Raw genomic sequence first — 56,442 nt, 5'->3', positions numbered from 1 at the left:
GAAACAACGTCGTTAAAAATAGTCGTACCCACTTGCGGCTATTCACAACACATCCCCCATTATTCTTATATTTCTAATTAAATTGTATCAATGACAATTTCAAAAAGCTAGCCATGTTCATGTATAAATTCCTTAAAGATATTTATATTAAAAAGAGAGAACTGTGCTGAAAGGAGTTCCAACTTATGAAACGGATGCTATTCATTTTCGTTTCTTCTTTTCTACTTATCGCACTTGCAGCATGCGCACAAGGAAAAGAAACGAAATCCGAACTAGATTACGACCAAACAAAGAAAATGATTGTTGATATTTTAAAAACAGATCAAGGTAAGAAAGCTATTCAAGATGTATTAACTGATGAAAAAATGAAACAAGCACTCATACTAGATGAAACAGTAGTAAAGAAAACGATTGAAGATGCCATGGTATCCGATAAAGGGCAACAATTCTGGGAAAAGCTCTTTAAAGATCCTGAGTTCTCATCGAAGTTCGCTAAAAGTATGGGGAAAGAACAAACCCAATTAATGAAAACCTTATTAAAAGACCCTGAATACCAAGCAGGCGTTATAGAAATTATGAAAAATCCTGAAGTAGAAAAAATGATGTTACAAACAATGAAGAGTAAAGAATACCGTCAATATCTACAACAAGTACTAACAGAAACTGCTGAAAGTCCACTCTTCCAAGCCAAGATGATTGATATCATTAGTAAAGGTGTGCAAAAAGCTGAAAAAGGCGGATCTGGTAAGAAAGAAGCAGGCGGTGACGGTGGTTCTCAAGGCGGGAAGAAGGAAGAATAGTAAAAAATAATAACTATAATAACGAGTGGACAATTTATACATTGTTCACTCGTTATTACTTTATCTTGCTATTAACAGACGAAATGGCCCCCTCTAGTTAAGCGAAAGGTTTACTAGCAACAAAAGCCTTATTGTTGTCAGTAACAGGTGAACCCCACTGATTAAAGTTTCACTTTATTTTTGTGTAACAGCTGTTCTATCAATTACTGTTTCAGCTATTTTACTATAAATAATGCCCGTTGTATGTGTATCTTCATATACTGAAGGAGCAAAGTCTTCTTTATTCCAATCGGGTTGTTGTAGCGGAATGCGACCAAGAACATTCGTTTGTAATTCGGTAGCTAACTTATCTCCCCCGCCTTTTCCAAATACATATTCTTTCTCACCAGTTACCTTACTTTCAAAATATGCCATATTCTCAACAACACCAAGAATACTATGTTCAGTGCGCAATGCCATCGCTCCAGCACGCGCTGCTACAAACGCAGCTGTTGGATGAGGCGTCGTTACAATAATCTCTTTGCAAGATGGCAACATTGAGTGCACATCTAACGCAACATCACCTGTGCCTGGTGGCAAATCTAGTACTAAATAATCTAAATCGCCCCATTCTACTTCTGTGAAGAAGTGGTTTAACATTTTCCCAAGCATAGGTCCTCTCCAAATAACTGGTGCATTATCCTCTACAAAGAAGCCCATTGAGATTACCTTTACACCTAAACGTTCCACCGGAATTATCTTGTCACCTCTTACGATAGGACGTTTTTCTATCCCCATCATGTCTGGCACACTAAAACCGTAAATGTCCGCATCAATAATACCAACTTTTTTTCCTAAACGAGCTAAAGCAACTGCAAGGTTAACGGAAACAGTTGATTTTCCCACGCCACCTTTTCCACTCGCTACTGCTAAGAATGTTGTTTTTGAATTAGGTGACAATAAAGATTCACTTTGCTCTTCTTCTTGTTCCGGTGCAAACTGAGCTAATTCCTCTTCTGTAAATTCTGCAAAACGAAGTCCAACTGTTGCTGCCCCAAGTTCTTTTACTAACTTTACAATTCCAGACTGCAACTGCATTTGTTCCGCTGTACCGGTTTTTACGATTGCAATTTTGACACTCACATGTTCCTTCTCTGGCTTGACTGTTACCTCTTTAATTGCACTTGTTTCTTTTAATGTTTTATGTAAAAACGGATCTACAATCCCTTCTAACGCTTCAACCACTTGCTCTTTCGTTATCATAATTAGCCCAGCCCCCTGTATGAAAAATAACGTAATGTTAATTGAATTTATCTCTGCTTATCCTTGAAATAAATGCGTTTACATTTCCAGTATAACATATTTTCCGAAAACTTCGTTAACGAGAGAAGCTCAAAAAAATCCTCCTTATTCTGGAGGATTTCCTTTTTCCGTGAAATAACGTAATATACCACGGTATATTGCAGCTGCTACCTTTTGCTGATATTTCTCCGAATTTAACATATACCTTTCGTTCACATTCGATAAAAAGCCAGCTTCAATTAAAGCACCTGGTGTTTTAGAATACTTTAATAAATATACATGCGAAATTGTCTTAGCAGAACGATTCGTGTTTTCTAAACTTGTTCTCAATTCAGCCTGTATAAATTTTGCAGCACGTTCATTTTCAATCGAAGAGCGGTAATAGAACGTTTGTGCGCCTTTCGATCCACTACTAGTTAAAGCATTTAAATGAATACTTGCAAAAAAGTCTACATCAGGTTTATTGATGATTTCTACACGTTTTTTTAAATCCTCTGCTTTACGTCTACTATATGACTTTGTATCTTTGTTAGCTAAATCATAATCTCCCTCACGCGTTAAAATAACTAGTGCACCTTGTTCTTGTAAATAGTCTTGTACCTTTTTTGTAATTTCAAGCGTAATATCCTTTTCTATAATATCCTTTCCACCAACAGCCCCTCCATCTGGTCCACCATGCCCAGCATCTAATACAATTACTTTCCCTGATAAGGGTAAATTCCAAGCTCGCCACGATTTTGTAATTTGAAATTCTTGTTTAACTAAAAAAAACAATACAACCGCAGCGAGTGCAAAAGAGATAATTCGAATTCTCTTCATACCTTTCCTCCTCCAGCTAGTCCCTCTAATTACTTATATGGGACAAGAGGAAAGTTTATGCTTGTCTTAATGAAGCTTTAATCGATATCTTCTTTCACCTTTTTCATACCCTTCTTGCCACCACAATCCTATAAACTGCTGACAAGATTCAAAAAGTAATTCCTCATCTTTCAACTTTATTTCTCGCATAGTCATACTCGTTAAAAATTGAAATAGCGTTTCAGTTAATTGTTGTTCTTCTTCTAAAGCTCTATATTTCACATCAAAAATCGATTCACCATAATAACCAAATTTGCTGTATCTCGCTCCTAATAAATAAGATTCTATCCCTAATTCAATACAGTAATCTTCATACTGACGATGAAGCTCTTGCATTTGAAAGGCATCACGAATATTTGAACGCAATGTTTTTAATGATAACTCCCGCAACATCTTCCGCTCGTATTTTAACTGCTTTTCTTTTTGTTTTTCTTGTAAGCTGACAATGACATTCATAGTACTTATAAACCTCCCTAATACGTATTAGTCTAAACTTCTAAAGAAGAAGCATACGCGTGGCGGTAGCACTAAAATATTCCAAGCTATAAAAATTGCAAAAGAGGAATGAAACATAAAAAAACCCCAACCAAAATGGTTGGGGTTTGTAGTTCGCAAAAATTAACGTTTTGAGAACTGAGGTGCACGACGTGCGCCTTTAAGACCGTATTTTTTACGCTCTTTCATACGTGCGTCACGAGTTAATAGACCTGCACGTTTTAGTGTTAGACGGTATTCTGGATCAGCTTTTAATAAAGCGCGAGAAATACCGTGACGAATAGCACCAGCTTGACCAGTGTATCCACCACCATTTACGTTTACAAGTACATCGTAGTTACCTAAAGTTTCTGTTGCAACTAGAGGTTGTTTCACTACTTCACGTAATGCAGCAAATGGGATATAGTTTTCAAAATCACGACCGTTAATGATAACGCGTCCTTCGCCTGGAACTAGGCGTACGCGCGCTACTGAACTCTTACGACGTCCAGTGCCATAGTATTGAACCTGTGCCAAAGTAAGCCCTCCTTTAATTAATTATCCGCGAAGTTCGTAAACTTCTGGTTTTTGTGCTTGGTGTGGATGCTCTGCTCCAGCATACACGTTAAGTTTCTTAGAAACTTGACGGCCTAAGCGTCCTTTTGGAAGCATGCCTTTAATTGCAAGCTCTAACATTTGTACAGGGTAGTTTGTACGCATTTCAAGAGCTGTTCTTTGCTTAAGTCCACCTGGGTGGTTAGTGTGACGGTAGTAAATTTTATCGTTTAATTTATTACCTGTTAAATGAATTTTCTCAGCGTTAATAATAATTACATGATCACCCGTGTCAACGTGTGGTGTAAATGTAGGTTTGTTTTTACCACGTAAAATGGATGCTACTTCACTAGCAAGGCGACCTAAAGTTTGACCTTCAGCATCAACCACATACCATTTACGCTCAACTTCGTTAGCTTTTGCCATAAAAGTCGTACGCATGTGTTTCCCTCCTCGTTATCTTTTCCATAGAAAAAATCTATTGTTTATCTTAAACACGATTTCCTTCCGGGGCTAATCGTGGTTTTAGAAACAATACCATATGTTATGATATACTTTTGAGTTTCTAATGTCAAGCAAATGTTACACCAGGATTAGTTGTTATAGTTTACCTCCCATAAGTAAAGCCCATGACCTGGAGCCATCTTTCCAGCAAACTGACGATTTTGTTTCGCTAAAATCTCTGGAATGCTATCAGGATCAAGCTTTTCTTGCCCTACGCTAAGTAACGTACCAACAATAATTCTGACCATATTATATAAAAATCCATTACCTACAAAACGAAAAATTATTTCATCATTTTGTTCAATTAACTCGATTTCATAAATTGTTCGCACTTTATCTTTTTTGTCAGTTTTTGCCGAACAAAAAGAAGTGAAATCATGTGTTCCAATAAAATAAGGAATTGCTTTTCTTATAGAGTTGATTTCGAGCGGGTATGGATATTGATATACGTAATTTCTACGGAATACATCCGCAGTCTTTGATAATAATACACGATAACGATATTCTTTTTTCTCAACACCGTAACGTGCATGAAATTCTTCTGTTTTTTTCTCTACTTGCCTAATAACAATATCATCTGGCAACATTGTGTTTAAAGCATTAATCCATTGCCACTCTTCAAGAGACAAAGGAGTATCAAAGTGTATTACTTGTCCTTTTGCATGAACTGTAGAATCTGTTCTACCAGATGCCTGAACACGAACAAGTTCTCCCTTATGCAATTTCTGCAATGCTTTTTCTATCTCCTGTTGAACAGTACGATGGTTCGGCTGAATTTGATAACCACAAAAATGCATGCCATCATATGCAACCGTACATTTTATTCTATCCATTTCTCTATTCTCCATTACGATCGCACCCATGCCAAAATACAAGCTAAACAAAATAAGCTGACAATCGTTACTGTATCGCTTGTTTTCCAGCGTAGTTGCCTAAATTTAGTACGTCCTTCACCACTTTGATATCCACGAGCTTCCATCGCAATGGCTAAGTCCTCTGCACGCTTAAAAGCACTGATAAACAGAGGAACGAGCAGTGAAATAATAGCTTTCATTCTATCTTTTATCGGTCCCCCGGCAAAATCAATACCACGTGACGCTTGTGCTTTCATTATTTTACTCGTTTCATCCATTAATGTCGGGATAAAACGAAGAGAAATTGACATCATTAATGCGATTTCATGAACAGGAACCTTTATACGCTTCAACGGCTTTAATAACGTCTCCAAACCATCTGTAATTTCAATAGGTGTCGTCGTTAACGTTAATAATGTCGTCATTAAAATAATAACGAAGAATCGTACAGAAATGTATATCCCTTGCTCTAATCCTTTTTCATATATCGAAAACCAACCAAGCTGGAATAGTACATCTCCCTCCTTATTTGTAAAAATATGCAGGAAAAATGTAAAAAGAAAAATCCATAAAATTGGTTTTAAGCCCGAAAGTACATAACGAATCGGCACTTTTGCAAAAAATAAAGCAATGAGTGCATATAAAAATAAAAATCCATATGAAATCGCATTATTTGCTAAGAAAACAACAAATACATATAAAAAGACAATCAGCAGCTTCGTACGTGGATCAAGTTGATGAATAAGTGAATTCCCCGGGATATATCTCCCAATAATCAACTGCTGCATGATTCATGACCACCTTTTCGTAACACCTGCACAACTTCATGAGTAAGATCCTCTAAAGATAAGGTAGCCTTTGGAATTGAAATACCAAACTTCTCTTCAATTGCACGTTTATACTTTAATGACATAGGAAGATCCACACCAATTTTCTCTAGTTCATCGGCATGTGAAAATACTTCCTCTGCACTTCCTTGCAAAAAGACCGTTCCTTTATGCATAACTACAATCTGCTCCGCATACTGAGCAGCATCCTCCATATTATGCGTTACAAGGATAACTGTAAGCCCCTTTTCCTTGTGCAGCTTATAAAACATCTCCATAAGTTCGTTCTGCCCTTTTGGATCTAGTCCTGCTGTAGGTTCATCTAATACAAGCACTTCAGGTTCCATCGCCAGTACACCCGCTATAGCAACACGTCTCATTTGTCCACCACTTAATTCGAACGGAGAACGTGTTAACAGTTCCGGTTCTAGCCCTACAAGTTCAATTGCCTTTCTAGCCTTTTGCCTTGCTTCGTCTACAGATACTCCAAAATTAGTAGGGCCGAAACAAATATCTTTCTCCACAGTCTCTTCAAACAACTGATGTTCTGGGAATTGAAAGACAACCCCTACTTTTTTACGTAGTGGCTTTAACTTTTTTTCTTTCTTTCCTGCCGAAATCAAATGTTCACCAATTTGAACTGTACCATTTGTCGGCTGCAATAAACCATTTAAATGTTGAATCATCGTTGACTTACCTGAACCAGTATGACCAATAATGGCATAATAGCCCCCACTTGGAAACGACACATCTACATCATAAAGTGCGCGTCTTTCAAATGGAGTTTTATATTGATAACGATGCTCTACTTTTTGGAATGTAATCTCCAAAGTTCGTTCACCAAGCTTTCCATTGTAAGATGCGTATTTTGCAAGAGAATTTCATTTCTTTTTAATAATTCTGCTATTTTCACTGAAAACGGTACATCTAAGCCAATTTCTTGGAGCATATGAGAGGATTTGAAAATTTTTTCTGGAGTCCCTTCCTCTAATATTTCTCCCTTATTTAAAATAATGACACGATCTGACTGTGCCGCTTCTTCTAAATCGTGCGTAATCGATAACACGGTAATACCTTTTTGAGTAACAAGTTGTCTAACCGTTTCTACTACTTCACGTCTCCCTTGAGGGTCTAACATTGACGTTGCTTCATCTAATATTAAAATAGATGGCTGAAGTGCTAAAACGCCTGCTATTGCCACTCGCTGCTTTTGCCCACCAGATAAGGAATGAGGCTCATCATTAAGAAAATCTTCCATACGGACAAGTCGCAAGGCCTGTTCTAATCTTTCAATCATTTGTTCTCTTGGCATTCCGATATTCTCTAAGCCAAATACAACATCATCTTGCACTGTTGTTCCAACAAATTGATTATCTGGATTTTGAAATACCATTCCAATTTGTTTTCGAACATCCCATACCGTTTCCTCTGATAAAACCATTGTATCATTTACTGTAATAGTCCCTGCTTCTGGCAAAAACAAACCATTCAATAATTTTGCAAGTGTAGACTTTCCTGAACCGTTTTGTCCAATAATAGATACCCACTCTCCCTCATATAAGGAAAATGAAACATCTTTTAATGCATAAGTGGCTGCCCCAGGATATTGAAATGATATATTTTCTATCCGAAGTTTCTCTTTTTTCAATAGAAGGCACCCTTTCCTTCGCACAGTTAGCCTATTTTTATATTTAAAAAAAAGGGCCATGACCAGTTTCTTGAAAAGAACTGTCCTGCCCTTTTAATTATCATTATACTAACTCGATAATTACCATTGGTGCTGCGTCTCCGCGACGTGGACCAATTTTTGCAATACGAGTGTATCCGCCTTGGCGCTCAGCATAGCGTGGAGCTACATCAGCGAATAGTTTTTGAAGTGCATCTTGACCAGTCTCAGCGTTAGCTACTTCATTGCGAATGAAAGCTGCTGCTTGACGACGAGCATGAAGATCTCCGCGTTTACCTAAAGTGATCATTTTTTCCACTACAGAACGAAGTTCTTTTGCACGAGTTTCTGTCGTTTGGATGCGCTCGTTGATAATTAAATCAGTAGCTAAATCACGTAACATAGCTTTACGTTGCGCACTTGTACGGCCTAATTTTCTGTATGCCATTCGTAGTTCCCTCCTTTGTTGATGGGTTTAAATCCTCAGTCGTCTTTACGTAAACCTAAACCTAATTCCTCAAGTTTATGTTTAACTTCTTCTAAGGATTTACGTCCTAAGTTACGAACTTTCATCATATCTTCTTCTGTTTTGTTCGCAAGCTCTTGTACAGTATTAATTCCTGCACGTTTTAGGCAATTATAAGAACGAACAGAAAGGTCTAGTTCTTCGATAGTCATCTCAAGAACTTTCTCTTTTTGATCTTCTTCCTTCTCGACCATAATCTCAGCATTTTGTGCTTCATCAGTTAAACCAACAAAGATATTTAAATGCTCAGTTAAGATTTTGGCACCTAAAGAGATAGCTTCTTTTGGCCCGATGCTTCCATCCGTCCATACATCAAGCGTAAGCTTATCATAATTAGCCACTTGTCCGACACGTGTCTTTTCCACTTGGTAAGTCACACGTGATACTGGAGTATAAATAGAATCAATAGGAATTACTCCTATTGGTTGATCTTCGCTTTTATTTGCATCAGCTGGCGTATACCCACGGCCACGCTTTGCAGTTAAACGCACGCGGAAATGCGCATCTTTTGCTAACGTTGCAATGTGTAAATCTGGATTTAAGATTTCTACATCACTATCGTGAGTAATATCAGCAGCTGTGACAATACCTTCGCCCTGTACATCAATTTCCAACGTCTTCTCTTCTTCAGAGTAGATTTTAAGAGCTAACTTTTTCAAGTTTAAGATGATCGTCGTAACGTCTTCTACTACGCCCTCAACTGTTGAAAATTCATGTAATACGCCATCGATTTGGATAGCAGTAACAGCGGCACCAGGGAGTGAGGATAAAAGAATACGACGTAAGGAGTTACCCAAAGTAGTACCATATCCACGCTCAAGCGGTTCAATTACGAATTTACCATATTTAGCATCTTCGTTAAGTTCAACCGTTTCGATTTTCGGCTTTTCGATTTCAATCATTAACTAAACCCTCCTTCAAAACGTCGAAACTCCGGTTAAACAAAGGTATAACCCCTGTCTAACCGAAAGTCCCCCTTAGGCAGTTCCCGATTGTGCACAACAAGCGATGTTTCTGTACGAAATTTCTCGATAATGCATCATATCCATTATAGACAAAAGGGAAAATTCTATACAGAAAAATTACACACGACGACGTTTTGGTGGACGACATCCATTATGAGGAACTGGAGTAACATCTCTAATTGCTGTTACTTCTAGACCTGCAGCTTGAAGAGCACGAATTGCAGCTTCACGACCAGCACCAGGACCTTTAACAGTAACCTCTAAAGTTTTTAAACCGTGTTCCATTGCAGCTTTAGCAGCAGTTTCAGCAGCCATTTGCGCAGCGAATGGAGTAGATTTACGAGATCCACGGAAACCAAGTGCACCAGCACTAGACCAAGAAAGTGCGTTACCGTGAGTATCTGTAAGTGTTACGATTGTGTTGTTGAAAGTAGAACGAATATGAGCTATACCAGCTTCAATATTCTTTTTCACACGTTTTTTACGAGTGTTTGTTTTACGTGCCATTGTTAGTTCAACCTCCTTTACTTATTATTTCTTTTTATTTGCTACTGTACGACGTGGACCTTTACGTGTACGAGCATTGTTTTTAGAGTTTTGACCACGAACTGGTAAACCACGACGGTGACGAAGACCACGGTAAGAACCGATCTCCATTAGACGTTTGATGTTAAGAGATACTTCACGACGAAGGTCTCCCTCAACTTTAATACGATCGATGATATCACGGATACGTCCTAATTCGTCTTCCGTTAAATCACGAACTCGTGTTTCTTCAGAAATACCTGCTTCAGCAAGAATTTTTTCAGCAGTTGTGCGACCAATGCCGAATACGTAAGTTAAAGAAATAACAACGCGTTTGTCTCGAGGAATATCTACACCTGCGATACGTGCCATTACGAATGCACCTCCTTCTGATTAACCTTGTTTTTGTTTATGTTTAGGGTTTTCACAAATAACCATTACTTTTCCACGTCTACGAATAACTTTACATTTTTCGCAGATTGGTTTAACTGACGGTCTTACTTTCATGTCTCGAACCTCCTTAAAGATTACGGAGTGCTATATTATTTAAAACGGTACGTAATACGACCACGATTTAAATCGTACGGAGATAATTCTACCGTAACTTTGTCTCCTGGTAAAATACGAATGAAGTTCATACGGATTTTACCAGAAACGTGAGCCAATACGACATGCCCATTCTCTAATTCTACTTTGAACATAGCATTTGGCAACGTTTCAAGAACGGTACCTTCGACTTCAATTACATCATCTTTAGCCATTCAATAGTTCTCCCTTCTTCAAATCAGTAACATTTTACACTGCTCTGAAATCCCGGAGAGCCAGCTACTTATAAAGTGGTAAGGATTTCGTATCCTGCTTCTGTAAGAGCAATCGTGTGCTCAAAATGGGCACACCATTTACCATCTACCGTTACCACTGTCCAGTCATCAGATAGTGTTTTTACATATCGTCTTCCTTGATTCACCATCGGCTCAACACAGATGACCATTCCCGGCTTTAATCTAGGGCCTCTATTGGGTGGACCATAGTGCGGGATTTGAGGGTCCTCATGTAAGTCTTGCCCGATTCCGTGACCAACATACTCCCTAACGATCGAGAATCCATTCTCTTCAGCATGGGTTTGAACCGCATGTGAGATATTTGATAATCTCTCGCCTGGTTTTACTTGTTCTAGACCAAGATACAACGATTTTTCTGTGACATCAAGTAGCTTTTGAACAGATTCAGAAATGTTTCCAACTGGATACGTCCATGCAGAATCTCCATGGTACCCATTGTATTTCGCACCAATATCGATACTGATGATATCGCCCTCTTTGAGCTTGCGCTTCCCTGGAATTCCGTGTACAAGCTCTTCATTTACAGAAGCACATATGCTCCCCGGAAATCCGTTGTATCCTTTAAAAGATGGCGTAGCACCATATTTTTGAATCGTCTTTTCCGCTATTTGATCGAGCTCTTTCGTTGTAATTCCTGGAGTAATGTGCTGTTTCAACTCTTGATGAGTCAAAGCAACGATCCTGCCAGCTTCTCGCATGATTTCTATCTCGCGAGGAGTTTTGCAGATTATCATTACGCTAAGCCTCCGATGAGAACATCGATATCAGCAAATACTTTATTGATATCTTGCTCACCATTAATGCTTTGTAAGTAACCAAGCTCTTCGTAGAAATCAAGCAAAGGTTTTGTTTGCTTAATATTTACATCTAAACGATTTGCTACAGTTTCTTCATTGTCATCAGAGCGTTGATATAATTCGCCACCACATTTATCGCACACATCAGCTTTTGCTGGTGGATTGAATTCTAAGTGGTAAGTCGCACCGCACTCTTTACAAATGCGACGGCCTGTAAGGCGTTTTAATAACAACCCTGAATCCACATTAATGTTTAAAACATAGTCGATTTTTTTGCCAAGATCTTTCATAATTTCTTCAAGAGCTGATGCTTGTGCAACAGTTCGTGGGAAACCGTCTAGTAAGAAACCTCTTACGCAGTCGTCTTGACTTAAACGTTCACGAACGATTCCGATTGTAACTTCATCTGGAACAAGTGCACCTTTATCAATAAAAGATTTTGCTTGTAGACCCATTTCAGTTTCAGCCTTCATAGCTGCACGGAACATGTCTCCTGTTGAAATGTGAGGGATGTTATACTTGGCAACAATCTGTTCGGCTTGTGTACCTTTACCAGCACCAGGAAGCCCCATTAAAATTAAGTTCATCCTTGTTCCCCCTCAGAGTACATGAGCATGTAGGGAAGACAATTCTTCCCACTTACTCACTGCTTGATAAACCCTTTGTAATGGCGTTTTACCAGTTGGCTTTCTAGCTGCTTCATTGTTTCTAAAGCAACGCCGACAACGATTAACATACTCGTTCCACCGATCTGTGCAGATGGAGGAAGATTTCCCAATTTCGTAAAGATAACTGGTAAGATTGCAATCGCTGCTAGGAAAATTGATCCTACAAAGGTCAAACGATACAAGATTTTTGTTAGATATTGTTCCGTATTCTTACCCGGACGAATACCTGGAACATATCCACCTTGCTTGTTTAGATTCTCTGACATTTGCTCTGGATTAACCTGAACAAATGCATAGAAATATGTGAAGGCTACAATGAGCGCAACATATATGATCATTCCCACTGGGTGAGAATAGTTAAAGTTTGCAATAATCCACTGCGATACATCATGTTTCGGGAAGAACTGTGCAATAGTCGGAGGCGTAATTAAGAATGAAACAGCAAAAATTACTGGAATAACACCAGCACTATTTACCTTAAGCGGTAAATGTGTGTTTTGTGCTCCAGCATAACCACCATTTCCTCCTGTTACACGCTTCGCATATTGAATTGGGATCTTTCTAACAGCCTGTTGAATGAAAATAACACCCACAATAACTGCTAGCACAGCTAGTAAAATCAACGCAACTTTAACGATACTCATGAACAATTGATCTCCGATATTTTGAAACTGTTGCTGATACACTTGAGATATAACACTTGGGATCGCTGCGGCAATACCGCCAAAGATAAGGATGGAAATACCATTACCTACACCTTTAGCTGTAATCTGTTCACCTAACCACATTAAAAATGCAGTACCAGCAGTCAGTACCGTAGCAATGTATAAATAAGTGCTCCAACCTGGATTCAAAATTAATTGTCCACCTACCATACCGTTAAAACCGATTGACATACCAAACCCCTGAATAAACGCAAGAACAATTGTAAAGTAACGCGTGAATTGCGTTAATTTACGACGGCCCATTTCCCCTTGCTTCGACCATTCCGAAAATTTAGGAACAACATCCATCTGCAATAATTGCACGATGATGGATGCTGTAATATACGGCATGATTCCCATCGCAAAGATGGAGAAGTTTTTCAAGGCTCCACCGCCAAATGTATTTAGAATACCTAAAGCATTTAATTGATCTTGTGCCTTCAGTACGTCTCCATTTGTAAATGGCACGGGGATAAACGTGCCAATCCTGAATACGATTAACATCGCTAAAGTGAATAATATTTTACGTCTTATCTCAGCAACGCGCATAAAGTTGGAGATTGTACGAAACATTAGATCACCTCAACTGATCCGCCAGCTGCTTCAATTGCTTCTTTAGCACTTGAAGAGAACTTGTGCGCTTTAACAGTTAGTTTTTTCTCTACTGCTCCGCTTGCAAGAACTTTAACACCGTCGTTTAACTTGCTGATAACGCCAGTTTCCAGCAATAATTCAGGTGTTACTTCTGTACCATCTTCAAAACGATTTAACGTTGATAAGTTTACAATAGCAAACTCTTTACGGTTAATGTTTGTGAAGCCGCGTTTTGGTAAACGACGGAATAATGGAGTTTGACCACCTTCGAAGCCAAGACGAACACCGCCGCCAGAACGTGCGTTTTGTCCTTTATGACCTTTACCAGCAGTTTTACCGTTACCAGAACCGATACCACGACCGACACGGTTACGTACTTTACGAGAACCTTCTGCAGGTTTTAATTCATGAAGTTTCATTCCCAGGCACCTCCTTATATTAATGAGTTATCCTTAAGCTTCTTTTACAGTTACAAGGTGAGAAACTTTGTTGATCATACCAAGAATAGCAGGAGTTTCTTCCTTAACTACAGTTGAATTCAACTTTTTAAGACCTAAAGCTTCTACCGTCGCACGTTGATCTTGTGGACGACCAATTACACTACGAGTGAGGGTAATTTCTAACTTTTTCGCCATTTGTTTTCCCTCCTTAACCTAGTAGCTCTTCTACAGATTTACCGCGTAATTTTGCAACATCTTCAGCGCGCTTAAGTTCGCTTAATCCGTTCACAGTAGCGCGAATCATGTTGATTGGTGTGTTAGAACCAAGAGATTTCGAAAGAATATCTTGTACACCAGCTAATTCAAGGACCGCACGAACAGGTCCACCAGCAATAACACCAGTACCCTCAGCAGCAGGTTTTAAGAATACTTCACCAGCGCCAAAATGACCATTGATTGTGTGTGGAATTGTTGTACCAACTAATGGTACAGCGATTAAGTTTTTCTTAGCGTCTTCGATAGCTTTACGGATTGCGTCTGGTACCTCTTGTGCTTTACCAGTACCGAATCCAACATGACCGTTTTTATCGCCAACTACAACTAGTGCAGCAAAGCGGAAACGACGACCACCCTTAACAACTTTCGCGACACGATTTATCGTAACTACACGTTCTTCAAGTTCTAATTTACTTGGGTCAATGCGATGCATCAATTTTCCCTCCTTTGACCATTAAAATTGTAATCCAGCCTCACGAGCAGCTTCAGCTAGAGCTTTAACACGGCCATGGTATAAGTAACCACCGCGATCAAATACTACTTCTTTAACGCCTTTCTCTACAGCACGCTTAGCAACTGATTCTCCAACTTTCGTAGCAGCTTCAATATTGCTAGTACCGTTAAGAGCAAGGTCTTTATCAAGAGTAGATGCACTTACTAACGTTACACCATTCACATCATCAATAACTTGAGCGTAAATATGTTGGTTAGAACGGAACACGTTTAAACGTGGACGCTCTGCAGTACCAGTAAGTTTAGCACGTACACGTGCATGTCTTTTCTTACGAGTCGCATTTTTATCAGCTTTAGTGATCATTCTTGTCACTCCTTTCTCTCACCTAACGGGTTTACTTAGCAGTTTTACCTTCTTTACGACGAACAACTTCGCCTTCGTAACGAATACCTTTACCTTTGTAAGGCTCAGGAGCACGTACAGCACGGATGTTAGCAGCGAATTCGCCAACACGTTGCTTGTCGATACCTTTAATTACGATCTTAGTTGGTGCAGGTACTTCAACTTCAAGACCTGCTTCCGGAGTCATTTCTACTGGATGAGAATAACCTACGCTTAATACAAGTTTATCACCTTGTTTTTGAGCACGGTAACCAACACCGACTAATTCAAGTCCGCGTGCGAAACCTTCAGTTACACCTTCAACCATGTTTCCGATTAAAGCACGAGTTGTACCGTGTAATGCACGGTGTTCCTTCTGTTCAGATGGACGCTCAACTGTTAATGTATTCTCTTCAATTTTGATAAGCATATCAGCATTGAAAGTACGAGTTAATTCACCTTTAGGGCCTTTTACTGTTACAGTATTGTCTTCTGCAACTGTAATAGTAACACCTGCAGGGATTTCAAGAATCTTTTTACCAATACGAGACATGTGGTCACACCTCCGTTCGTTTTAAATATATATTACCAAACGTATGCTACTACTTCTCCACCAGTTTGTAATTGACGAGCGTCTTTGTCTGTCATTACTCCCTTAGATGTAGAAACAAGAGCGATACCTAATCCGTTAAGTACACGTGGTACTTCGTCAGCTTTAGCGTAAACGCGTAAGCCAGGTTTACTGATACGTTTTAATCCAGTGATTACACGTTCATTGTTTGCACCATATTTCAGGAAAATACGAAGGATACCTTGTTTGTTATCCTCGATGTATTCTACATCACGAATGAAACCTTCACGTTTTAAAAGTTCAGCGATCTCTTTTTTGATTTTAGAAGCAGGAACCTCTAATTTCTCATGACGTACCATGTTCGCATTACGGATGCGAGTAAGCATGTCTGCAATTGGATCTGTCATCACCATGTGTTTTACCTCCTTCCCATTTGTGGGTTTTACCAACTAGCTTTTTTAACACCAGGAATTTGACCTTTATATGCAAGTTCACGGAAACAAATACGGCAAAGTTTAAATTTGCGGTATACAGAATGCGGACGACCGCAGCGTTCGCAACGTGTATACTCTTGTACTTTAAACTTAGGAGTACGCTTTTGTTTCGCTATCATAGATTTTTTAGCCACGTTTTCGCCTCCTCTACTTAGCGTTGGCTTCCATTATTTTTGGAATGGCATACCGAATTGTGTTAAAAGTTCACGAGCTTCTTCATCAGTTTTCGCTGTAGTAACGATTACGATGTCCATACCGCGGACTTTGCTTACTTTATCATAATCAATCTCAGGGAAAATAAGTTGCTCTTTAACACCTAATGTATAGTTTCCACGACCATCGAATGATTTCTTAGAAACACCACGGAAATCACGTACACGTGGTAAAGAAACTGATACTAATTTGTCGAAGAACTCATACATTTGCTCGCCGCGTAAAGTTACTTTCGCACCGATTGGCATACCTTCACGAAGACGGAAACCAGCGATTGATTTTTTAGCACGAGTTACAACAGGTTTTTGACCTGTGATTTGTGTTAATTCTTCTACTGCGTTGTCTAACGCTTTTGAGTTAGATACCGCGTCACCAACACCAGTGTTGATTACGATCTTTTCGATTTTTGGTACCTGCATTACAGATTTATAGTTAAACTTGCTCACTAGAGCAGGAGTAATTTCCTTTTGGAACTTCTCTTTAAGGCGATTCAATGAAGTGACCTCCTTTCTTAAGAAAATTATTTATCTAATAATTCACCAGATTTTTTTGCAATACGAACTTTTTTACCATCTTCTACTTTGAAGCCTACACGAGTAGGTTCACCTGTTTTCGGATCTAAAATCATAACGTTAGAAACGTGAATAGGTGCTTCTTTAGTAATAATTCCACCTTGTGGATTTAATTGAGATGGCTTAGAGTGCTTCTTAACGATATTGACACCCTCAACGATAACACGGTTTTGCTTTGGGAAAGCCACAAGGATAACGCCTTGTTTTCCTTTGTCTTTACCAGTGATTACCTGTACTTTATCACCTTTTTTTACATGCATCTTAATTCTGCACCTCCTTAGCAAGGCAATACCTTAAATTATAGAACTTCTGGAGCTAAAGAAACGATCTTCATGAAGTTGCTATCACGTAATTCACGAGCTACTGGTCCGAAGATACGAGTACCACGTGGGCTCTTATCGTCTTTAATGATAACCGCTGCGTTTTCATCAAATTTGATGTAAGAACCGTCCGCACGACGAGCTCCGCTCTTCGTACGTACCACTACTGCTTTAACAACGTCACCTTTTTTAACAACGCCACCTGGTGTTGCTTGTTTTACCGTAGCAACGATAATGTCACCAATGTTAGCATATTTACGACCAGAGCCGCCTAATACTTTAATTGTTAAAAGTTCACGTGCACCAGAGTTGTCAGCAACTTTCAAACGAGATTCTTGTTGGATCATGTTATGAAACCTCCCTTCGGACTAAAAATTCCGATTCGTCTATTTAGATAATAACCGCTTCTTCAACGATTTCAACTAAACGGAAACGCTTAGTAGCAGAAAGCGGGCGAGTTTCCATGATTTTAACGATATCGCCAAGTTTCGCTTGGTTTTGCTCATCATGGGCTTTGTACTTCTTAGAATACTTAACACGTTTTCCGTACAAGGAATGAGTTTTGTAAGTTTCAACTAAAACTGTAATCGTTTTGTCCATTTTGTCAGACACTACACGACCAGTATAAACTTTGCGTTGGTTACGTTCGCTCACTATGCAAACCTCCCCTCAATTTATCGATTAATTCCGATCTCTCTTTCACGAACTACAGTTTTCATACGAGCAATTGCTTTACGCACTTCACGAATGCGAGTTGGATTCTCTAATTGTCCTGTAGCAAGTTGGAAGCGAAGATTAAACAACTCTTCCTTTAAAGCTTTAACTTTTGTTTCGATTTCGGCAGTGGTTAATTCACGAATATCATTAGTTTTCATTAGATTCACCACCATTTTCTTCACGTTTTACGAATTTACATTTCACAGGTAACTTGTGAGCTGCAAGACGTAATGCTTCGCGTGCTACCTCTTCAGATACACCCGCGATTTCGAACATAATTTTCCCAGGTTTTACTACTGCTACCCAGCCTTCTGGTGCCCCTTTACCGGAACCCATACGTACTTCTAGAGGTTTTGCAGTGTAAGGTTTAGAAGGGAAAATTTTAATCCATACTTTACCGCCACGTTTCATGTAACGAGTCATTGCACGACGAGCAGCTTCGATTTGACGGTTTGTAATCCATGAAGCAGCTTGTGCTTGTAAACCGAATTCACCGAAAGCAATTTCAGTTCCACCTTTAGCACGACCACGCATTTTACCACGATGCTCTCTACGATATTTTACGCGTTTTGGCATTAACATATTATTTTCCTCCTTCCTCAGAAGCTTTCTTTTTTGTAGGAAGGACTTCTCCACGGTAGATCCATACTTTTACGCCTAATTTACCGTATGTTGTATCAGCTTCAACTGCTGCATAGTCAATATCAGCGCGAAGTGTATGAAGTGGAACAGTTCCTTCACTGTAAGATTCTGCACGAGCGATATCAGCTCCGCCAAGACGACCAGAAACCTGTGTTTTAATACCTTTAGCACCTGCACGCATAGCACGTTGAATAACTTGCTTTTGTGCACGACGGAATGATACACGGTTTTCTAATTGACGAGCGATGTTTTCGCCTACTAATTTAGCGTTAAGATCAGCTCTCTTAACTTCTAAAATGTTGATGTGTACACGCTTGCCTGTTAATTGGTTAAGAGCTTTACGAAGTGCTTCAACTTCAGTACCACCTTTACCAATTACCATACCAGGTTTTGCAGTGTGAATTGTAACATTTACACGATTTGCTGCACGTTCGATTTCTACTTTAGCAACAGCAGAATCTTTTAAGCGTACATTAATGTACTCACGGATTTTGATGTCTTCATGTAATAATGTAGCGTAATCTTTCTCAGCGAACCAACGAGATTCCCAGTCACGGATAACGCCGACACGAAGACCAATTGGATTAACCTTTTGACCCATCGATTATCCCTCCTTCTTTTCTGATACCACAACTGTGATGTGGCTTGTGCGTTTGTTAATTTGGCTTGCACGACCCATTGCACGTGGACGGAAACGTTTTAACGTTGGACCTTCGTCAACGAAAACTTTTTCAACAACTAGGTTGTTAATGTCCATCTCATAATTGTGCTCTGCATTTGCGATTGCAGATTTTAAAACTTTTTCTACAACTGGAGAAGCAGTTTTTGGTGTGTGGTTAAGGATAGCAATCGCTTCACCCACTTGCTTACCTCGGATTAAGTCTACTACTAAACGAACTTTACGAGGAGCAATACGAACTGTTCTCGCTACTGCTTTAGCTTGCATTGAAGTGCCTCCTCTCATTATCTTCTAGTTTTCTTATCGTCAGCAAGGTGACCTTTGTACGTACGAGTTGGTGCGAATTCACCTAACTTATGGCCAACCATATCCTCAGTGATGTACACAGGTACGTGTTTACGACCATCATATACAGCGATTGTGTGTCCGATGAACTGAGGGAAGATTGTTGAACGGCGAGACCAAGTTTTAACAACTTGTTTTTGCTCAGATGCAACTAATTTTTCCATTTTGCTCATTAAGTGATCATCGACAAATGGTCCTTTTTTTAAGCTACGAGCCATTTTGGTGCCTCCCTTCGTGATTGGCGTACGGTTCTAGAAATGAACCGTACTACAATCCCATTATTTTTTACGACGACGAACGATGAATTTGTCAGACGCTTTGTTTTTCTTACGAGTCTTGAATCCAAGAGTTGGTTTACCCCATGGAGACATTGGAGACTTACGTCCGATTGGAGAACGTCCTTCACCACCACCGTGTGGGTGATCAACCGGGTTCATTACAGAACCACGAACTGTTGGGCGTTTACCTAACCAGCGAGAGCGACCTGCTTTACCGATTTTGATAAGTTCGTGTTGTTCGTTACCTACTTGACCGATTGAAGCGCGACAAGCAGATAATACAAGACGTACTTCACCAGAAGTTAAACGTACAAGTACGTATTTACCTTCTTTACCAAGTACTTGAGCAGATGTACCAGCAGAACGAACTAATTGTCCGCCACGACCAGGCTTAAGCTCGATGTTATGAACAACAGTACCTACTGGAATATTGATTAATGGTAATGCGTTACCGATTTTGATGTCAGCTTCTGGGCCAGACATAACTTCCATACCTACTTCTAAAGATTTAGGAGCAAGAATGTAACGTTTTTCACCGTCAACGTAGTTAATTAATGCGATATTCGCAGAGCGGTTTGGATCGTATTCGATCGTAGCAACGCGTCCTGGAATTCCATCTTTGTTACGCTTAAAGTCGATGATACGGTATTGGCGCTTATGTCCGCCACCTTGATGACGTACAGTGATTTTACCTTGGTTATTACGACCAGCCTTCTTGCTTAAAGGAGCAAGTAATGACTTTTCGGGTCTATCAGTCGTGATTTCAGCGAAATCATTCGTAGTCATATTACGACGACCGTTAGTAGTTGGATTATACTTTTTGATTCCCATCTCAATTTCCCTCCTTCTTTAGTAAGAATTAAACGCCTTGGAAGATTTCGATTTCTTTGCTGTCAGCAGTTAGCTTAACGATTGCTTTACGACGACGGCTAGTAAAACCAGCGTGACGACCAACGCGTTTTGCTTTCGGCTTGTAGTTCATGATGTTCACTTTTTCTACTTTAACACCAAAGATCGCTTCAAGAGCATCTTTAACTTCTGTTTTATTAGATTTAACGTCCACATCGAACGTGTATTTTTTTTCAGCCATCATTTCCATAGAACGTTCAGTGATAACTGGGCGCTTAATGATATCACGAGGATCTCTCATTATGCAAGCACCTCCTCTACTTTTTCCACTGCCGCTTTTGTCATGATTAGCTTATCATGATGAAGCACGTCTAAAACGTTTACGCCATCAGCAGTGATTACTGTTACTCCAGGGATATTGCGAGCAGATAACTCTACAGATTCGTTTGCATCAGCAGTTACGATAAGAGCTTTCTTCTCAACAGTTAATCCTTTAAGTACTGCTAGCATATCTTTTGTTTTTGGTGCATTTAACACTAGGTCTTCAAGAACTACAATGTTGTTCTCAACTACTTTAGTAGCTAATGCAGATTTGATTGCTAAACGACGAACTTTCTTAGGAAGTTTGTACGCATAGCTTCTTGGTGTAGGTCCGAATACCGTACCACCACCACGCCATTGAGGAGAGCGGATAGACCCTTGACGAGCACGTCCAGTTCCTTTTTGACGCCATGGTTTACGACCACCACCGCGAACTTCAGAGCGAGTTTTTACTTTGTGTGTACCTTGACGTAAAGATGCACGTTGCATCATTACAGCTTCGAAAAGTACAGCTTCATTTGGTTCGATACCGAAAATAGCTTCAGCTAATTCGATTTCACCAACCTGTGAACCAGTTTGGTTATATACAGTAACTTTTGGCATTGGAATTCCTCCTTCCTATTGTGAATTATTTGCTAACCTTCACAGCGCCTTGAACAACTACAAGAGATTTCTTAGCACCTGGAACGTTACCTTTTACTAGTAATAAGTTGCGCTCAGTGTCAACTTGAACGATTTCTAAGTTTTGGATAGTAACTTGGTCTCCACCCATACGTCCAGCAAGTTTTTTGCCTTTGAATACACGGTTCGGAGCAACTGGGCCCATTGAACCTGGACGACGGTGATAGCGAGAACCATGAGACATAGGTCCGCGAGATTGTCCGTGGCGTTTGATAACACCTTGGAAACCTTTACCTTTAGAAATTCCTGTTACATCAACGATTTCACCTGTAGCGAATACGTCAACTTTTACCTCTTGACCAACCTCTAATCCGTCCACGTCTGCATCGCGGATTTCGCGAATGAAGCGCTTAGGAGTTGTAGATGCTTTAGCAGTGTGGCCTTGTTCAGGTTTGTTAGTTAACTTTTCACGTTTATCTTCAAATCCTAACTGGATTGCATTGTAGCCATCAGTTTCAGTTGTTTTCTTTTGAAGAACAACGTTTGGATTAGCAGCGATAACTGTTACTGGGATTAACTCACCGTTCTCAGCAAATACTTGAGTCATACCGATCTTTCTTCCTAAGATTCCTTTGGTCATGAGTTACACCTCCTACATTTTTAAGTTATATAAATTATAGTTTGATTTCGATATCTACACCAGATGGTAAGTCTAAACGCATTAATGAATCTACTGTTTGTGGAGTAGGACTCACGATGTCGATTAGACGTTTGTGCGTGCGCATTTCGAATTGCTCACGAGAATCTTTGTACTTATGAACAGCACGAAGAATTGTGTAAACAGTTTTTTCAGTTGGTAATGGGATCGGACCAGAAACTGTTGCCCCAGAACGCTTAGCTGTTTCTACAATTTTCTCAGCTGACTGATCAAGAATACGGTGATCGTAAGCTTTTAAACGGATACGAATTTTTTCTTTTGCCATTATTTTCCCTCCTTCGTTCGCCTATTTCTAAAATAGACCTTCTCCATGGAAATTTCCCCACACCATGCCATGGCAAAGCGGCCGGGTGTGTCAGCAACCTTCCACTTCATCGCAGTCAAAGACCAACATTGTCTATTATACAATGTTATTCGTCTAGATGCAAGCATCTTTTTGTTTGCATCTGCTTTTCTCTACTTTTGCTATTATACATGGCACTTTAAAGAATTTCAAGTTTTCATCTAACAGAATTCATTTTACAGTTTCTGGATTATCTTTTGTTGTTTTTATATTACTATAGAAGAAACTCGTCAAAACAAAAAAACACTCTCTTCTCCCTTATATAAACGCAAACAAAAAACCTAAGGGAAAATCCCTTAGGTTTTTTTATATCAGTTAAGATTACTCAACGATAGTAGCAACTACACCGTAACCTACTGTACGTCCACCTTCACGAATAGAGAATTTAGTTCCCTCTTCGATAGCGATTGGAGCGATAAGTTCGATAGTCATTTCGATGTTGTCACCAGGCATTACCATTTCAGTACCTTCTGGTAATTGGATGATACCAGTTACGTCAGTTGTACGGAAGTAGAACTGAGGACGGTAGTTAGCGAAGAATGGAGTGTGACGTCCACCTTCTTCTTTAGATAATACGAAAACTTCAGCTTTGAATTTAGCGTGAGCTTTTACAGAACCGCTTTTTGCAAGTACTTGTCCACGTTGGATGTCTTCACGAGCAACCCCACGAAGTAAAGCACCGATGTTGTCTCCAGCTTGAGCTTGGTCAAGAAGTTTACGGAACATCTCTACACCAGTTACAGTTGTAGAAGCATTTTCTTCAGCAAGACCGATGATTTCTACTACGTCACCAACTTTAACGATACCGCGCTCAACACGACCAGTAGCAACTGTACCACGACCTGTGATAGAGAATACGTCCTCTACAGGCATTAAGAATGGTTTGTCAGTTTCACGTTCTGGAGTTGGGATGTAAGCATCAACTTCAGCCATTAATTCAATGATTTTTGCTTCCCAATCAGCTTCTCCTTGAAGAGCTTTAAGAGCAGAACCTTTGATTACAGGAATGTCGTCGCCTGGGAATCCGTATTCAGATAATAGGTCGCGAACTTCCATTTCTACTAATTCTAATAATTCTTCGTCATCTACCATGTCGCATTTGTTTAAGAATACAACGATGTAAGGAACACCTACTTGACGAGAAAGAAGGATGTGCTCACGTGTTTGAGGCATTGGGCCATCAGCAGCAGATACTACTAAGATACCGCCGTCCATTTGAGCAGCACCAGTGATCATGTTTTTAACATAGTCAGCGTGACCTGGGCAGTCAACGTGTGCATAGTGACGAGTTTCAGTTTCGTACTCAACGTGTGCAGTTGAGATTGTGATACCGCGCTCTCTTTCTTCTGGAGCAGCATCGATTTGATCGTATCCGCGTGCTTCAGCACCACCAGCTTTTGCAAGAACTGTAGTGATCGCAGCAGTTAATGTAGTTTTACCATGGTCAACGTGGCCGATTGTACCGATGTTAACATGGGGTTTAGAACGTTCGAATTTAGCTTTAGCCATTCTAAATTCCTCCTTAGTTTATATAGGTTATTTTATATTTAGACTAGAAAGTGAAACTTACGTCCCACTTTCTAAGCTTACATAAGTAGTTATACTTGAACAATCGATAAAAATCAATTATTCACCTTTATTTTTTTTGATAATTTCTTCAGAAACAGACTTTGGTACTTCTTCATAGTGGTCAAACACCATAGAGAATGTTCCGCGTCCTTGAGTGTTAGAACGTAATGACGTTGCATAACCGAACATTTCAGAAAGTGGAACCATAGCGCGAACAACTTGTGCGTTACCGCGAGCTTCCATACCTTCTACACGTCCACGACGAGATGTTACGTCACCCATAATGTCACCCATGTACTCTTCAGGAATTACAACTTCAACTTTCATCATTGGCTCAAGAATTACTGGGCTACATTTAGAAACCGCAGCTTTAAGTGCCATAGATGCAGCGATTTTGAACGCCATCTCAGATGAATCGACATCATGGTAAGATCCGTCAACTAATGCAGCTTTAATGTCAACTAGTGGATAACCAGCTAGTACACCATTTTTAAGTGCATCTTCAAGACCTGCTCCAACAGCTGGGATGTATTCACGAGGAACTACACCACCGACGATCTTGTTTTCGAATTCGAATCCTTTACCTTCTTCGTTAGGTTCAAACTCAATCCAAACGTGACCGAATTGTCCACGACCACCAGATTGACGAGCGAACTTACCTTCAACTTTCGCAGCAGCGCGGAAAGTCTCACGGTATGCTACCTGAGGAGCACCAACGTTTGCTTCCACTTTGAATTCACGACGCATACGGTCAACGATGATATCAAGGTGAAGTTCACCCATACCAGCGATGATAGTTTGGCCAGTTTCTTGGTCAGTGTGAGCACGGAATGTTGGATCTTCTTCAGAAAGCTTAGATAATGCTGTACCCATTTTATCTTGGTCAGCTTTAGATTTTGGTTCGATAGCTACAGAGATAACTGGCTCTGGGAATTCCATAGACTCAAGGATAACAAGGCTCTTCTCGTCACAAAGAGTATCACCAGTAGTAGTATCTTTTAAACCTACAGCAGCAGCGATATCACCAGCGTAAACTGTTGAAATCTCTTCACGGCTGTTAGCGTGCATTTGTAGGATACGACCTACACGCTCACGCTTACCTTTAGTTGAGTTTTTCACGTATGATCCAGAGTTTAACACACCAGAGTACACACGGAAGAACGTTAACTTACCAACATAAGGGTCAGTCATGATTTTGAATGCTAAAGCTGCGAATGGTTCTTCATCGCTAGACTTACGTTCTACTTCTTCATCTGTATCCGGTAGAGTACCTTTAATAGCAGGTACATCTAGTGGAGATGGAAGGTAGTCGATAACTGCGTCTAACAGAATTTGAACACCTTTGTTTTTGAATGCAGAACCACAGATTACTGGGAAGAATTCTACAGAAGTTGTAGCCTTACGGATACCAGCTTTAAGCTCTTCTACAGTGATTTCTTCACCTTCTAGGTACTTCATCATCATTTCTTCATCAAGCTCAGCTACCGCTTCAATAAGTTTTCCACGGTATTCTTCAGCTAATTCTTTGTGCTCTTCAGGAATTTCAACACGTTGAATGTCTGTTCCTAAATCGTTACCGTACATGTAAGCACACTCTTCAACAAGGTCAATGATACCATTGAACTCATCTTCAGCACCGATTGGTAACTGAATTGGATGTGCGTTTGCTTGTAAACGATCGTGGATTGTTCCTACAGAGTATAAGAAATCTGCACCGATCTTATCCATTTTGTTAACGAATACGATACGAGGTACGCCGTAAGTAGTAGCCTGACGCCAAACAGTTTCTGTTTGTGGTTCTACACCAGATTGCGCATCAAGTACTGCTACAGCGCCATCAAGTACGCGTAAAGAACGTTCTACTTCTACTGTGAAATCTACGTGTCCTGGAGTATCAATGATGTTTACACGATGACCTTTCCATTGTGCTGTAGTTGCAGCAGAAGTAATTGTGATACCACGCTCTTGCTCTTGCTCCATCCAGTCCATCTGAGATGCACCTTCGTGAGTTTCACCGATTTTATGAATACGTCCTGTGTAGTACAGAATACGCTCAGTTGCTGTTGTTTTACCAGCATCGATGTGAGCCATGATACCAATATTACGAGTGTTTTCTAAAGAGAACTCTCTTGCCATTTGGTGTCTTGCTCCTTCCATATATGGATTGGATTTTTTTATTTTAAGTAGCAAAAAAGCCACTTTATATTGTTACACATGTCAGTATGTCCAGTACTCTCATTATGTAAAACGAGCGCCCGATGAAAGGGAGAGGCATTCTCCCTCTCCACACTTCCATAAGCGACAAATAAAGCGGTTTATGCTTACATTTATTTTACGTTGAATCCTACCAACGGTAATGAGCAAATGCTTTGTTAGCTTCTGCCATTTTATGAGTGTCTTCACGTTTCTTAACAGATGCACCAGCGTTGTTAGCTGCATCTAAGATTTCGTTAGCAAGACGCTCTTCCATAGTTTTTTCACCACGAAGACGAGCGTAGTTTACTAACCAACGAAGACCTAAAGTTGTACGGCGTTCTGGACGAACCTCAACTGGAACTTGGTAGTTAGCACCACCAACACGACGAGCGCGTACTTCAAGAACAGGCATGATGTTCTTAAGAGCTTGCTCGAATACTTCCATTGGCTCTTTACCAGTACGTTCGTTTACGATATCGAACGCATTATAAAGAATTGTTTGAGATTTACCTTTTTTACCGTCAACCATCATTTTGTTGATAAGGCGTGTTACTAGCTTCGAATTGTACATTGGATCTGGTAACACGTCACGTTTCGCAACAGGTCCTTTACGAGGCATATTGAGTTCCTCCTTTCATTTTAAAGTTATTATTTTTTAGCAGGTTTTGGTCTCTTAGTACCATATTTAGAACGTCCTTGCATACGTTTGTCAACACCAGCTGTGTCAAGCGCACCACGAACGATGTGGTAACGTACCCCCGGTAAATCCTTTACACGACCACCGCGAATTAATACTACGCTATGCTCTTGTAGGTTATGACCGATACCTGGGATGTAAGCTGTAACCTCGATACCATTTGTTAAACGTACACGAGCGTATTTACGTAACGCTGAGTTAGGTTTCTTTGGAGTCATTGTACCAACACGAGTACATACACCACGTTTTTGAGGTGCAGAGATATCAGTTGATTTTTTCTTTAAAGAGTTAAAACCTTTGTTTAACGCAGGTGATTTAGATTTCCATACTTTATCAGTACGACCATTTCTCACTAATTGGTTAATAGTAGGCATTTGATTATCCTCCCTTCGCATGTTTGTATGACCACATATCCAGGTGGTTCATTATTAGTTGAAAACAAAGTTTTTGCAAGGAAGAGCAAATGCTCTCTCCTCACAAAAACAGTTTTAACTTATTATTCCTATTGCTGAAGCTCCCACTTGAATCCCCGAAGCTTTACCAAGCTTACGAACTGATTCAACTTTTGTTATGGGCACGTTATATTGCATTGCAACACGAATGATAGCATGGGTTAACCGCATGTCAGCATCCTCTGCGATGACAACTTCTTTAACTGTACCATTTTTGATTGCCTCCAATGTGCGTTTATGACCAACGACTACATTTTCAGCAGTTGATACTTTTTGATAAGACATATAAATATCCTCCAAAGCATCGTTCAGGAGCAACCTTGATTATAGTAACATTTTGACTCATACAATGTCAACTAAGATTAATTGTTTTTATACAAAATTTATGCCGGAAAATTTTACTGTTCCACATAAACCTCATCGTTTTCTACATTCATGTCATCTTGTGTTGTTTTTACAAGATCCACTTTGCGATAACGATTCATACCTGTTCCAGCAGGAACAAGTTTACCGATAATAACATTTTCTTTTAATCCTAGAAGTTCATCGCGTTTACCCTTAATTGCTGCATCAGTTAAGACACGAGTTGTTTCTTGGAACGATGCTGCAGATAAGAATGAATCTGTTTCAAGTGAAGCTTTTGTAATACCAAGTAGAACAGGTCTAGCTGTTGCTGGTTGCTTACCTTGCAGTAAGACCTTAGCATTCGCATCAGTGAACTGATGGATATCTAGTAATGTTCCTGGTAATACATCTGTTTCACCTGCATCACTTACACGAACTTTACGTAACATTTGACGTACCATTACTTCTACGTGTTTGTCACCAATTTCTACCCCTTGCATACGGTATACTTTTTGAACTTCACGTAATAAGTATTCTTGAACCGCCGTAATGTCCGTTACTTTTAGTAATTCTTTCGGATCAATAGAACCTTCTGTTAACTCTTTACCGTGGCTAATTGGCTGTCCTGGAGTTACTTTCAGACGAGCACCGTAAGGAATAGCATACGTACGAGCTTCAACTTCACCCTGTACAACTACTTCTTGGCGATCTTTAACGTCGTTGATCGCTGCGATAACACCGTCGATTTCACTGATAACTGCCTGACCTTTCGGATTACGAGCTTCGAAGATCTCTTGGATACGAGGTAAACCTTGAGTGATATCATCTCCGGCAACCCCACCTGTATGGAATGTACGCATCGTTAACTGTGTACCTGGCTCACCGATAGATTGAGCTGCGATAATACCTACCGCTTCTCCTACTTCTACGTCTGTTCCAGTTGCTAAGTTACGACCGTAACACTTCTTACATACACCGTGGCGAGTGTTACACGTAAACGCTGAACGAATGTTTACAGTTTCAACACCCGAATTTTCAACGATATGAGCGATATCTTCAGTAATTAATTGATTTTCAGCAACTAATACTTCACCTGTTTCAGGATGTTTTACAGTTTTTCTTGCAAAACGTCCAACAAGACGATCATATAATGACTCGATAACTTCATTACCCTCTTTAATCGCACCGATTAATAAACCGCGATCTGTTCCACAATCATCTTCACGAACGATTACATCTTGTGCAACGTCAACAAGACGACGTGTTAAGTAACCAGAATCGGCAGTTTTAAGTGCTGTATCAGCAAGACCTTTACGCGCACCGTGCGTAGAGATGAAGTACTCAAGTACTGTTAAACCTTCACGGAAACTCGATTTGATTGGAAGTTCGATGATACGACCAGATGGATTGGCCATAAGACCACGCATACCAGCAAGCTGAGTAAAGTTAGATGCGTTACCACGGGCACCTGAGTCACTCATCATGAAGATTGGGTTGCGTTTATTCAAGGATTTCATCAGTTTTCCTTGGATAACATCTTTTGCATTACTCCAAATAGAGATAACGCGATCGTAACGTTCTTCTTCCGTGATTAAACCGCGACGGAATTGTTTAATTACATTATCTACTTTTGCTTGTGCTTCGTGGAGAATTTCATCTTTTTCGCCTAATACAAGAATGTCAGATACCCCAACTGTAATACCAGCTTTTGTAGAGTACTTGAATCCTAAGTTTTTCATACGGTCAAGCATGCGAGACGTTTCTGTAATTTGGAAACGTTTGAATACTTCCGCAATGATGTTACCAAGGATTTTCTTGCTAAATGGCGCCACTTCTTCGCGACTAGCAATAATTTCTTTAATGTTCGCACCTTTTTCAACGAAATATTTCGCTGGTGTTTCTTTTTCAAGGTTTGAATTTGTTGGTTCATTAATATAAGGGAACGACTCTGGTAAGATTTCGTTAAATATTAATTTACCAACTGTTGTTAATAGAAGCATACTCTTTTGCTCTTCAGTAAATGTTGCGTTGTTTACTGCACTTGCAGCTACTGCAACACGTGTATGAAGATGAACATATCCATTTTGATATGCAAGCAATGCTTCGTTTGCATCTTTGAAGACCATACCTTCACCGATTGCACCTTCACGCTCAAGTGTTAAGTAATAGTTACCTAATACCATATCCTGAGATGGAGTAACAACTGGTTTACCGTCTTTCGGGTTCAAGATGTTTTGTGCCGCTAACATAAGAAGACGAGCTTCAGCTTGAGCTTCTGATGATAAAGGTACGTGAACGGCCATTTGGTCACCGTCAAAGTCCGCGTTGTATGCAGTACATACAAGTGGGTGAAGACGGATTGCGCGACCTTCTACTAATGTAGGTTCAAACGCCTGGATACCAAGACGGTGAAGTGTTGGTGCGCGGTTTAGAAGTACTGGATGTTCTTTAATCACAGACTCTAAAACGTCCCAAACTTCAGGTTGTACACGCTCGATTTTACGTTTCGCACTCTTAATGTTATGTGCTAATCCTTTTTCAACTAACTCTTTCATTACGAAAGGTTTGAACAGTTCAAGCGCCATTTCTTTTGGTAATCCACATTGATACATCTTTAAGTTCGGTCCTACAACGATTACAGAACGACCAGAGTAGTCAACACGTTTACCTAATAAGTTTTGACGGAAACGTCCTTGTTTACCTTTAAGCATGTGAGATAGTGATTTTAATGGACGGTTACCTGGTCCAGTAACTGGACGGCCACGACGACCATTATCGATTAATGCGTCTACAGCTTCTTGTAACATACGTTTTTCGTTTTGAACGATGATGCTTGGTGCACCTAAGTCCAATAGACGTTTTAAACGATTGTTACGGTTAATTACACGACGGTATAAGTCGTTTAAGTCAGAAGTAGCAAAACGTCCACCGTCTAACTGTACCATTGGGCGTAGTTCTGGTGGAATTACTGGTAGAACATCTAAGATCATCCAAGACGGTTCATTTCCAGAGTTACGGAATGCTTCTAATACTTCTAGACGTTTAATAGCACGAGTACGGCGTTGTCCTTGTGCTGTTTTTAATTCTTCTTTTAAGAAGTCTACTTCTTTATCTAAATCGATGTCTTGTAGTAGCTTTTTAATTGCTTCTGCACCCATAGCAGCTTGGAATGTGCTACCATATCGATCACGATATGCACGGTATTCTTTTTCAGAAAGTAATTGCTTCTTATCAAGTGGTGTATCTCCACTTTCTGTTACAACATAAGAAGCGAAATAAATTACTTCTTCAAGCGCGCGAGGGGACATGTCTAAGACAAGTCCCATGCGGCTCGGGATACCTTTGAAATACCAAATATGAGATACAGGAGCAGCTAATTCGATATGACCCATACGTTCACGACGTACTTTTGCACGCGTTACTTCAACGCCACATCGATCACAAACTACACCTTTATAACGTACACGTTTGTATTTTCCGCAATGACATTCCCAGTCCTTTTGTGGTCCGAAAATACGCTCACAGAACAAGCCATCTTTTTCAGGCTTTAACGTACGATAGTTAATAGTTTCTGGTTTCTTAACTTCACCGTATGACCAAGAACGAATCTTGTCAGGTGAAGCAAGTCCAATCTTCATATATTCAAAGTTATTTACATCTATCAAGGGGCCTACCTCCCTTTTAGTCTACAGGTTATCCCAATTATTCCTTAGTTGTCTCAACTTCGACATTCAATTTATCTGCTGATTGATGATCATCGTCATCTTCTGTATCACGCATTTCAATTTCTGTATCGTCGCTAGACATCATTTTAACGTCCATACCTAAACTTTGCAGCTCTTTAATCAATACTTTGAATGATTCAGGAACGCCTGGTTCTGGAACATTTTCGCCTTTAACAATTGCTTCATAAGTCTTAACACGTCCAACAACATCATCAGACTTCACTGTTAAGATTTCTTGAAGAGTATAAGCAGCACCGTAAGCTTCAAGTGCCCAAACCTCCATCTCACCGAAACGCTGTCCACCGAACTGAGCTTTACCTCCAAGAGGTTGCTGCGTTACAAGTGAGTATGGTCCAGTAGAACGAGCATGAAGTTTATCGTCAACCATGTGCGCAAGTTTGATCATATACATGACACCAACAGATACGCGGTTATCGAATGGTTCACCAGTACGTCCGTCATACAGGATTGTTTTCGCGTCATTTGCCATACCAGCTTCTTCAATTGTGCCCCAAACATCTTCCTCACGAGCACCATCGAATACTGGTGTTGCAATGTGAATGCCAAGGTATCTTGCTGCCATACCAAGATGAAGCTCTAATACCTGACCGATATTCATACGAGATGGTACCCCTAATGGGTTTAACATGATATCGATTGGCGTACCGTCTGGTAAGTAAGGCATATCTTCTTCTGGTAAAATACGAGAAATAACACCTTTGTTACCGTGACGTCCGGCCATCTTGTCACCTTCAGAAATTTTACGTTTTTGAACGATATATGCACGTACAAGTTGATTCACGCCTGGTGGCAATTCATCGCCATCTTCACGGTTGAATACTTTTACGTCTAAGATAATACCGCCACCACCGTGTGGTACACGTAGTGATGTATCACGTACTTCACGCGCTTTTTCTCCAAAGATAGCATGTAATAGACGTTCTTCAGCTGTTAATTCTGTTACACCTTTAGGTGTTACTTTACCAACAAGTAAATCTCCATCTTTTACTTCAGCACCAACGCGAATGATACCGCGCTCGTCAAGGTTACGTAATGCGTCTTCCCCAACGTTTGGAATGTCACGTGTAATTTCTTCTGGTCCAAGCTTCGTATCACGAGCTTCTGATTCATATTCTTCAATATGAATAGAAGTGTACACATCATCTTTTACAAGGCGCTCACTCATGATGATCGCATCCTCGTAGTTATAACCGTCCCAAGTCATGAAGCCAACAAGCACGTTACGTCCAAGTGCTAGTTCACCTAATTCCATAGAAGGACCATCCGCAAGGATTTCACCTTTTACAACTTCATTTCCAACACTTACGATTGGACGTTGGTTGTAACAAGTTCCTTGGTTAGAACGAATGAATTTTTGCATTTTGTAGCGATCTAAGTCGCCTTTTACTGTTTGACCGTCAACTTCTACATAGCGACGTACCCAAACTTCACGTGCTTCTACGCGCTCAACAACACCAGGATGTTTACAGATTACTGCAGCACCTGAGTCTTTTGCTGATACGTACTCCATACCTGTACCTACAATCGGAGATTCCGGATTCATTAACGGAACCGCCTGACGTTGCATGTTCGCTCCCATAAGTGCGCGGTTAGAGTCATCGTTTTCTAAGAACGGAATACAAGCTGTCGCTGCCGACACTACTTGTTTTGGAGATACATCCATGTAGTCGATGCGTTCTCTATTTGTGACAATGTTTTCACCACGGAAACGAGCTACGATATCTTCACTTAGGAATTCACCTTCGTCAGATAATTTCATATTCGCTTGGGCTACAACATAATTATCTTCTTCATCTGCTGTTAAGTAATCAACATGCCCTGTTACAAGACCAGTTTCTGGGTCAACACGACGGTATGGTGTTTCAATGAAACCAAACTCATTTACTTTCGCGAACGAAGATAATGAGTTAATCAAACCGATGTTTGGTCCCTCTGGTGTTTCAATCGGACACATACGACCGTAGTGAGAGTAATGAACGTCACGCACTTCAAAGCCTGCGCGCTCACGCGTTAAACCACCAGGTCCTAATGCAGATAGTCTTCGTTTGTGAGTTAACTCTGCTAATGGGTTTGTTTGGTCCATAAACTGAGATAACTGAGAACTTCCGAAGAACTCTTTAATAGATGCAATAACAGGACGAATATTAATTAGTGCCTGTGGTGTAATCGCATTTGTATCTTGGATCGACATTCTCTCACGAACAACACGTTCCATACGAGAAAGACCGATACGGAATTGATTTTGTAATAGTTCTCCAACAGAACGCAGACGACGGTTTCCTAAATGGTCAATATCATCTGTATCCCCTACTTTGTATAGTAGGTTGAAGAAGTAACTGATAGAAGCAAGGATATCACCTGGTGTGATGTGTTTCACATCACGAGTAATGTTTGCATTACCAATTACATTAATTACGCGTTCGCCTTCCGACTCAGGAGCATAAATCTTAATAGATTGCAGCTCAACATCGCCTTCTACCACTCCACCCATTGGTTTCGCTGTTTTGAATCCAATGTTTTTCTCTAAGTAAGGTAAAATGCGATCAAGTGTACGACGATCTAAGATTGTTCCTTCTGCCGCTAAAATTTCACCAGTTTCTGGATCCACTAATGTTTCAGCTAAACGTTGATTAAACAATCTGTTTTTAATGTGTAACTTCTTGTTGATCTTATAGCGACCTACATTTGCTAAATCGTAGCGCTTTGGATCGAAGAAACGAGACACAAGTAAGCTCTTAGCATTTTCTACTGTTGGTGGTTCACCAGGACGTAGACGCTCATAAATTTCAAGCAATGCTTTTTCTGTGCTATCTGTGTTGTCTTTTTCTAATGTGTTGCTTAAGTATTCGTTATCACCTAAAAGCTCGGTGATTTCTTGATCAGAGCCAAACCCTAATGCGCGTAACAAAACAGTTACAGGAAGTTTACGCGTACGGTCAATACGCACATATACAACATCCTTAGCATCTGTCTCATACTCTAACCAAGCTCCGCGGTTTGGAATTACAGTAGCAGTAAAACCACGTTTTCCGTTTTTATCCACTTTGCCACTATAGTATACGCTTGGAGAGCGAACTAACTGGGAAACGATAACACGTTCTGCACCGTTAATTACGAATGTTCCAGTCTCTGTCATGAGTGGGAAATCTCCCATGAACACATCTTGTTCTTTTACTTCACCAGTTTCCTTGTTGATTAGACGCACTTTTACACGAAGTGGTGCTGCATACGTCACATCACGCTCTTTGCATTCGTCTACAGAGTATTTAGGTTCACCTAAGCTGTAGTCGATAAATTCAAGCGATAGATTTCCCGTAAAGTCTTCAATCGGAGAAATGTCTTGGAACATTTCTCGCAAACCCTCATCAAGAAACCACTGATAAGAAGAGGTTTGAATTTCGATAAGATTTGGTAACTCTAATACTTCACTAATACGGGCATAACTTCTTCGTTGGCGGTGGCGTCCGTATTGAACTAGTTGACCTGTCAACTGCTTCACCCCTCAAATCATGAGTATTATAAATGCACAAAAAAATTTGTGCAAAATCACAAATAAATACAACTACTGCTATTAGCGTAGTCTCTTTCTCTTAAAGATAAATACGTTGAGTCTTTCTACCTGCTCAAAAAAGAAAAATGGCTTCTATAAGAAAACCATCATTCTGTTTCATAATCTGCTGATTTTACTATCTTTTCCAAGAGAAACAAAAATATACATCTTTCTCAACGCAGAAAATCATATATTGGCATTGTATAATGTTAACATAGCCAAAAATAACCGTCAACGTTTTTTTGATTTTATGATATAATATCCTTTTTTCTTTTCTACAACCTCAACTTCAGAAAATACTTCTTCTAGTTTTTTTAGCGCAGACGGTGCACCTTGTTTCTTTTGAATAACAATCCAAAGCTCTCCATCTGGAACTAAATACTCCACAGCTTTTTCTAAAATCTCATGTACGATATCTTTACCCGCACGAATTGGAGGGTTAGATAGAATAGCAGCATACTTACCATCTACATTTTCATAGACGCTACTTTGAAAAATACGTATATTCTCGATTTTGTTATTAGCGGCGTTTTCTTTCGCAAGCCCAAGTGCCCTCTCGTTCACATCCACCATGTGAACTTCACGACCTTGAAACTCTTTCGCTAACGACAAACCAATAGGACCGTATCCGCAACCTACGTCTAATATATCACCTTTAATATCTGGCATTTGAAACGCTTCAATTAAAAGACGGGAACCAAAGTCCACTTCGTTTTTCGAGAACACCCCATGGTCAGATAAGAAAGTGAATCGAGATCCACGAAGGGCAAACTCCCATCGCTTACGATCACTTTTACTAGAAGGGTCGTTAGAAAAATAATGGTCTGCCATATGGCCACCTCTTTTCTTTACAGTTAAAAAAAAAGCTCGCATGAGAGCGAGCTTTTTTTAAAGCATCAAAAGTTAATTACTTAACTTCTACAGCAGCGCCAACTTCTTCAAGTTTAGCTTTGATTTCTTCAGCTTCTTCTTTAGCAGCAGCTTCTTTGATTACTTTTGGAGTGTTGTCAACTAATTCTTTAGCTTCTTTTAAGCCAAGACCAGTGATTTCACGAACAACTTTGATAACTTTGATTTTTTGTGCACCAGCGCTAGTTAGTTCCACATCAAATTCAGTTTTCTCAGCAGCAGCTTCTCCAGCGCCACCAGCAACAGCTACAGGAGCAGCAGCAGTTACGCCGAATTCTTCCTCGATAGCTTTTACTAAGTCGTTAAGTTCTAATACAGTCATAGATTTAACTGCTTCAATGATTTGTTCTTTAGTCATTGTAAATATCCTCCCTTAAATAGGTTTGTATTGTTTTATCGATAATACGTAATTATCTTTTAAAAAATTAAGCGCCTTGCTCTTCCTTTTGGTCTGCAACTGCTTTAGTAGCAAGTGCAAGGTTACGGATTGGAGCTTGAAGAACGCTAAGAAGCATAGAAAGTAAGCCTTCACGTGATGGAAGAGTAGCGATTGCTTTAACCTCATCAAGTGTTACAAGTTTACCTTCGATTACGCCCGCTTTAATTTCTAAAGCTTCATGATCTTTAGCGAAGTCGTTTAATACTTTCGCAGGAGCAACTACATCCTCGTTACTGAACGCGATTGCGTTTGGTCCTGTTAAGAATTCATTTAACTCAGCCATTTCAGCAGATTCTGCAGCACGACGAGTTAGAGAGTTTTTGTAAACTTTGAACTCAACGCCAGCTTCACGTAATTGCTTACGTAATTCTGTTGCTTCAGAAACTGTTAAACCACGGTAGTCAACAACGATTGTAGATTTACTAGCGCGAAGTTTGTCCGCGATTTCAGTTACAACTTGTTGTTTAGTTTCGATTACTTTGCTCATGTTATTACACCTCCTGTAGATTATATAGAAGATGTACCGAAAGTGCACTAAAAACCTCCATGCCCAACTTGTAGACATGGAGGCATATAGTCACAGAAAAAAGATTCCGCTTCGTATATTAACACCTAGGTAGGAAATTAAGTCTATTGACACCTACTGTCTACGGTACACTAATTAAATTCACAACATAAATGATTATATTAAAACTTCTTTATGAAGTCAACTTCCAAAATTTACGCTAATGTAGAAACGTCTACACGTACGCCAGGTCCCATTGTAGAAGCAACTGTTACGTTCTTCATGTAAGTACCTTTTGCAGCAGCTGGCTTAACTTTTTGTAAAGTGTCAGCAATTGTTTTGAAGTTTTCTACTAATTTAGCATCTTCGAAAGATACTTTACCGATTGGAACGTGGATGTTACCAGCTTTATCAACGCGGTATTCAACTTTACCAGCTTTGATTTCGTTAACAGCTTTAGTTACATCGAAAGTAACTGTTCCAGTTTTAGGGTTTGGCATTAAACCTTTAGGTCCTAATACGCGACCAAGTTTACCAACTTCACCCATCATGTCAGGAGTTGCTACTACTACATCGAAATCGAACCAACCTTGTTGGATTTTACCGATGTAATCAGTATCGCCTACGAAGTCAGCTCCAGCAGCTTCAGCTTCTTTAGCTTTTTCACCTTTAGCAAATACTAATACACGTTGTACTTTACCAGTACCGTGTGGAAGAACAACTGCACCACGGATTTGTTGGTCAGCTTTCTTAGGGTCAACACCTAAACGGAATGCAGCTTCTACAGTTGCATCAAATTTAGCTGTGTTTGTTTTCTTTACTAATTCTACTGCTTCTGTTGCAGAGTAAGCAGCTGCACGATCAACAAGCTTTGCAGCTTCTACGTACTTTTTACCTCTTTTAGCCATTTTTATTTCCTCCTCGAATGTGGTTTTAGCGGAATAACCTCCCACGTTTACGCCTGTTTTCAGGTATAACCTGAGGATGAGCGCCATCCATTTATTTAAAAACGATAATCATTTACGATAATAAAGGTTGCGAATTGGAATTCCAGACCCGCAACCTTTTTTAAAAACAAATCGAATTAGTCTTCGATAACGATGCCCATACTGCGTGCAGTACCTTCAACCATACGCATTGCAGCTTCTACGCTAGCAGCGTTTAGGTCAGGCATTTTAGTTTCAGCGATTTCGCGTACTTTATCACGCTTAACAGTTGCCACTTTATTACGGTTTGGTTCACCAGAACCAGACTCAATACCAGCTACTTTCTTAAGAAGAACAGCAGCAGGAGGAGTTTTAGTAATGAAAGTGAATGAACGGTCCTCAAATACCGTAATTTCAACAGGGATGATAAGACCAGCTTGATCTGCTGTACGAGCGTTAAACTCTTTACAGAAGCCCATGATGTTAACACCTGCTTGTCCTAATGCTGGACCAACTGGTGGAGCTGGGTTAGCTTTACCTGCAGGAATTTGAAGCTTTACCATTTTAATTACCTTTTTAGCCACGAGACACACCTCCTTAAGTCCGTGATGTGGTCAATTGGACAGTGATTTGCCCTCCCACGTCATATTTTATCTGTAAGGATAAAATCTTTCAAAAAACGTCTCCGATAACGAAGACGTACTGACTTAAAAGATATTATCACTTTTTACAATTCATTTCAAGTTTCATTTTATAATTTTTCAATTTGATGGAAGTCAAGTTCAACTGGAGTCTCGCGACCAAACATATCCACAAGCACGCTAACCTTTTTCTTCTCCACATCAATTTCTTCAATAGCACCTGTATAATCTGCGAATGGCCCCTCATTTACACGTACTGTCTCATGAAGTTCAAAGTCGAAATCAACCACTTCGTTGTCCATTCCCATATGTTTCATAATGGTAACAACTTCCTCTTCTAATAGAGGTGATGGTTTAGATCCAGAACCAGAAGAACCAACGAACCCAGTTACACCCGGCGTGTTACGTACAACATACCAAGAGTCATCAGTCATGATTAATTCTACTAATACATAACCTGGGAACACTTTTCTTTTCATTAATTTTTCTTTTCCGTTTTTCATTTCTACTTCTACTTCTTCCGGGACAACAACACGGAAAATTTTATCTTGCATACCCATTGATTCTACACGTTTCTCTAGGTTTGCTTTTACTTTATTTTCATATCCAGAATAAGTATGGACAACATACCAACTTTTTTCCATTCATTTAGGACGAGCGTCCTTCCCTCCCTGACGTACATTTTTTTGCGCAAATGAAAAAACCCGTTCACCGGGCTTTTACACAGTTCTTATAAATAACATTATATCATGGATAAGTGCTTCTTATTCAAGAATTAACCAAGAATTAACCGAATTAAAGAAGAAATGCCCATATCAACTACTGCGAAGAAAATCGCAAAGAACACAACTGTAGCAACAACAGTCGCTGTTGAGCGGAGTAATTCATCTTTTTTAGGCCAACTTACTTTTTTCATTTCGCGACCTACATCGCCGAAAAAGTTCGTTAAACGCATCTGCGGGACCTCCAGTGTATTATTTCAATTATTTATTTTGTTTCCTTGTGAACTGTATGCTGATTGCATGTTTTACAAAACTTTTTTATTTCAAGTCGCTCTATTGAGCTCGTATCTTTCATAGTAGAGTAGTTTCGATTTTTACACTCTTCACATGAGAGTACAACTTTTTTCCTCATTAGTTACACCAACCTTGTAACATTATGTCCCTAAAAATGTATCATACAATAAAAGACAATGTCAATGACATGCATTTTGTACTCTCTACAAAAGAAAACAGGTAATTTATTTTACACCTGCAGCACTTGTTACTTCTTATGAATTTAAAGTTGTACTTTCTCTCATTTCCATATATCGTTCCAATTTCCTCTTTACTCTTTGTAAAGCGTTATCAATAGATTTCACATGCCTGTTTAACTGTTCTGAAATCTCTTGATAAGAACGACCATCTAAATATAAAGAAAGCACTTTTCTTTCTAAATCGCTTAATAATTCAGATATTTTTGATTCTATGTCTGTATATTCTTCCTGGCTAATGATCATCTCTTCAGGATCAGTCACCTTCGCTTCAGAAATAACATCCAATAACGTTCGATCAGATTCCTCATCGTAAATCGGCTTATCTAAAGACACATACGAATTTAAAGGAATATGTTTTTGTCTTGTTGCCGTTTTAATAGCGGTAATAATTTGTCGAGTGATACATAGTTCAGCAAATGCTTTGAATGAAGACAGCTTGTCCTCTTTATAATCACGAATTGCTTTAAACAACCCTATCATACCTTCTTGAACAATGTCTTCTCGATCGGCACCCACTAAAAAGTAAGATCTTGATTTCGCACGAACAAAGTTCTTATACTTGTGAATTAAATATTCTAGAGCGTCAGTATTACCTTTTCGAACTAACTCAACGATTGCCTCATCCTCTAAATCACGAAATGTAACGTCGCCTATACTTACGAAGCCTGCTTCCACCTTGATCCCTCCGACCGCTATTTATTTAGCAATATTATACAGTAAAAAGATAAAGAGCGTCAATGCTTCAACGCTCTCCTCTTCTTAATTTTTCTAATTTTTCTGTAATATCCTTACTAAATATCTTTCGCATGGCGGGCTGCTGTTCTTTCGCGTCTTTTGTACGCCTTCTTACTTGTTGTTCCATCGCTTGTACTTCCAACTCTAATTCACGCGCAGATTTTCGAAGGGCACCTTGCGCAAATATAACCCATTGTTCTGTATAATCAGAAGTCGCAACATATATTTGTGTATTTATATTTCTAAGCTCTATCGCAAGTTGCTCTATCTTTTCGTCTGCAGTTTGATTCTTTCGTGTGAATATTACTTCTACACGAGATTGTTTCATCTTTTTTTCAATACCATGGACTGTATAGGCATCAAAGACTATCATCACTTTTGTGCCTGTATAACCTTGATAATCCGCCATCTTATCAATAAGCGCATCTCTTGATGATTGTAAATCTACATCCCGCAGTTTCTTCAAATCTCCCCAAGCTCCGATAATGTTGTAGCCGTCAACGATTAAAATATCGTTCATTTTTTATTTACCAATTTCGTGACGTTTACGATATACCTCATACATTAACAAACTTGCGGCTACTGAAGCATTTAAGGATGTAACTTTACCAACCATCGGTAGAGTGATTAAGAAATCACACTTTTCACCAATAATACGACTCATACCTTTTCCTTCACTACCAATTACTAATCCAATCGGCATTGTACCATCTAAATTACGGTAATCCGTTTTCCCTTTGGCATCTGTACCAGCAATCCAAAGTCCACGCTCTTTTAATTCATCAATTGTACGAGATAAGTTTGTTACGCGCGCAACAGGAATGTATTCAATCGCTCCTGTTGATGCTTTCGCAACTGATGCGGTAAGTCCCACAGCTCTTCTCTTCGGAATAATAATTCCATGAGCTCCTGTTGCATCAGCAGTACGCATAATAGAACCTAGGTTATGCGGATCTTCAATCTCATCTAAAATCAAGAAGAACGGATCTTCATTACGTTTTTCTGCCACTTTGAATAAATCTTCTAACTCTGCATACTGATATGCAGCTACTTGAGCAATTACACCTTGATGATTACCCTCAACTAATTGATCTAACTTTTTCTTTGGTGCATGTTGTAAAATAATCTTATTTTCTTTCGCTAACGCTAGTACAATTTGTACTTGTCCTTTGGCAGCACCTTCTGCGATCCAAATTTTATTAATATCTCTCCCTGATCTTAACGCTTCAATTACAGGGTTACGTCCGATAATATATTCACTAGTCATGATGATGTGCCCCCTTCCTTTTCTTCTAAAACTGCAATTGCCTTATATACAATTTCGTCTAATCTTTCACGATTATTTAATAAATGATGATAACCAATTAGTGCTTCAAAGGCTGTACTATGTCGATATGTTTGTACATCCGTATTTTTCGGAACTGTACCTGAATTTGCATTACGCCCTCTTCTTAATACCGCCTCTTCTTCCTCTGTCAAAAATGCCGTCTCTAATAAATGATAAACAACTTTCGCCTGTGCTTTTGCTGAAACAAAGCTCGTCCCTAAGCGATGTAATTGATTAGGGCGAACTTTTCCTTTTTGAAGGAGGTGATAGCGGATATATTGTTCATATACCGCATCACCCATATACGCTAACGCCAAGCTGTTTAATTGCTTTGCATCAATCATCCTTATCCTCTTTTCCATCTTGTACCTTGAGCGGTATCTTCTAAAATAATATTACGTTCTTTTAAATCGTCACGAATTTGATCAGACAATGCGAAATCGCGATTTTTACGAGCTTCAATGCGCTTTTGGATAAGCTCTTCAATTTCTTCATCCAGTAATTCTTCTTTTGATAATTCTAATCCTAAAATATCAAATAACGTTTCCAGTTGTTTTACGTATGCTTCAATCACAACTTTAGATGTATGTTCTTCAAGTAAATATTGATTTGCATGATTTGCTACGTTGTATAATTCGGTAATTGCATTTGCAGTGTTAAAGTCATCATTCATTGCCTCTTCAAATGCAGTCTGGAATTTCTCTATTTCAGCTAACCATTTCTCATTATGGTCCGTTAAATCCGTACTACTCTCCATACGATGCTTTAAGTTTCCATAAGCTGTTTTAATTCTTTCCAGTCCATTATTCGTACTTTGTAATAACTCTTCACTAAAGTTAATCGGGTGACGATAGTGTACTGATAACATAAAGAATCTAATTAACTGCGGGTCGTATTGCTTAATAATATCGTGAACTAAAATAAAGTTACCCAGCGATTTAGACATCTTCTCATTGTTAATATTAATATATCCATTATGCATCCAGTAACGTGCAAACGTTTTTCCAGTCAATGCCTCTGACTGCGCAATTTCATTTTCATGATGCGGGAACGCCAAGTCTTGCCCACCAGCATGAATGTCAATTGTATCCCCTAAGTACTTACGCGCCATTGCTGAGCATTCAATATGCCATCCTGGACGTCCTTGCCCCCAAGGGCTTTCCCAGAAGATTTCTCCTTCTTTCGCAGCTTTCCATAAAGCAAAATCAAGAGGGTCTTGTTTCTTTTCCCCTACCTCAATACGAGCACCGTGACGTAAATCTGCGATTGGTTGATGTGATAATTTACCGTAACCTTCGAATTCCTTCGTCTTAAAGTACACATCACCCTCTGATTCATATGCATACCCTTTATTCACAAGTTCTTGAATAAATTCAATAATGATATCCATATTTTCTGTTACACGAGGATGAACTGTTGCGTGTTTGCAACCTAGTGCTGTTACATCTTCAAAGTACGCTTCAACAAAACGATCAGCAATCGTTGGTACATCTTCACCTAATTCATTTGCCGCTTTAATTAATTTATCATCTACGTCCGTAAAGTTAGATACATATTGCACATCGTATCCTTTGTATTCTAAATAACGACGCACTGTATCGAATACCATAGGAGGTCTTGCATTCCCAATATGAATGTAGTTATAAACTGTAGGTCCGCATACATACATCTTTACCTTATTTTCTTCTAATGGAACAAACTCTTCTTTTTGACGTGTTAACGTATTATAAATGTGAATAGTCATTTTTATCCTTCCTTTCTACCTTTAATTCCAATTGTTTCTTCAATTTATCAAGTTCTACTTCCATAGCCTTTAATTTATCAAAAATCGGATCTGGAAGGTCAGAGTGATTTAATTCTTGACCAATCTTTACTCCATTTTGAATAACGACACGGCCAGGTATACCTACAACTGTAGAATGTGCAGGAACTTCTTTTAATACGACAGACCCTGCTCCGATTTTAGAATTCTCTCCCACAGTAATAGATCCAAGAACTTTAGCACCCGTCGCAATTAATACATTATCCTGAATTGTTGGGTGCCTCTTCCCTTTTTCTTTTCCTGTACCACCTAATGTAACCCCTTGATAAATCGTTACATTATCACCAATTTCACAAGTTTCTCCAATTACAACTCCCATTCCATGATCTATAAAAAAGCGTCGACCAATAGTTGCTCCTGGATGGATCTCAATGCCAGTAAAAAAGCGGCTCACTTGTGAAACAAAACGTGCAAGAAAGAAAAAATTTCTTTTATAAAAAGCATGTGCAATTCGATGGGCCCAAACTGCATGTAATCCAGAGTAAGTTAAAATGACTTCGAAATAACCTCTTGCCGCTGGATCCTGTTCAAAAACGACTTCAATATCTTCCCGAAGCCTCTTAAACATCGGTGTTCCCTCCCCTTTATGGGCTGCTTTTTTGTCGAACGAACTAACTCCCCTAACTCATCACTTCTCCCCTAATTCTTTATATAAGGAGATAAATTCTATATTCATACCTATTTACACGGTATAAAAAAAAAGGCGTCTCTGTCATATTGACAGAGACGCCTTTTAAGCGCGGTTCCACTCTGTTTAGGCTTAAAAAAGCCTCAAACTCATCCATGATAACGGTGTACACCGCTTCTGCTTACTTTGCGGCCTAAGACATCCCACGAAGCAATTCGCTGTTCAGCAGAAGACTCGAAGGGGCATTTCAAAAATCCGCTTATAAACCACTCCCAGCCTAAAGGTGGTTCTCTCTGTAAAAAGCCTGATTTTCTACTTCTCCTTCTCGTCGCTTTTCCTTATTAGGTTTTAGGTATACTTATTATATTTCTAAACCTAGAAAATGTTAACCAATTACTTTTTGAAGACGATTTAAAACTTTTTCTTTTCCAAGAAGTGCAATAGCATTCGGAAGCTCTGGACCATGCGTTTGTCCTGTCGTTGCAACACGGATTGGCATAAATAAATTTTTACCTTTATGTCCTGTTTCCTTTTGAACTGCTTTAATCGCTGCCTTAATTGCTGCTGGCTCCATTGCTTCTAGAGCTTCTATTTGACCAGCAAATGCACGAAGTACTTCAGGTACTTGTTCACCATTTAATACTTCTTGTCCTTCTTCTTCATAATCAACATGATCTTTAAAGAACATTTCAGAAAGCTCTACAATTTCAGCTCCAAAACTCATTTGTTCATGGTATAAAGCAATTACATCACGAATCCAAGCTTGGTCTTGTTCGCTTAAAGTTTCTCCCACACGTCCAGCTTTCACTAAATGCGGTAAGCTTAACTCTACAACCGTATCTAAATCTTGCTTTTTCATATACTGGTTGTTCATCCATTTTAGTTTTTGAGAATCAAATAATGCAGGTGATTTTGATAAACGAGCTGCATCGAACATTTTGATAAACTCATCTTTAGAGAAGATTTCTTCTTCTCCTACCGGAGACCAACCTAGTAGTGCAATAAAGTTAAAGATTGCTTCTGGAAGATACCCAAGCTCTTTATATTGCTCAATAAATTGAATAATAGATTCATCACGCTTACTTAACTTTTTACGACTTTCATTAACAATTAGAGTCATATGACCGAATTGTGGAATATCCCAGCCGAAAGCTTCATAAATCATCATTTGTTTCGGTGTATTTGAAATATGATCATCACCACGAAGTACATGTGTAATTTCCATTAGATGATCATCTACTGCTACTGCAAAGTTATAAGTTGGAATTCCATCTTTTTTCACAATAACAAAATCACCGAAATCATTTGAATGGAACGCAACTTCATCTTTTACAATATCTTTGAATGTGTAGTCACGATCAGCTGGTACACGGAAACGAATACTTGGAATACGTCCCTCAGCTTCAAATTCTTTCACTTGTTCTTCAGTTAATTCACGGTGGTTACCTGCGTAACGAGGTGTTTCACCGCGAGCGATTTGTCCTTCACGCTCTGCTTCTAGCTCTTCTTCTGTCATATAACATTTATAAGCTAGACCACGCTCTAATAAATCTTCATATAATTTTTTATAAATATCTAAACGCTCTGTTTGGCGATATGGTCCAAATTCACCACCAACATCAACACCTTCATCCCAGTCCATACCGAGCCATTTCAAGTATTTTAATTGGCTTTCTTCTCCACCAGCCACGTTACGTTTTACATCAGTATCTTCAATACGAATAATAAATTTGCCATCTAAATGACGAGCAAATAAATAATTAAATAATGCCGTACGCGCATTTCCGATATGTAAGTGTCCTGTTGGACTTGGCGCGTAGCGCACTCTCACTTGCTTTTCCATAATTGGTACACCTTCCATTCTTAATGTCAACACATTCTATAATTGTACACCAAAAAAATGTGATTATCCATCTTACGAATTAAAAACCATTATTTTTTCTGTAATAAAACAACCGCTTGAGAAGCAATCCCTTCTTCTCTACCTGTAAATCCTAATTTTTCTGTTGTTGTTGCCTTTACATTAATGTTATTGATAGACGTTTCTAACAGTTCACTAATGCGCTTACGCATGCTCTCAATATGTGGTGCCATTTTTGGTTTTTGAGCAATAATTGTACAATCTAAATTTCCTAACTCGTAACCTTGTTCACGCACAAATTCCCAAACTTTTTGTAACAATACAGCTGAATCTGCATCTTTAAAAGCTGGGTCTGTATCAGGAAAATGCTTTCCGATATCTCCTGCTGCAATCGCACCTAAACATGCATCAGCAATCGTATGTAACAATACATCTGCATCTGAATGACCAATTAATCCTTTCTCGTGTGGAATTGTAATTCCACCGATAATCAACGGACGCCCTTCCGCAAATTCATGTACATCAAAACCTTGTCCAATTCGAAACATCCTTACTTCCTCCTTAAGCTAAACTACTGAGCTTTATGACTCTATATTATATCGCTATCCTTATAAAGAAAAGCCCGGCTGTTGCCGAGCTTTTCTTTATTAACACATCATCAACGTTATTTCTTCTGAACACGAAGGAAACTTTCAGCAATTAGTAGATCTTCCGGAGTCGTCACTTTAATATTATAGTAACTCCCCTCCACTACACCAACTTGCTTCCCAACGCGTTCTACGAGACTTGCATCATCTGTGCCAAGAAAACAACTTTGCTTTGCGCTTCTATGAGCTTCTAGCAAAAGAGAAACAGAGAATCCTTGTGGTGTTTGTACAGCGTTAAGTTGAGACCGCTCTACCGTTTCTACAACAACACCCTGCTCTACTTTCTTAACAGTATCTTTTACTGGCACTGCACAAATGGAAGCTCCATATTTTTCTGCTGCAGTTAATACATCGCGAATCACTTTATTCGTTACGAACGGGCGCGCCCCGTCATGAACAAGAACATATTCGACACCACTCGCATACTGAAGTGCGTTATATACGCTATCTTGTCTTTCGGCTCCACCCTGAATAAATTGTACCTGCTTTTCAATCTGGTACTTCTGCATCAACTCTTCAAAATACGGGCGTTCTTCTTCGTTAATTGCCATAATAATACTTTTGCACGCTTTATCTTTTTCAAAAGCACGCAATGTGTGCACAATAATTGGTACTTCATCTATAAGTAAAAATAACTTATTTTTACCAGCACCCATTCGTTTCCCTTGGCCCGCTGCCGGAATAATTAATGTATACATATTAATAATCCTCTACTTATAATGCTTTTTCTAGCAATTTACGTTTTGCGAAAATCATACGACCAGCCGATGTTTGTAATACGCTAGTAACAAGTACATCAAGTTGTGAACCCACATACTCTCTACCATCTTCTACTACAATCATCGTACCATCATCTAAGTATGCAACACCTTGATTCTGTTCTTTACCATCTTTCACAACATAAACACTTAATTCTTCACCAGGGAGTACGACTGGTTTAATCGCATTAGCTAAATCATTAATGTTTAACACCGTAACCCCTTGTAATTCAGAAACTTTGTTTAAATTGAAATCGTTTGTTACTACAGTTCCACCAGTGATTTTTGCCAACTTTACAAGCTTGCTATCTACTTCTTGGATATCATCGAAATCGCCTTCATAAATTTCTACCGGAATTGGCATCTCCTTTTGAATACGATTTAAAATGTCTAGCCCTCTGCGGCCACGATTACGCTTTAAAGCATCTGAAGAATCGGCAATATGCTGAAGCTCTTCTAATACGAATTGCGGAATGACAATTGTTCCTTCTAAAAACTTTGTTTGGCAAATATCTGCAATACGTCCGTCAATAATTACACTCGTATCAAGAATTTTCCAATGAGTCGTAGATTTTTCTGCTTCGACCTCTACCTCTTCATTCTCACTATTGTTTTTCTTCTTACCTCCGCGTTGGGGTAATGTAAATAATCCTAGCAATTCATTCCTCTTTTTAAACCCTACTTGGAATCCTAAATATCCAAGTAAAAGGGTGAAGAACACTTGCAACACCGTACTAATAACTGGAATTGTAAATTCACGAATTGGTATCAAAATTAAATATGCAACAATAAGACCAGAGATTAATCCTAATGTACCAAATAAAACATCTGCTACAGGCGCCTTTACAAGAGCCTCTTCAATATGCTTAATAAGTTGAACAATATAATCTACAAGCCAAAATGTTGTTAAAAATAAAATAATTGCACCAATAATTGCACGAACATACGATCCTTCCAACAAAGGAACCGCACCGATATCTAATACATTAATAATTTTTGGGATTAAGTAAATCCCTAACGCTCCCCCGATCACTAAAAAGAAGAGCTGTACAATCCGTTTTAACATCCAACCACCTCCTACTCATTATTAACCATTGTTTCGCTAATCAAAACGCCGAATGCAAAAGCGGACGTGTTTTTTTGTAAATAGTTTTATTTACCAATATATCATATCATATACCAAAAATGTTCTAGTGTCGTTATATTATAGAATCAATGTAATATTCTTAATTGTGTCTACTCATATAGAGATGCTCTTGAATTCTTTTTAGACCTTCTCGTATTTTCTTCGCTCTCACTTCTCCAATTCCTTCCACATCATCCAATTCATTAATAGTTGCTCGGCAAACACCTTGCAATGTTTTAAATCGATTAATTAAATTCTCGATAATAAGTGGCGGAACACGAGAAATCTTGCTTGTGATTCGGTACCCTCTAGGTGTCACACTTTCTTCTAAACTTGTTTGTCCTGGATACCCAAGTAATTTAACTAAATCACTATCCTCTAAAAGTTGTGTATTTGCAAGATCTTGTAACTTTTTCAAGATTTGATGATGGTCTTGTGTTTTCTCCTGGTGATAATCTTTAATTAACAATGCTGCCTCTGCCTCTAAATCAGCTAGTAATTCTGTAAGCTGTAAACGAATTAACCTACCTTCTGTTCCTAGCTCATGAATATAGCTCAATATTTCATTTTTTATACGCAGCACCATTTCAACACTATGTAAAACGTGAACCACCTCGGACATTGTAACGACCTCTTCAAATTCTAGAATACCCAAATTCGTAATGCCGTCATTCCATACAGCCTTATATTTTTCTAGCGTTTGAATTGCTTGATTTGCCTTCGTTAAAATGACACCTATATCTTTTAGTGTATAACGTAAGTTCCCTTGATATAGCGTAATTACATTACGTCTTTGTGAAATGGCCACAACAAGGCTGCCCGTCTGCTTTGCTACACGCTCTGCTGTTCGGTGACGCATACCTGTTTCAATAGAATCAATAGATGAATCCGGAACTAACTGTGCGTTTGCAATTAAAATTTTACTTCCAGTTTCATTTAAAATAAGTGCTCCATCCATTTTTGCTAATTCATATAAACTAGCAGGAGAGAATGCGCAATTAATATGAAAACCACCATCAACAATGCTTTTAATCTGCTCATTATACCCAAGAACAATTAGTCCCCCTGTTTGTGCACGAAGTACATTATCTATCCCTTCGCGCAGTGGTGTTCCCGGGGCCACGAGCTGTAAAATATTAATTATACTTTTGACACGTTGCTTATTTTCTTCCATAGCCTAGCCTCCTAATGTCAAACGAAGCGCTTCTCCTAAATTAGAAACACCTACAACCTCAATCCCCTCTGGAATTGTCCACCCCCCTAAATTTTTTCTAGGAATGATAGCACGTTGAAATCCTAATTTAGCTGCTTCTTGTACACGTTGTTCGATTCTTGATACTCTTCTTATTTCTCCAGTTAATCCAACTTCTCCTATTACCGCATCAGTTGGTGCCGTAGATTTATCTCTAAAACTTGAAGCTATACTTAAGGCAACAGCTAAATCAATTGCCGGTTCATCTAATTTCAAACCACCAGCTACTTTTAAATACGCATCTTGATTTTGTAATAGTAAACCTGTTCTTTTCTCTAGTACCGCCATAATAAGCGAGACACGATTATGATCAATTCCTGTCGCCATTCTTCGAGGATTTCCAAAACTAGTAGGGGAAATTAATGCCTGTATTTCTACTAAAACTGGTCTTGTTCCTTCCATTGAGGCAACTACTGTTGAACCTGCAACTCCAACTGGTCTTTCCTCAAGGAAAATTTCAGAAGGATTTAAGACTTCTGCAAGGCCAAGTTCTTTCATTTCAAAGATACCCATTTCATTCGTAGAACCAAAACGATTCTTTACAGCTCGTAAAATACGATATGTATGGTGTCGATCTCCTTCAAAGTAAAGAACTGCATCGACCATATGTTCTAACATACGCGGCCCCGCAATTGCACCTTCTTTTGTCACATGTCCTACGATGAAAATTGGGATTCCCTTTGTTTTTGCAAGTTTCATTAATTCTGCTGTACATTCACGTACTTGCGCCACGCTACCAGGAGCTGATGTCACCTCAGGTAAATGTATCGTTTGAATAGAATCAATAACAACAAAAGCAGGATTCATCTCTTCAATATGTGCTGCAATACGCTGTAAATCTGTCTCTGATACAACAAATAGATTACTACCATTTACATGTAAACGATCTGCACGAAGTTTAATCTGCTTTGCTGACTCCTCACCTGATATATACAATACATCATATGAAGCATCTGCTAATTGCGAGGAAATCTGTAATAATAACGTTGATTTTCCAATCCCAGGGTCCCCACCAATAAGTACTAAAGATCCATCTACAATTCCGCCACCTAGTACACGGTTAAACTCCTGAAATTTTGTTTCAATACGTGCCTCAGACTTTGTTTCTACTTCTGTAAGACGTCTTGGTTTTGTTACTTCTGTTTGAATTGCATTTGCATAATTTAGGCGTCTGGATGATACAACGGGTTCCATCTCTTCAACAAGCGAATTCCATTGACCACACCCTGGACATTTACCCATATATTTTGGTGATTGATAACCACACTCTTGACATGTGAATTTTGTTTTCTTTTTAGCCATATCTTTTTATATTTCACTTCGCTTTCATCTATAAACATTTGACCTTCTCGTACAAGAAAGAGGGCTATCTCGTAGCCCTCTTAGTTTGTCTATACTTATTTTACCTTTTCAGCACTATGAATGACAAATGTTTCCCCTTCTACATCAAAGATAACTTTTTGTCCTTTCTCAATAGCACCTTTTAAAAGTTCTTCCGATAGTCTATCTTCTACATGCTTCTGAATTGCTCTACGTAGTGGACGAGCACCATATTCACGATCAAACCCTTTATCAGCAATAGCTGCAATCGCCCCTTCTGTTAATTGCAATTCAATTTCTTGTTCTTTTAAGCGATTCACTAACTGATTTACCATAAGAGTCACAATTTCTTGAATATGTTTTTTCTCAAGCATATGGAATACGATAATTTCATCAATACGGTTTAAGAATTCTGGACGAAATGCCTTTTTCAGCTCATCCATTACTTTACCTTTCATATCCGAATAATCACGGCTTTCATCTTGTACGTTAAATCCAAGATGTTTGTTACGTTTTAACGCCTCAGCACCAACGTTAGACGTCATAATAACAATCGTATTACGGAAGTCAACTGTACGTCCTTTAGAATCAGTTAAACGACCATCTTCCAATACCTGTAGTAAAATATTAAATACATCAGGATGCGCCTTCTCTACTTCATCTAATAGGACAACTGAATACGGCTTACGACGAACCTTCTCTGTTAATTGTCCGCCTTCTTCATACCCAACATATCCTGGAGGAGAACCAACTAAGCGAGAAGTTGAATGTTTCTCCATATACTCAGACATATCAATGCGAATCATTGCATCCTCATCACCGAACATAGATTCTGCCAATGCTCTTGCTAATTCTGTTTTACCTACACCTGTTGGTCCTAAGAAAATAAATGAACCAATTGGACGTTTCGGATCTTTCAGTCCTGCTCTTGCACGACGAACAGCTTTCGCTACAGCCACTACCGCTTCATCCTGGCCGATGACACGATCATGAAGAATGGATTCTAAGTTTAATAATTTATCAGTCTCTGTTTGTGCAAGTTTAGAAACAGGGATACGTGTCCATGTAGAAACGACATTTGCAATATCTTCTACCGTAACCTCTGAATTTTCTTTTCCTTGTTGTTCTTTCCACTGACGCTTTGTATCTTCCAATTTCTCACGTAAGCGTTGTTCCATATCACGTAAGGAAGCAGCCTTTTCAAACTCTTGACTTTGTACAGCCGCATCTTTTTCTTTTCGAATTTCCTCAAGATTCACTTCAAGCTCTTTTAAGTTTGGTGGTGTTGTATAAGAACGTAAGCGAACCTTTGAAGCAGCTTCATCAATTAAATCAATTGCTTTATCTGGTAAGAAACGATCCGTAATATAACGATCAGAAAGTTTCACAGCTGCATCAATTGCATCATCTGTAATAGACACACGGTGATGGGCCTCATAACGATCGCGTAAACCTTTCAAGATTTGAGTTGATTCTTCTAGACTCGGCTCATCAACATGAATTGGCTGGAAACGTCTCTCTAAAGCTGCATCCTTTTCAATATATTTACGATACTCATCTAAAGTTGTCGCACCAATACATTGTAATTCTCCGCGTGCTAAAGATGGTTTTAAAATATTTGATGCATCGATTGCACCTTCTGCTCCACCTGCACCGATTAATGTATGAAGTTCATCAATAAATAGAATAATATTCCCTGCTTGACGTATTTCATCCATTACTTTCTTTAAACGATCTTCAAACTCACCACGATATTTCGTCCCAGCTACCACTGTTCCCATATCTAGTGTCATAACACGCTTATCTCTTAACGTTTCAGGAACTTCATTATTTACGATTTGCTGTGCTAACCCTTCAGCAATTGCTGTTTTACCTACACCAGGCTCTCCAATTAACACTGGATTGTTTTTTGTTCTACGGCTTAACACTTCAATTACACGTTGAATTTCTTTACTACGTCCAATAACAGGATCCAAACGATTCTCACGTGCAACAACTGTTAAGTCGCGCGCTAAACTGTCTAGTGTCGGTGTATTGGCATTTGTCGATGAACCACCTTGGTGACCTGAACTTGCCTCGTTACTTCCAAGAAGTTGTAACACTTGTTGTCTTGCTTTGTTAAGGCTGACGCCTAAATTATTTAAAACACGTGCCGCTACACCTTCACCTTCACGGATTAAGCCAAGTAAAATATGTTCTGTTCCAACGTAAGAATGTCCTAGCTTACGCGCTTCATCCATAGACAATTCAATAACTTTTTTAGCACGAGGTGTATAATGTACAGTTTGAGAAGCTTCTGTTCCACGTCCAATTAACGCTTCTACCTCTTTTTGCACTTTCTCCGGGCTCAATCCAAGAGCAATTAACGCTTTTGCTGCAATTCCTTCACCTTCGCGTACAAGCCCAAGTAAAATATGTTCTGTTCCAATATTATTATGCCCAATGCGAATTGCTTCCTCTTGAGATAAAGCTAATACTTTCTGTGCTCTTTCTGTAAATCTTCCAAACATCATAGAAATCGCCTCCTACTTGCGCTTAGTTTTTTTCAATACGTAATCGCTCACGGATTAAGGTTGCTCTTCGATAATCTCTTTCTTCTGGTCCTAAAGGTCCTCCTGCGTATTGTTGTAAAATACCTGGTTGCGTAAGAACCATTAGCTCAGTCAAAATATTTCTCGATATACCTTTTATATATCCTAGATCAATACCAAGTCGTACATCCGATAAGCAAGTTGCCGCTTCTGCAGATTGAATTAAACGACTATTTGCTAGTATACCGTAAGAACGATAAACCTTATCTTCAAGCTCAATACTCGAATTTTGTACAATTAATTCTCTGGCCAATTTTTCTTGTTGTATAATTTGCTGCATGACACTCTTTAAATCTGCAATAATATCTTCTTCGGATTTCCCTAGCGTCATTTGATTTGATACTTGAAATATATTACCTAACGCTTCGCTACCTTCACCGTATATTCCTCTTACTACTAAACCTAATTTTTGAATTACTTGTATAATACGGCTAATTCTTTTTGTTAAAACCAGCCCTGGTAAATGAATCATTACAGAAGCTCTTAATCCTGTACCAACGTTAGTAGGACAACTCGTAATATATCCAAGTGATTCATCAAAAGCATATTCAACCTCTTTCTCAATCCAATTATCTATTTGATTGGCGCTTTGAAGCGCCTTTGATAACTGTAGTCCTGGAAATAGGCACTGAATCCTAATGTGGTCTTCCTCATTAAGCATCACACTAATGTGTTCGCTTTCTGATAACAGACATGCTCCATATTCAGTCCCTGCTAGATTTGGACTAATTAAATGCTTTTCGACTAAAACTCTCCTTTGAAGAGGCGTTAATTCATTCATTTTTAATAGTCCAAACTTCCCAAAGGGCTCTACCGCTTTATTTATAAATTTCTTTTTAAATAATTCTTGAACCTTTTGAGCTTCCTCTTCGTTTTGCATAGTAGAAAATTGATATTGCTTAAAATTACGAGCCAAACGAATTCGACTACTTAAAACAATATCAGAATCAGGGCCATCCCCCTTCATCCATGGACTAATCGCTTCATTCATAATTTTGTCCAGTGACATAGAACTACTCCCCCTCTCTATGCTCACTAAGCTGAGTTTCAAGCCCTCGAATTTCATCTCTTACCTCAGCAGCTTTCTCAAACTCCTCATTCTGTACATATTGTTTCAGAATAAGTTTTAGTTCATCTAATTCTTTCTTTAAGTGGATATTTCCTTCCATTCGTTCCGGAATTTTTCCACAATGTTCTGTATGTCCACCATGAAGTCGCTTTAACAATGGGTTTAAGTGTCCTTTAAATGTATCGTAACAAGAAGCACAACCAAAGCGTCCCACCTTTGTAAAATGTTCATATGTCATCTTACAACCTGGACATCTTACTGTATTTGTATTTGAAAACCCGTTTTTTCCTTCTCCAAACATTGTTGATTCACCGTGTAATAAACCAGCAAATACATCATGAAATGAAAAGTTAGACTGTGATGATTGAAAGAAAGGCGTATAGCCACTTTGCTCCGCACATTGCTCACAAAGATGAACTTCCGCCTTCTTCTCGTTGATTACTTTTGTATAATGTAAAGTTGCTGGTCTTATATTACAGTTTTGACAAGTCATCAATATCCCCACCTTTACAACAGGAACGATCTACCTCATGATACTTTTCATACATTACTAGATTGTCCTCTTTCCTTAATCCATTTAGATAAAAGTACATGCTCTTTTTCAAAACTTCTACAATATTTAACTGCCCTATCTTAATTATCATTCTTTTACAAAAGCTGTATTTATTTATATTTCAGTGTTCTTAACATTGCGCATAATATTCGAGCCCTAAGTTCATCTCGAGAAGGAATATCCATTGATAATACAGAACGATCTAGTACACTTAACATTAGTTTTGCTTCACGGCCTGTTATGATTCCCTCTTCTAATAAACGTATAATCATACTCTCTGCATTCCCTTGTGCAACGCTATGATCAATCATATGAAGCATTTGATCAATAATGTCTATATCATCATGCAGTTTGACTTTTATAATGCGAATGTAACCTCCTCCACCACGTTTACTTTCTACTACAAATCCTCTTTCTAATGTAAAACGGGTATTGATTACATAATTGATTTGAGATGGTACGCACTCGAATCGATCCGCAATCTCATTTCTTTTGATTTCAATCACATTATTATTACTTAAGTCAATAACTTGCTTTAGATATTGCTCAATGATATCAGATATATTTCTCATTTATCCGCCACCTTTATTGACTTTGACTATCTTTGACTTTAATTATATACGTATTAATAAAATTTGCAACTCTTTTGCTTATTCACTATCCTAGCCACATTCCCCTGCATTTAATCAAAATAGTAATTATTTAAGCACATTTTTTTAATTACTATGGATTATAAAAGAAAACACGAAAAAACACGAGTCATTTGACTCGTGTTTAGTTGCTTGGCGACGTCCTACTCTCACAGGGACAAGGTCCCAACTACCATCGGCGCTAGAGAGCTTAACTTCC

72 protein-coding genes and 2 other annotated features (1 of these 74 only partly in view) are annotated in these 56,442 nt (G+C 39.1%); of the genes, 1 reads left to right on the top strand and 71 read right to left on the bottom strand.

Going from position 1 to position 56,442, the window contains the following annotated elements; translation table 11 throughout:
- Nucleotides 1-46: the 5' portion of a KinB signaling pathway activation protein KbaA gene (kbaA, locus tag QO049_RS24820; RefSeq protein ID WP_001088526.1), read on the bottom strand. The gene continues 566 nt to the left of window position 1, outside the view; only the first 46 of its 612 coding nucleotides appear in the window; it begins with the start codon at nt 44-46; its stop codon lies off the left edge, out of view.
- Nucleotides 47-185: 139 nt separating this feature from the next.
- On the opposite strand from kbaA, the gene gerD reads away from it, so the two are divergent.
- Nucleotides 186-800 (top strand): spore germination lipoprotein GerD, encoded by a 615-nt coding sequence (gene gerD / locus QO049_RS24815; protein WP_000827296.1) that lies wholly within the window; start codon nt 186-188, stop codon nt 798-800.
- A 174-nt stretch (nt 801-974) separates the two neighbouring features.
- On the opposite strand, the gene QO049_RS24810 is transcribed toward gerD, so the two are convergent.
- The 70 genes from QO049_RS24810 to ctsR all read right to left on the bottom strand — a co-directional run bounded on the left by QO049_RS24810 (nt 975) and on the right by ctsR (nt 56,165).
- Nucleotides 975-2,042, bottom strand: coding sequence for an Mrp/NBP35 family ATP-binding protein (locus QO049_RS24810; protein WP_000628846.1), 1,068 nt, complete (start codon nt 2,040-2,042; stop codon nt 975-977).
- 144 nt (nt 2,043-2,186) lie between these two features.
- A complete protein-coding gene (cwlD, locus tag QO049_RS24805) occupies nt 2,187-2,900 on the bottom strand; it encodes an N-acetylmuramoyl-L-alanine amidase CwlD (RefSeq protein ID WP_000822439.1) in 714 nt (237 codons plus the stop codon).
- A 66-nt stretch (nt 2,901-2,966) separates the two neighbouring features.
- On the bottom strand, nt 2,967-3,395 hold the full coding sequence (locus QO049_RS24800; protein ID WP_001101007.1) for a DUF2521 family protein: 429 nt from the start codon (nt 3,393-3,395) through the stop codon (nt 2,967-2,969).
- A 162-nt stretch (nt 3,396-3,557) separates the two neighbouring features.
- A complete protein-coding gene (rpsI, locus tag QO049_RS24795; RefSeq protein ID WP_000079986.1) occupies nt 3,558-3,950 on the bottom strand; it encodes a 30S ribosomal protein S9 in 393 nt (130 codons plus the stop codon).
- A 21-nt stretch (nt 3,951-3,971) separates the two neighbouring features.
- Nucleotides 3,972-4,409, bottom strand: coding sequence for a 50S ribosomal protein L13 (gene rplM, locus QO049_RS24790; RefSeq protein WP_001260793.1), 438 nt, complete (start codon nt 4,407-4,409; stop codon nt 3,972-3,974).
- Nucleotides 4,410-4,561: 152 nt separating this feature from the next.
- Nucleotides 4,562-5,305, bottom strand: coding sequence for a tRNA pseudouridine(38-40) synthase TruA (truA, locus tag QO049_RS24785; RefSeq protein WP_340689344.1), 744 nt, complete (start codon nt 5,303-5,305; stop codon nt 4,562-4,564).
- Nucleotides 5,306-5,319: 14 nt separating this feature from the next.
- Nucleotides 5,320-6,114 (bottom strand): energy-coupling factor transporter transmembrane component T family protein, encoded by a 795-nt coding sequence (locus tag QO049_RS24780; RefSeq protein ID WP_001186526.1) that lies wholly within the window; start codon nt 6,112-6,114, stop codon nt 5,320-5,322.
- Nucleotides 6,102-6,983, bottom strand: a complete 882-nt coding sequence (locus QO049_RS24775; RefSeq protein WP_000406535.1) for an energy-coupling factor ABC transporter ATP-binding protein — start codon at nt 6,981-6,983, stop codon at nt 6,102-6,104. Before QO049_RS24775 ends, QO049_RS24780 begins: the two co-directional genes overlap by 13 nt.
- The gene (locus QO049_RS24770; RefSeq protein ID WP_000711759.1) at nt 6,959-7,801 is read right to left on the bottom strand and encodes an energy-coupling factor ABC transporter ATP-binding protein; all 843 of its coding nucleotides are present in this window, start codon (nt 7,799-7,801) and stop codon (nt 6,959-6,961) included. The genes QO049_RS24775 and QO049_RS24770 overlap by 25 nt, the downstream gene beginning before the upstream one ends.
- Nucleotides 7,802-7,904: 103 nt before the next feature.
- Nucleotides 7,905-8,267 carry a 50S ribosomal protein L17 gene (gene rplQ, locus QO049_RS24765; protein WP_000331490.1) on the bottom strand — a complete coding sequence of 121 codons (363 nt, stop codon included), beginning with the start codon at nt 8,265-8,267 and terminating at the stop codon, nt 7,905-7,907.
- 35 nt (nt 8,268-8,302) lie between these two features.
- Nucleotides 8,303-9,247: a DNA-directed RNA polymerase subunit alpha gene (locus tag QO049_RS24760; protein ID WP_000569643.1), complete on the bottom strand. Its 945-nt coding sequence runs from the start codon at nt 9,245-9,247 to the stop codon at nt 8,303-8,305.
- Between the two features lie 180 nt (nt 9,248-9,427).
- Entirely contained in the window at nt 9,428-9,817 is a 390-nt protein-coding gene (gene rpsK / locus QO049_RS24755) for a 30S ribosomal protein S11 (RefSeq protein WP_000101798.1), read from the bottom strand.
- Nucleotides 9,818-9,841: 24 nt separating this feature from the next.
- The gene (gene rpsM / locus QO049_RS24750; RefSeq protein ID WP_000090788.1) at nt 9,842-10,207 is read right to left on the bottom strand and encodes a 30S ribosomal protein S13; all 366 of its coding nucleotides are present in this window, start codon (nt 10,205-10,207) and stop codon (nt 9,842-9,844) included.
- A 21-nt stretch (nt 10,208-10,228) separates the two neighbouring features.
- Nucleotides 10,229-10,342, bottom strand: a complete 114-nt coding sequence (rpmJ, locus tag QO049_RS24745; protein ID WP_000868344.1) for a 50S ribosomal protein L36 — start codon at nt 10,340-10,342, stop codon at nt 10,229-10,231.
- A 35-nt stretch (nt 10,343-10,377) separates the two neighbouring features.
- Nucleotides 10,378-10,596: a translation initiation factor IF-1 gene (gene infA / locus QO049_RS24740; protein ID WP_001029884.1), complete on the bottom strand. Its 219-nt coding sequence runs from the start codon at nt 10,594-10,596 to the stop codon at nt 10,378-10,380.
- A 68-nt stretch (nt 10,597-10,664) separates the two neighbouring features.
- Nucleotides 10,665-11,411: a type I methionyl aminopeptidase gene (gene map / locus QO049_RS24735; RefSeq protein ID WP_000582539.1), complete on the bottom strand. Its 747-nt coding sequence runs from the start codon at nt 11,409-11,411 to the stop codon at nt 10,665-10,667.
- Nucleotides 11,411-12,061: an adenylate kinase gene (locus QO049_RS24730; RefSeq protein ID WP_001048989.1), complete on the bottom strand. Its 651-nt coding sequence runs from the start codon at nt 12,059-12,061 to the stop codon at nt 11,411-11,413. The genes map and QO049_RS24730 overlap by 1 nt, the downstream gene beginning before the upstream one ends.
- 56 nt (nt 12,062-12,117) lie before the next feature.
- On the bottom strand, nt 12,118-13,419 hold the full coding sequence (secY, locus tag QO049_RS24725; protein WP_000490117.1) for a preprotein translocase subunit SecY: 1,302 nt from the start codon (nt 13,417-13,419) through the stop codon (nt 12,118-12,120).
- A complete protein-coding gene (gene rplO / locus QO049_RS24720) occupies nt 13,419-13,859 on the bottom strand; it encodes a 50S ribosomal protein L15 (protein ID WP_000766081.1) in 441 nt (146 codons plus the stop codon). Before rplO ends, secY begins: the two co-directional genes overlap by 1 nt.
- A gap of 33 nt (nt 13,860-13,892) precedes the next feature.
- A complete protein-coding gene (rpmD, locus tag QO049_RS24715) occupies nt 13,893-14,075 on the bottom strand; it encodes a 50S ribosomal protein L30 (RefSeq protein WP_001085234.1) in 183 nt (60 codons plus the stop codon).
- 13 nt (nt 14,076-14,088) lie between these two features.
- Nucleotides 14,089-14,589, bottom strand: a complete 501-nt coding sequence (gene rpsE / locus QO049_RS24710) for a 30S ribosomal protein S5 (RefSeq protein WP_000554646.1) — start codon at nt 14,587-14,589, stop codon at nt 14,089-14,091.
- A 21-nt stretch (nt 14,590-14,610) separates the two neighbouring features.
- Nucleotides 14,611-14,973: a 50S ribosomal protein L18 gene (rplR, locus tag QO049_RS24705; RefSeq protein WP_000628816.1), complete on the bottom strand. Its 363-nt coding sequence runs from the start codon at nt 14,971-14,973 to the stop codon at nt 14,611-14,613.
- 31 nt (nt 14,974-15,004) lie between these two features.
- Nucleotides 15,005-15,544, bottom strand: a complete 540-nt coding sequence (rplF, locus tag QO049_RS24700) for a 50S ribosomal protein L6 (RefSeq protein WP_000086558.1) — start codon at nt 15,542-15,544, stop codon at nt 15,005-15,007.
- A 32-nt stretch (nt 15,545-15,576) separates the two neighbouring features.
- Nucleotides 15,577-15,975, bottom strand: a complete 399-nt coding sequence (gene rpsH / locus QO049_RS24695; protein ID WP_000245511.1) for a 30S ribosomal protein S8 — start codon at nt 15,973-15,975, stop codon at nt 15,577-15,579.
- A 29-nt stretch (nt 15,976-16,004) separates the two neighbouring features.
- Nucleotides 16,005-16,190, bottom strand: coding sequence for a 30S ribosomal protein S14 (gene rpsN, locus QO049_RS24690; RefSeq protein ID WP_001085700.1), 186 nt, complete (start codon nt 16,188-16,190; stop codon nt 16,005-16,007).
- A 33-nt stretch (nt 16,191-16,223) separates the two neighbouring features.
- Nucleotides 16,224-16,763 (bottom strand): 50S ribosomal protein L5, encoded by a 540-nt coding sequence (rplE, locus tag QO049_RS24685; RefSeq protein WP_001080831.1) that lies wholly within the window; start codon nt 16,761-16,763, stop codon nt 16,224-16,226.
- A 26-nt stretch (nt 16,764-16,789) separates the two neighbouring features.
- Entirely contained in the window at nt 16,790-17,101 is a 312-nt protein-coding gene (gene rplX, locus QO049_RS24680; RefSeq protein WP_000558200.1) for a 50S ribosomal protein L24, read from the bottom strand.
- Between the two features lie 38 nt (nt 17,102-17,139).
- Complete coding sequence (gene rplN, locus QO049_RS24675) at nt 17,140-17,508, bottom strand: 50S ribosomal protein L14 (RefSeq protein WP_087947720.1); 369 nt, start codon at nt 17,506-17,508, stop codon at nt 17,140-17,142.
- Between the two features lie 43 nt (nt 17,509-17,551).
- Nucleotides 17,552-17,815: a 30S ribosomal protein S17 gene (rpsQ, locus tag QO049_RS24670; RefSeq protein WP_000004106.1), complete on the bottom strand. Its 264-nt coding sequence runs from the start codon at nt 17,813-17,815 to the stop codon at nt 17,552-17,554.
- A 20-nt stretch (nt 17,816-17,835) separates the two neighbouring features.
- The gene (gene rpmC, locus QO049_RS24665) at nt 17,836-18,036 is read right to left on the bottom strand and encodes a 50S ribosomal protein L29 (protein ID WP_000855718.1); all 201 of its coding nucleotides are present in this window, start codon (nt 18,034-18,036) and stop codon (nt 17,836-17,838) included.
- On the bottom strand, nt 18,026-18,460 hold the full coding sequence (gene rplP / locus QO049_RS24660) for a 50S ribosomal protein L16 (protein ID WP_000928969.1): 435 nt from the start codon (nt 18,458-18,460) through the stop codon (nt 18,026-18,028). The genes rpmC and rplP overlap by 11 nt, the downstream gene beginning before the upstream one ends.
- Nucleotide 18,461: 1 nt before the next feature.
- A complete protein-coding gene (gene rpsC, locus QO049_RS24655) occupies nt 18,462-19,121 on the bottom strand; it encodes a 30S ribosomal protein S3 (RefSeq protein WP_000529956.1) in 660 nt (219 codons plus the stop codon).
- Between the two features lie 3 nt (nt 19,122-19,124).
- The gene (gene rplV, locus QO049_RS24650) at nt 19,125-19,466 is read right to left on the bottom strand and encodes a 50S ribosomal protein L22 (RefSeq protein ID WP_001148024.1); all 342 of its coding nucleotides are present in this window, start codon (nt 19,464-19,466) and stop codon (nt 19,125-19,127) included.
- Nucleotides 19,467-19,483: 17 nt separating this feature from the next.
- On the bottom strand, nt 19,484-19,762 hold the full coding sequence (gene rpsS, locus QO049_RS24645) for a 30S ribosomal protein S19 (RefSeq protein WP_000124454.1): 279 nt from the start codon (nt 19,760-19,762) through the stop codon (nt 19,484-19,486).
- A gap of 60 nt (nt 19,763-19,822) precedes the next feature.
- Nucleotides 19,823-20,653 (bottom strand): 50S ribosomal protein L2, encoded by an 831-nt coding sequence (gene rplB, locus QO049_RS24640; RefSeq protein ID WP_000511583.1) that lies wholly within the window; start codon nt 20,651-20,653, stop codon nt 19,823-19,825.
- Between the two features lie 28 nt (nt 20,654-20,681).
- Complete coding sequence (gene rplW, locus QO049_RS24635) at nt 20,682-20,972, bottom strand: 50S ribosomal protein L23 (RefSeq protein ID WP_001205558.1); 291 nt, start codon at nt 20,970-20,972, stop codon at nt 20,682-20,684.
- A complete protein-coding gene (rplD, locus tag QO049_RS24630; RefSeq protein ID WP_001127258.1) occupies nt 20,972-21,595 on the bottom strand; it encodes a 50S ribosomal protein L4 in 624 nt (207 codons plus the stop codon). Before rplD ends, rplW begins: the two co-directional genes overlap by 1 nt.
- Before the next feature lie 25 nt (nt 21,596-21,620).
- Nucleotides 21,621-22,253, bottom strand: a complete 633-nt coding sequence (rplC, locus tag QO049_RS24625) for a 50S ribosomal protein L3 (protein WP_000160207.1) — start codon at nt 22,251-22,253, stop codon at nt 21,621-21,623.
- 34 nt (nt 22,254-22,287) lie between these two features.
- Nucleotides 22,288-22,596, bottom strand: a complete 309-nt coding sequence (gene rpsJ / locus QO049_RS24620) for a 30S ribosomal protein S10 (protein ID WP_001040596.1) — start codon at nt 22,594-22,596, stop codon at nt 22,288-22,290.
- 399 nt (nt 22,597-22,995) lie between these two features.
- Nucleotides 22,996-24,183: an elongation factor Tu gene (gene tuf, locus QO049_RS24615; RefSeq protein ID WP_001029614.1), complete on the bottom strand. Its 1,188-nt coding sequence runs from the start codon at nt 24,181-24,183 to the stop codon at nt 22,996-22,998.
- Nucleotides 24,184-24,300: 117 nt separating this feature from the next.
- Nucleotides 24,301-26,379, bottom strand: a complete 2,079-nt coding sequence (gene fusA / locus QO049_RS24610) for an elongation factor G (protein WP_000090370.1) — start codon at nt 26,377-26,379, stop codon at nt 24,301-24,303.
- 208 nt (nt 26,380-26,587) lie between these two features.
- A complete protein-coding gene (gene rpsG / locus QO049_RS24605) occupies nt 26,588-27,058 on the bottom strand; it encodes a 30S ribosomal protein S7 (RefSeq protein WP_001137491.1) in 471 nt (156 codons plus the stop codon).
- A gap of 29 nt (nt 27,059-27,087) precedes the next feature.
- The gene (gene rpsL / locus QO049_RS24600; RefSeq protein WP_001142341.1) at nt 27,088-27,510 is read right to left on the bottom strand and encodes a 30S ribosomal protein S12; all 423 of its coding nucleotides are present in this window, start codon (nt 27,508-27,510) and stop codon (nt 27,088-27,090) included.
- A gap of 114 nt (nt 27,511-27,624) precedes the next feature.
- Nucleotides 27,625-27,873: a 50S ribosomal protein L7ae-like protein gene (locus QO049_RS24595; protein WP_000121837.1), complete on the bottom strand. Its 249-nt coding sequence runs from the start codon at nt 27,871-27,873 to the stop codon at nt 27,625-27,627.
- Nucleotides 27,874-27,986: 113 nt separating this feature from the next.
- Complete coding sequence (gene rpoC / locus QO049_RS24590; protein WP_000567939.1) at nt 27,987-31,598, bottom strand: DNA-directed RNA polymerase subunit beta'; 3,612 nt, start codon at nt 31,596-31,598, stop codon at nt 27,987-27,989.
- Nucleotides 31,599-31,635: 37 nt separating this feature from the next.
- Complete coding sequence (rpoB, locus tag QO049_RS24585) at nt 31,636-35,169, bottom strand: DNA-directed RNA polymerase subunit beta (protein ID WP_000147553.1); 3,534 nt, start codon at nt 35,167-35,169, stop codon at nt 31,636-31,638.
- A gap of 291 nt (nt 35,170-35,460) precedes the next feature.
- On the bottom strand, nt 35,461-36,060 hold the full coding sequence (locus QO049_RS24580) for a class I SAM-dependent methyltransferase (RefSeq protein WP_000763262.1): 600 nt from the start codon (nt 36,058-36,060) through the stop codon (nt 35,461-35,463).
- Nucleotides 36,061-36,136: 76 nt separating this feature from the next.
- Complete coding sequence (gene rplL / locus QO049_RS24575; protein ID WP_000159736.1) at nt 36,137-36,496, bottom strand: 50S ribosomal protein L7/L12; 360 nt, start codon at nt 36,494-36,496, stop codon at nt 36,137-36,139.
- Nucleotides 36,497-36,563: 67 nt separating this feature from the next.
- On the bottom strand, nt 36,564-37,064 hold the full coding sequence (rplJ, locus tag QO049_RS24570) for a 50S ribosomal protein L10 (protein WP_000048716.1): 501 nt from the start codon (nt 37,062-37,064) through the stop codon (nt 36,564-36,566).
- A 39-nt stretch (nt 37,065-37,103) separates the two neighbouring features.
- Nucleotides 37,104-37,248 (bottom strand) — a sequence feature (ribosomal protein L10 leader region).
- 49 nt (nt 37,249-37,297) lie between these two features.
- Nucleotides 37,298-37,990: a 50S ribosomal protein L1 gene (gene rplA, locus QO049_RS24565; RefSeq protein WP_001987630.1), complete on the bottom strand. Its 693-nt coding sequence runs from the start codon at nt 37,988-37,990 to the stop codon at nt 37,298-37,300.
- Nucleotides 37,991-38,166: 176 nt separating this feature from the next.
- Nucleotides 38,167-38,592 (bottom strand): 50S ribosomal protein L11, encoded by a 426-nt coding sequence (rplK, locus tag QO049_RS24560; RefSeq protein WP_001085872.1) that lies wholly within the window; start codon nt 38,590-38,592, stop codon nt 38,167-38,169.
- A gap of 167 nt (nt 38,593-38,759) precedes the next feature.
- Nucleotides 38,760-39,293 (bottom strand): transcription termination/antitermination protein NusG, encoded by a 534-nt coding sequence (nusG, locus tag QO049_RS24555; protein ID WP_000415794.1) that lies wholly within the window; start codon nt 39,291-39,293, stop codon nt 38,760-38,762.
- A 131-nt stretch (nt 39,294-39,424) separates the two neighbouring features.
- The gene (gene secE / locus QO049_RS24550) at nt 39,425-39,604 is read right to left on the bottom strand and encodes a preprotein translocase subunit SecE (protein ID WP_001241323.1); all 180 of its coding nucleotides are present in this window, start codon (nt 39,602-39,604) and stop codon (nt 39,425-39,427) included.
- Nucleotides 39,605-39,636: 32 nt separating this feature from the next.
- Entirely contained in the window at nt 39,637-39,783 is a 147-nt protein-coding gene (gene rpmG / locus QO049_RS24545) for a 50S ribosomal protein L33 (RefSeq protein ID WP_014481927.1), read from the bottom strand.
- Nucleotides 39,784-39,919: 136 nt separating this feature from the next.
- Nucleotides 39,920-40,579 (bottom strand): RNA polymerase factor sigma-70, encoded by a 660-nt coding sequence (locus tag QO049_RS24540; RefSeq protein WP_000387193.1) that lies wholly within the window; start codon nt 40,577-40,579, stop codon nt 39,920-39,922.
- 67 nt (nt 40,580-40,646) lie between these two features.
- Nucleotides 40,647-41,159 (bottom strand): NYN domain-containing protein, encoded by a 513-nt coding sequence (locus QO049_RS24535; protein ID WP_000997880.1) that lies wholly within the window; start codon nt 41,157-41,159, stop codon nt 40,647-40,649.
- 3 nt (nt 41,160-41,162) lie between these two features.
- A complete protein-coding gene (gene rlmB, locus QO049_RS24530; RefSeq protein WP_000200237.1) occupies nt 41,163-41,906 on the bottom strand; it encodes a 23S rRNA (guanosine(2251)-2'-O)-methyltransferase RlmB in 744 nt (247 codons plus the stop codon).
- Entirely contained in the window at nt 41,903-42,310 is a 408-nt protein-coding gene (locus tag QO049_RS24525; RefSeq protein ID WP_000564261.1) for a Mini-ribonuclease 3, read from the bottom strand. The genes rlmB and QO049_RS24525 overlap by 4 nt, the downstream gene beginning before the upstream one ends.
- Nucleotides 42,311-42,312: 2 nt before the next feature.
- Nucleotides 42,313-43,710, bottom strand: coding sequence for a cysteine--tRNA ligase (gene cysS, locus QO049_RS24520; protein WP_000152276.1), 1,398 nt, complete (start codon nt 43,708-43,710; stop codon nt 42,313-42,315).
- Nucleotides 43,691-44,356 carry a serine O-acetyltransferase gene (cysE, locus tag QO049_RS24515; protein ID WP_000476497.1) on the bottom strand — a complete coding sequence of 222 codons (666 nt, stop codon included), beginning with the start codon at nt 44,354-44,356 and terminating at the stop codon, nt 43,691-43,693. Before cysE ends, cysS begins: the two co-directional genes overlap by 20 nt.
- 151 nt (nt 44,357-44,507) lie before the next feature.
- Nucleotides 44,508-44,754: a binding site (T-box leader), on the bottom strand.
- A gap of 47 nt (nt 44,755-44,801) precedes the next feature.
- Entirely contained in the window at nt 44,802-46,259 is a 1,458-nt protein-coding gene (gene gltX / locus QO049_RS24510) for a glutamate--tRNA ligase (RefSeq protein ID WP_000415143.1), read from the bottom strand.
- An 89-nt stretch (nt 46,260-46,348) separates the two neighbouring features.
- The gene (gene ispF / locus QO049_RS24505) at nt 46,349-46,825 is read right to left on the bottom strand and encodes a 2-C-methyl-D-erythritol 2,4-cyclodiphosphate synthase (protein WP_000488388.1); all 477 of its coding nucleotides are present in this window, start codon (nt 46,823-46,825) and stop codon (nt 46,349-46,351) included.
- Nucleotides 46,826-46,941: 116 nt separating this feature from the next.
- A complete protein-coding gene (gene ispD, locus QO049_RS24500; protein ID WP_000288286.1) occupies nt 46,942-47,622 on the bottom strand; it encodes a 2-C-methyl-D-erythritol 4-phosphate cytidylyltransferase in 681 nt (226 codons plus the stop codon).
- A 16-nt stretch (nt 47,623-47,638) separates the two neighbouring features.
- Nucleotides 47,639-48,748, bottom strand: coding sequence for a PIN/TRAM domain-containing protein (locus QO049_RS24495; RefSeq protein ID WP_000919677.1), 1,110 nt, complete (start codon nt 48,746-48,748; stop codon nt 47,639-47,641).
- 160 nt (nt 48,749-48,908) lie between these two features.
- Complete coding sequence (gene disA / locus QO049_RS24490) at nt 48,909-49,982, bottom strand: DNA integrity scanning diadenylate cyclase DisA (RefSeq protein ID WP_000392158.1); 1,074 nt, start codon at nt 49,980-49,982, stop codon at nt 48,909-48,911.
- Between the two features lie 3 nt (nt 49,983-49,985).
- Nucleotides 49,986-51,362, bottom strand: coding sequence for a DNA repair protein RadA (radA, locus tag QO049_RS24485; protein ID WP_001085202.1), 1,377 nt, complete (start codon nt 51,360-51,362; stop codon nt 49,986-49,988).
- Nucleotides 51,363-51,457: 95 nt separating this feature from the next.
- Nucleotides 51,458-53,893, bottom strand: a complete 2,436-nt coding sequence (gene clpC / locus QO049_RS24480; protein ID WP_000971187.1) for an ATP-dependent protease ATP-binding subunit ClpC — start codon at nt 53,891-53,893, stop codon at nt 51,458-51,460.
- A gap of 22 nt (nt 53,894-53,915) precedes the next feature.
- Nucleotides 53,916-54,980: a protein-arginine kinase McsB gene (mcsB, locus tag QO049_RS24475; RefSeq protein ID WP_000050842.1), complete on the bottom strand. Its 1,065-nt coding sequence runs from the start codon at nt 54,978-54,980 to the stop codon at nt 53,916-53,918.
- Nucleotides 54,981-54,984: 4 nt separating this feature from the next.
- Nucleotides 54,985-55,533, bottom strand: coding sequence for a protein-arginine kinase activator protein McsA (gene mcsA, locus QO049_RS24470; protein WP_097814229.1), 549 nt, complete (start codon nt 55,531-55,533; stop codon nt 54,985-54,987).
- Nucleotides 55,534-55,703: 170 nt separating this feature from the next.
- Complete coding sequence (gene ctsR / locus QO049_RS24465) at nt 55,704-56,165, bottom strand: transcriptional regulator CtsR (RefSeq protein ID WP_001244565.1); 462 nt, start codon at nt 56,163-56,165, stop codon at nt 55,704-55,706.
- Nucleotides 56,166-56,442 lie beyond the last annotated feature (277 nt).

Source organism: Bacillus sp. RB3, from assembly GCF_030164735.1.
Lineage (GTDB): Bacteria > Bacillota > Bacilli > Bacillales > Bacillaceae_G > Bacillus_A > Bacillus_A cereus.
Note: the sequence above shows the minus strand (reverse complement) of the source record. Positions and strands in the feature narration are given on the sequence as shown.

What these genes read in the sequence shown, in the direction of transcription:
- rpmD (WP_001085234.1), bottom strand. Translation starts at nt 14,075, where the DNA reads ATGGCGAAAAAGTTAGAAATTACCCTCACTCGTAGTGTAATTGGTCGT.
- tuf (WP_001029614.1), bottom strand. Translation starts at nt 24,183, where the DNA reads ATGGCTAAAGCTAAATTCGAACGTTCTAAACCCCATGTTAACATCGGT.
- rplR (WP_000628816.1), bottom strand. Translation starts at nt 14,973, where the DNA reads ATGATCACTAAAGCTGATAAAAATGCGACTCGTAAGAAAAGACATGCA.
- QO049_RS24525 (WP_000564261.1), bottom strand. Translation starts at nt 42,310, where the DNA reads ATGATTGATGCAAAGCAATTAAACAGCTTGGCGTTAGCGTATATGGGT.
- QO049_RS24595 (WP_000121837.1), bottom strand. Translation starts at nt 27,873, where the DNA reads ATGTCTTATCAAAAAGTATCAACTGCTGAAAATGTAGTCGTTGGTCAT.
- rpsJ (WP_001040596.1), bottom strand. Translation starts at nt 22,596, where the DNA reads ATGGCAAAAGAAAAAATTCGTATCCGTTTAAAAGCTTACGATCACCGT.
- QO049_RS24780 (WP_001186526.1), bottom strand. Translation starts at nt 6,114, where the DNA reads ATGCAGCAGTTGATTATTGGGAGATATATCCCGGGGAATTCACTTATT.
- rpmC (WP_000855718.1), bottom strand. Translation starts at nt 18,036, where the DNA reads ATGAAAACTAATGATATTCGTGAATTAACCACTGCCGAAATCGAAACA.
- infA (WP_001029884.1), bottom strand. Translation starts at nt 10,596, where the DNA reads ATGGCTAAAGATGATGTAATTGAAGTCGAAGGTACCGTTCTTGAAACG.
- rplC (WP_000160207.1), bottom strand. Translation starts at nt 22,253, where the DNA reads ATGACCAAAGGAATCTTAGGAAGAAAGATCGGTATGACTCAAGTATTT.
- gltX (WP_000415143.1), bottom strand. Translation starts at nt 46,259, where the DNA reads ATGGAAAAGCAAGTGAGAGTGCGCTACGCGCCAAGTCCAACAGGACAC.
- clpC (WP_000971187.1), bottom strand. Translation starts at nt 53,893, where the DNA reads ATGATGTTTGGAAGATTTACAGAAAGAGCACAGAAAGTATTAGCTTTA.
- rplN (WP_087947720.1), bottom strand. Translation starts at nt 17,508, where the DNA reads ATGATCCAACAAGAATCTCGTTTGAAAGTTGCTGACAACTCTGGTGCA.
- rpsL (WP_001142341.1), bottom strand. Translation starts at nt 27,510, where the DNA reads ATGCCTACTATTAACCAATTAGTGAGAAATGGTCGTACTGATAAAGTA.
- rpsS (WP_000124454.1), bottom strand. Translation starts at nt 19,762, where the DNA reads ATGGCTCGTAGCTTAAAAAAAGGACCATTTGTCGATGATCACTTAATG.
- rplM (WP_001260793.1), bottom strand. Translation starts at nt 4,409, where the DNA reads ATGCGTACGACTTTTATGGCAAAAGCTAACGAAGTTGAGCGTAAATGG.
- rplF (WP_000086558.1), bottom strand. Translation starts at nt 15,544, where the DNA reads ATGTCTCGTATTGGTAAAAAGATTCTTGAAATCCCTGCAGGTGTTACT.
- QO049_RS24800 (WP_001101007.1), bottom strand. Translation starts at nt 3,395, where the DNA reads ATGAATGTCATTGTCAGCTTACAAGAAAAACAAAAAGAAAAGCAGTTA.
- rplO (WP_000766081.1), bottom strand. Translation starts at nt 13,859, where the DNA reads ATGAAACTTCATGAATTAAAACCTGCAGAAGGTTCTCGTAAAGTACGT.
- QO049_RS24495 (WP_000919677.1), bottom strand. Translation starts at nt 48,748, where the DNA reads ATGTTAAAACGGATTGTACAGCTCTTCTTTTTAGTGATCGGGGGAGCG.
- rpsK (WP_000101798.1), bottom strand. Translation starts at nt 9,817, where the DNA reads ATGGCACGTAAAACAAACACTCGTAAAAAACGTGTGAAAAAGAATATT.
- ctsR (WP_001244565.1), bottom strand. Translation starts at nt 56,165, where the DNA reads ATGAGAAATATATCTGATATCATTGAGCAATATCTAAAGCAAGTTATT.
- rpmG (WP_014481927.1), bottom strand. Translation starts at nt 39,783, where the DNA reads ATGAGGAAAAAAGTTGTACTCTCATGTGAAGAGTGTAAAAATCGAAAC.
- rlmB (WP_000200237.1), bottom strand. Translation starts at nt 41,906, where the DNA reads ATGACTAGTGAATATATTATCGGACGTAACCCTGTAATTGAAGCGTTA.
- rplJ (WP_000048716.1), bottom strand. Translation starts at nt 37,064, where the DNA reads ATGAGCAAAGTAATCGAAACTAAACAACAAGTTGTAACTGAAATCGCG.
- QO049_RS24730 (WP_001048989.1), bottom strand. Translation starts at nt 12,061, where the DNA reads ATGAACTTAATTTTAATGGGGCTTCCTGGTGCTGGTAAAGGTACACAA.
- rpsE (WP_000554646.1), bottom strand. Translation starts at nt 14,589, where the DNA reads ATGCATCGCATTGACCCAAGTAAATTAGAACTTGAAGAACGTGTAGTT.
- secY (WP_000490117.1), bottom strand. Translation starts at nt 13,419, where the DNA reads ATGTTTCGTACAATCTCCAACTTTATGCGCGTTGCTGAGATAAGACGT.
- rpsG (WP_001137491.1), bottom strand. Translation starts at nt 27,058, where the DNA reads ATGCCTCGTAAAGGACCTGTTGCGAAACGTGACGTGTTACCAGATCCA.
- ispF (WP_000488388.1), bottom strand. Translation starts at nt 46,825, where the DNA reads ATGTTTCGAATTGGACAAGGTTTTGATGTACATGAATTTGCGGAAGGG.
- rplX (WP_000558200.1), bottom strand. Translation starts at nt 17,101, where the DNA reads ATGCATGTAAAAAAAGGTGATAAAGTACAGGTAATCACTGGTAAAGAC.
- QO049_RS24760 (WP_000569643.1), bottom strand. Translation starts at nt 9,247, where the DNA reads ATGATTGAAATCGAAAAGCCGAAAATCGAAACGGTTGAACTTAACGAA.
- rplQ (WP_000331490.1), bottom strand. Translation starts at nt 8,267, where the DNA reads ATGGCATACAGAAAATTAGGCCGTACAAGTGCGCAACGTAAAGCTATG.
- rpsC (WP_000529956.1), bottom strand. Translation starts at nt 19,121, where the DNA reads ATGGGTCAAAAGGTTAATCCAATTGGTCTTCGTGTCGGCGTTATCCGT.
- radA (WP_001085202.1), bottom strand. Translation starts at nt 51,362, where the DNA reads ATGGCTAAAAAGAAAACAAAATTCACATGTCAAGAGTGTGGTTATCAA.
- gerD (WP_000827296.1), top strand. Translation starts at nt 186, where the DNA reads ATGAAACGGATGCTATTCATTTTCGTTTCTTCTTTTCTACTTATCGCA.
- truA (WP_340689344.1), bottom strand. Translation starts at nt 5,305, where the DNA reads ATGGATAGAATAAAATGTACGGTTGCATATGATGGCATGCATTTTTGT.
- rpmJ (WP_000868344.1), bottom strand. Translation starts at nt 10,342, where the DNA reads ATGAAAGTAAGACCGTCAGTTAAACCAATCTGCGAAAAATGTAAAGTT.
- rplP (WP_000928969.1), bottom strand. Translation starts at nt 18,460, where the DNA reads ATGTTAATGCCAAAACGCGTAAAATATCGTAGAGAGCATCGTGGTAAA.
- rplA (WP_001987630.1), bottom strand. Translation starts at nt 37,990, where the DNA reads ATGGCTAAAAGAGGTAAAAAGTACGTAGAAGCTGCAAAGCTTGTTGAT.
- QO049_RS24580 (WP_000763262.1), bottom strand. Translation starts at nt 36,060, where the DNA reads ATGGCAGACCATTATTTTTCTAACGACCCTTCTAGTAAAAGTGATCGT.
- cysS (WP_000152276.1), bottom strand. Translation starts at nt 43,710, where the DNA reads ATGACTATTCACATTTATAATACGTTAACACGTCAAAAAGAAGAGTTT.
- disA (WP_000392158.1), bottom strand. Translation starts at nt 49,982, where the DNA reads ATGGAAGAAAATAAGCAACGTGTCAAAAGTATAATTAATATTTTACAG.
- rpsM (WP_000090788.1), bottom strand. Translation starts at nt 10,207, where the DNA reads ATGGCACGTATCGCAGGTGTAGATATTCCTCGAGACAAACGCGTTGTT.
- rplL (WP_000159736.1), bottom strand. Translation starts at nt 36,496, where the DNA reads ATGACTAAAGAACAAATCATTGAAGCAGTTAAATCTATGACTGTATTA.
- secE (WP_001241323.1), bottom strand. Translation starts at nt 39,604, where the DNA reads ATGCGTTTAACGAACTTTTTCGGCGATGTAGGTCGCGAAATGAAAAAA.
- map (WP_000582539.1), bottom strand. Translation starts at nt 11,411, where the DNA reads ATGATAATCTGCAAAACTCCTCGCGAGATAGAAATCATGCGAGAAGCT.
- rplD (WP_001127258.1), bottom strand. Translation starts at nt 21,595, where the DNA reads ATGCCAAAAGTTACTGTATATAACCAAACTGGTTCACAGGTTGGTGAA.
- QO049_RS24535 (WP_000997880.1), bottom strand. Translation starts at nt 41,159, where the DNA reads ATGAACGATATTTTAATCGTTGACGGCTACAACATTATCGGAGCTTGG.
- rplV (WP_001148024.1), bottom strand. Translation starts at nt 19,466, where the DNA reads ATGCAAGCTAAAGCAGTAGCGAGAACAGTTCGTATTGCTCCTCGTAAA.
- ispD (WP_000288286.1), bottom strand. Translation starts at nt 47,622, where the DNA reads ATGTATACATTAATTATTCCGGCAGCGGGCCAAGGGAAACGAATGGGT.
- mcsA (WP_097814229.1), bottom strand. Translation starts at nt 55,533, where the DNA reads ATGACTTGTCAAAACTGTAATATAAGACCAGCAACTTTACATTATACA.
- cwlD (WP_000822439.1), bottom strand. Translation starts at nt 2,900, where the DNA reads ATGAAGAGAATTCGAATTATCTCTTTTGCACTCGCTGCGGTTGTATTG.
- rplB (WP_000511583.1), bottom strand. Translation starts at nt 20,653, where the DNA reads ATGGGAATCAAAAAGTATAATCCAACTACTAACGGTCGTCGTAATATG.
- mcsB (WP_000050842.1), bottom strand. Translation starts at nt 54,980, where the DNA reads ATGTCACTGGACAAAATTATGAATGAAGCGATTAGTCCATGGATGAAG.
- QO049_RS24810 (WP_000628846.1), bottom strand. Translation starts at nt 2,042, where the DNA reads ATGATAACGAAAGAGCAAGTGGTTGAAGCGTTAGAAGGGATTGTAGAT.
- fusA (WP_000090370.1), bottom strand. Translation starts at nt 26,379, where the DNA reads ATGGCAAGAGAGTTCTCTTTAGAAAACACTCGTAATATTGGTATCATG.
- rpsH (WP_000245511.1), bottom strand. Translation starts at nt 15,975, where the DNA reads ATGGTGATGACAGATCCAATTGCAGACATGCTTACTCGCATCCGTAAT.
- rplW (WP_001205558.1), bottom strand. Translation starts at nt 20,972, where the DNA reads ATGAGAGATCCTCGTGATATCATTAAGCGCCCAGTTATCACTGAACGT.
- cysE (WP_000476497.1), bottom strand. Translation starts at nt 44,356, where the DNA reads ATGTTTAAGAGGCTTCGGGAAGATATTGAAGTCGTTTTTGAACAGGAT.
- nusG (WP_000415794.1), bottom strand. Translation starts at nt 39,293, where the DNA reads ATGGAAAAAAGTTGGTATGTTGTCCATACTTATTCTGGATATGAAAAT.